Origin of the sequence: Pseudomonas sp. S4_EA_1b, assembly GCF_016307435.1 — a bacterium.
GTDB lineage: Bacteria > Pseudomonadota > Gammaproteobacteria > Pseudomonadales > Pseudomonadaceae > Aquipseudomonas > Aquipseudomonas rhodesiae.
Window position 1 is genome coordinate 1 of the sequence record NZ_JAEILC010000082.1, and the last position, 50524, is coordinate 50524.

Annotated in this window: 35 protein-coding genes, 1 tRNA gene and 1 pseudogene; 14 read left to right on the forward strand and 23 right to left on the reverse strand. The window is 61.9% G+C overall.

Annotation, left to right across the window (positions count from 1 at the left end):
* The first annotated feature begins 21 nt into the window (after positions 1-21).
* On the forward strand, positions 22-2043 hold the full coding sequence (locus YA0848_RS23680; protein WP_169902370.1) for a methyl-accepting chemotaxis protein: 2022 nt from the start codon (positions 22-24) through the stop codon (positions 2041-2043).
* Between the two features lie 69 nt (positions 2044-2112).
* Here the strand turns inward: YA0848_RS23680 and YA0848_RS23685 are convergent, their stop codons facing one another.
* Positions 2113-3459, reverse strand: a complete 1347-nt coding sequence (locus tag YA0848_RS23685) for a hypothetical protein (protein ID WP_169902371.1) — start codon at positions 3457-3459, stop codon at positions 2113-2115.
* A 379-nt stretch (positions 3460-3838) separates the two neighbouring features.
* Here YA0848_RS23685 and YA0848_RS23690 point away from each other — a divergent pair, with 379 nt between their 5' ends.
* Positions 3839-4879: an alpha/beta hydrolase family protein gene (locus YA0848_RS23690; RefSeq protein ID WP_169902372.1), complete on the forward strand. Its 1041-nt coding sequence runs from the start codon at positions 3839-3841 to the stop codon at positions 4877-4879.
* 144 nt (positions 4880-5023) lie between these two features.
* Complete coding sequence (locus YA0848_RS23695) at positions 5024-5185, forward strand: DUF2986 domain-containing protein (RefSeq protein ID WP_080758769.1); 162 nt, start codon at positions 5024-5026, stop codon at positions 5183-5185.
* A gap of 1 nt (position 5186) precedes the next feature.
* Here YA0848_RS23695 and YA0848_RS23700 read toward each other — a convergent pair whose 3' ends face one another.
* The 3 genes from YA0848_RS23700 to YA0848_RS23710 form a co-directional block, all read right to left on the reverse strand.
* The gene (locus YA0848_RS23700) at positions 5187-6398 is read right to left on the reverse strand and encodes a YeeE/YedE family protein (protein WP_169902373.1); all 1212 of its coding nucleotides are present in this window, start codon (positions 6396-6398) and stop codon (positions 5187-5189) included.
* A 71-nt stretch (positions 6399-6469) separates the two neighbouring features.
* Positions 6470-7267, reverse strand: coding sequence for a DNA/RNA non-specific endonuclease (locus tag YA0848_RS23705; RefSeq protein ID WP_040268932.1), 798 nt, complete (start codon positions 7265-7267; stop codon positions 6470-6472).
* A gap of 93 nt (positions 7268-7360) precedes the next feature.
* Positions 7361-8578, reverse strand: a complete 1218-nt coding sequence (locus tag YA0848_RS23710) for an MFS transporter (RefSeq protein ID WP_169902375.1) — start codon at positions 8576-8578, stop codon at positions 7361-7363.
* Positions 8579-8701: 123 nt separating this feature from the next.
* On the opposite strand from YA0848_RS23710, the gene YA0848_RS23715 reads away from it, so the two are divergent.
* Entirely contained in the window at positions 8702-9352 is a 651-nt protein-coding gene (locus YA0848_RS23715; protein ID WP_169902376.1) for a TetR/AcrR family transcriptional regulator, read from the forward strand.
* Positions 9353-9387: 35 nt separating this feature from the next.
* Here the strand turns inward: YA0848_RS23715 and YA0848_RS23720 are convergent, their stop codons facing one another.
* Both YA0848_RS23720 and YA0848_RS23725 read right to left on the reverse strand, forming a co-directional pair.
* Positions 9388-9846 carry an Hsp20 family protein gene (locus YA0848_RS23720; protein WP_034099277.1) on the reverse strand — a complete coding sequence of 153 codons (459 nt, stop codon included), beginning with the start codon at positions 9844-9846 and terminating at the stop codon, positions 9388-9390.
* A 168-nt stretch (positions 9847-10014) separates the two neighbouring features.
* Complete coding sequence (locus YA0848_RS23725) at positions 10015-11868, reverse strand: ABC transporter ATP-binding protein (protein ID WP_034099278.1); 1854 nt, start codon at positions 11866-11868, stop codon at positions 10015-10017.
* Between the two features lie 126 nt (positions 11869-11994).
* On the opposite strand from YA0848_RS23725, the gene YA0848_RS23730 reads away from it, so the two are divergent.
* A complete protein-coding gene (locus YA0848_RS23730) occupies positions 11995-12807 on the forward strand; it encodes a DUF1206 domain-containing protein (RefSeq protein ID WP_034099279.1) in 813 nt (270 codons plus the stop codon).
* A gap of 113 nt (positions 12808-12920) precedes the next feature.
* Here the strand turns inward: YA0848_RS23730 and YA0848_RS23735 are convergent.
* Both YA0848_RS23735 and YA0848_RS23740 read right to left on the reverse strand, forming a co-directional pair.
* Positions 12921-12996, reverse strand: a tRNA-Asn gene (locus YA0848_RS23735).
* Between the two features lie 60 nt (positions 12997-13056).
* Positions 13057-13953: a LysR family transcriptional regulator gene (locus YA0848_RS23740; protein WP_034099281.1), complete on the reverse strand. Its 897-nt coding sequence runs from the start codon at positions 13951-13953 to the stop codon at positions 13057-13059.
* Between the two features lie 101 nt (positions 13954-14054).
* Here YA0848_RS23740 and lldD point away from each other — a divergent pair, with 101 nt between their 5' ends.
* Together lldD and YA0848_RS23750 are read left to right on the forward strand one after the other, a co-directional pair.
* Complete coding sequence (gene lldD, locus YA0848_RS23745) at positions 14055-15197, forward strand: FMN-dependent L-lactate dehydrogenase LldD (protein ID WP_034099282.1); 1143 nt, start codon at positions 14055-14057, stop codon at positions 15195-15197.
* A 272-nt stretch (positions 15198-15469) separates the two neighbouring features.
* Positions 15470-16396, forward strand: coding sequence for a GGDEF domain-containing protein (locus YA0848_RS23750; RefSeq protein WP_034114620.1), 927 nt, complete (start codon positions 15470-15472; stop codon positions 16394-16396).
* A 21-nt stretch (positions 16397-16417) separates the two neighbouring features.
* Here YA0848_RS23750 and YA0848_RS23755 read toward each other — a convergent pair whose 3' ends face one another.
* The 5 genes from YA0848_RS23755 to trhO all read right to left on the reverse strand — a co-directional run bounded on the left by YA0848_RS23755 (position 16418) and on the right by trhO (position 23203).
* Positions 16418-17197 carry a TenA family transcriptional regulator gene (locus YA0848_RS23755; protein ID WP_187697020.1) on the reverse strand — a complete coding sequence of 260 codons (780 nt, stop codon included), beginning with the start codon at positions 17195-17197 and terminating at the stop codon, positions 16418-16420.
* A gap of 79 nt (positions 17198-17276) precedes the next feature.
* A complete protein-coding gene (locus YA0848_RS23760) occupies positions 17277-19739 on the reverse strand; it encodes an EAL domain-containing protein (protein ID WP_169902377.1) in 2463 nt (820 codons plus the stop codon).
* 70 nt (positions 19740-19809) lie between these two features.
* Complete coding sequence (locus YA0848_RS23765; protein WP_169902378.1) at positions 19810-21630, reverse strand: ABC transporter ATP-binding protein; 1821 nt, start codon at positions 21628-21630, stop codon at positions 19810-19812.
* Entirely contained in the window at positions 21623-22258 is a 636-nt protein-coding gene (locus tag YA0848_RS23770) for a DsbA family protein (protein WP_034099292.1), read from the reverse strand. Before YA0848_RS23770 ends, YA0848_RS23765 begins: the two co-directional genes overlap by 8 nt.
* A 3-nt stretch (positions 22259-22261) precedes the next feature.
* Positions 22262-23203, reverse strand: coding sequence for an oxygen-dependent tRNA uridine(34) hydroxylase TrhO (trhO, locus tag YA0848_RS23775; RefSeq protein WP_034099294.1), 942 nt, complete (start codon positions 23201-23203; stop codon positions 22262-22264).
* A 235-nt stretch (positions 23204-23438) separates the two neighbouring features.
* Here trhO and YA0848_RS23780 point away from each other — a divergent pair, with 235 nt between their 5' ends.
* From YA0848_RS23780 to YA0848_RS23790, 3 genes are read left to right on the forward strand one after another with little or no spacing between them, the layout of a single operon-like run.
* Positions 23439-26141 carry a Tc toxin subunit A gene (locus tag YA0848_RS23780; RefSeq protein ID WP_232925169.1) on the forward strand — a complete coding sequence of 901 codons (2703 nt, stop codon included), beginning with the start codon at positions 23439-23441 and terminating at the stop codon, positions 26139-26141.
* A gap of 33 nt (positions 26142-26174) precedes the next feature.
* Entirely contained in the window at positions 26175-31016 is a 4842-nt protein-coding gene (locus YA0848_RS23785) for a neuraminidase-like domain-containing protein (RefSeq protein WP_169902379.1), read from the forward strand.
* Positions 31013-35497 carry a SpvB/TcaC N-terminal domain-containing protein gene (locus YA0848_RS23790; protein WP_184315676.1) on the forward strand — a complete coding sequence of 1495 codons (4485 nt, stop codon included), beginning with the start codon at positions 31013-31015 and terminating at the stop codon, positions 35495-35497. Before YA0848_RS23785 ends, YA0848_RS23790 begins: the two co-directional genes overlap by 4 nt.
* A gap of 51 nt (positions 35498-35548) precedes the next feature.
* Here the strand turns inward: YA0848_RS23790 and YA0848_RS23795 are convergent, their stop codons facing one another.
* From YA0848_RS23795 to YA0848_RS23805, 3 genes are all read right to left on the reverse strand, one after another.
* Positions 35549-38422, reverse strand: a complete 2874-nt coding sequence (locus tag YA0848_RS23795; protein ID WP_169902380.1) for an RHS repeat-associated core domain-containing protein — start codon at positions 38420-38422, stop codon at positions 35549-35551.
* 114 nt (positions 38423-38536) lie between these two features.
* Positions 38537-38833, reverse strand: a complete 297-nt coding sequence (locus tag YA0848_RS23800; protein ID WP_034099304.1) for a BolA family protein — start codon at positions 38831-38833, stop codon at positions 38537-38539.
* Positions 38834-38839: 6 nt separating this feature from the next.
* A complete protein-coding gene (locus YA0848_RS23805; RefSeq protein ID WP_032885944.1) occupies positions 38840-39355 on the reverse strand; it encodes a DUF2059 domain-containing protein in 516 nt (171 codons plus the stop codon).
* 196 nt (positions 39356-39551) lie between these two features.
* Between YA0848_RS23805 and YA0848_RS23810 the strand changes: the two genes are divergently transcribed.
* Positions 39552-40940 carry a class II fumarate hydratase gene (locus YA0848_RS23810; RefSeq protein WP_034099307.1) on the forward strand — a complete coding sequence of 463 codons (1389 nt, stop codon included), beginning with the start codon at positions 39552-39554 and terminating at the stop codon, positions 40938-40940.
* On the opposite strand, the gene YA0848_RS23815 is transcribed toward YA0848_RS23810, so the two are convergent.
* The 3 genes from YA0848_RS23815 to pap form a co-directional block, all read right to left on the reverse strand.
* Entirely contained in the window at positions 40937-41893 is a 957-nt protein-coding gene (locus YA0848_RS23815) for a DMT family transporter (protein WP_034099309.1), read from the reverse strand. The genes YA0848_RS23810 and YA0848_RS23815 overlap by 4 nt on opposite strands.
* A 114-nt stretch (positions 41894-42007) precedes the next feature.
* Entirely contained in the window at positions 42008-43192 is a 1185-nt protein-coding gene (locus YA0848_RS23820) for a thiolase family protein (protein ID WP_034114632.1), read from the reverse strand.
* 470 nt (positions 43193-43662) lie between these two features.
* The gene (gene pap, locus YA0848_RS23825) at positions 43663-45177 is read right to left on the reverse strand and encodes a polyphosphate:AMP phosphotransferase (protein WP_034099313.1); all 1515 of its coding nucleotides are present in this window, start codon (positions 45175-45177) and stop codon (positions 43663-43665) included.
* 152 nt (positions 45178-45329) lie between these two features.
* On the opposite strand from pap, the gene mnmC reads away from it, so the two are divergent.
* Together mnmC and YA0848_RS23835 are read left to right on the forward strand one after the other, a co-directional pair.
* The gene (gene mnmC / locus YA0848_RS23830; protein WP_034099315.1) at positions 45330-47318 is read left to right on the forward strand and encodes a bifunctional tRNA (5-methylaminomethyl-2-thiouridine)(34)-methyltransferase MnmD/FAD-dependent 5-carboxymethylaminomethyl-2-thiouridine(34) oxidoreductase MnmC; all 1989 of its coding nucleotides are present in this window, start codon (positions 45330-45332) and stop codon (positions 47316-47318) included.
* Between the two features lie 394 nt (positions 47319-47712).
* Positions 47713-48042: a hypothetical protein gene (locus tag YA0848_RS23835; protein ID WP_169868975.1), complete on the forward strand. Its 330-nt coding sequence runs from the start codon at positions 47713-47715 to the stop codon at positions 48040-48042.
* Here the strand turns inward: YA0848_RS23835 and YA0848_RS36145 are convergent.
* A pseudogene (locus tag YA0848_RS36145) lies at positions 48023-48151 on the reverse strand (lysis protein); the annotation flags it as partial. The gene YA0848_RS23835 and the pseudogene YA0848_RS36145 overlap by 20 nt on opposite strands.
* 81 nt (positions 48152-48232) lie before the next feature.
* On the opposite strand from YA0848_RS36145, the gene YA0848_RS23840 reads away from it, so the two are divergent.
* A complete protein-coding gene (locus tag YA0848_RS23840) occupies positions 48233-49243 on the forward strand; it encodes a P63C domain-containing protein (RefSeq protein WP_169869134.1) in 1011 nt (336 codons plus the stop codon).
* A gap of 1 nt (position 49244) precedes the next feature.
* Here YA0848_RS23840 and YA0848_RS23845 read toward each other — a convergent pair whose 3' ends face one another.
* The 3 genes from YA0848_RS23845 to YA0848_RS36150 all read right to left on the reverse strand — a co-directional run.
* Positions 49245-49742 (reverse strand): DUF2514 family protein, encoded by a 498-nt coding sequence (locus tag YA0848_RS23845; RefSeq protein ID WP_184315680.1) that lies wholly within the window; start codon positions 49740-49742, stop codon positions 49245-49247.
* Entirely contained in the window at positions 49739-50272 is a 534-nt protein-coding gene (locus YA0848_RS23850; RefSeq protein WP_184315682.1) for a glycoside hydrolase family 19 protein, read from the reverse strand. Before YA0848_RS23850 ends, YA0848_RS23845 begins: the two co-directional genes overlap by 4 nt.
* A gap of 58 nt (positions 50273-50330) precedes the next feature.
* On the reverse strand, positions 50331-50524 hold a 194-nt coding region (locus YA0848_RS36150; RefSeq protein ID WP_232925170.1), incomplete at its 5' end, for a tail fiber assembly protein.

Here is a 50524-nt window from a genome sequence, read left to right on the forward strand (position 1 = left end):
CCACCCGACCGAGCCCACCCCATGAATCCACTCGCCCTTATAAAAAAATCCCGGCCCGCTCGCCAAGGCACCACCACCCTCACCTGTACCGCCAGCGACCTGGACGCCGCTTTAGCCGCCCAGCGCCTCACGCCGACGTTGATCACGGGCTTCATCTCGCCGCACTTGGACATCGACGCCATCGCCGCCAAGCTCAAGCGCCGTTTCCCGCAATCCACCATCAGTCTGTGCACCACCTCCGGCGAGTTGTGCAACGCACCCAATGCTCTCTACTGCAGCACCGGCGAGCGCTGGGATCGGATGGTGTTGCAGTTGTTCGATGCCAGTGTGATCGCCTCGGCCGAGGTGGTGATGGTGCCGTTGGAGTGCGAGGACATCCGCAGCGGTGGCAAGCGCCTCAAAATGCAGGAGCGGATTGCCAAGTTGGTGGCCAATATCAAGCGGGTGCAGGTGAATACACCAATCGATCATCGCGATACCTTGGCGTACGTGGTGTTCGACGGGCTGTCGGCGTCGGAGTCGTTTTTTATGGAGGCGCTGTACGAGTCGGGGCGGTTCCCGTGTTTGTTTGTAGGGGGATCAGCCGGGGGTAAGTCGGATTTCCAGAAGACGCTGATTCATGACGGCCAGCGCAGTTATCAAAACCACGCGCAAATCGTGTTCGTGAAAACCGCGGCGGATGTGCGTTTTGGCGTGTTCAAAAGTCAGAATTTCAAACCTGCCGACCTGACCTTCAGTGTGCTGACCGCTTCGGTGGAAGACCGCACTATTGACCAGGTCATCGACAGCAGCGGCAACATCAAGAGCATGGTGCAGGCGCTGTGCGATGCCTTCAATTGCTCGCCCCAGGCGCTGGAGCCGAAGCTGGCGGATTATTCGTTTGCTATCCGCGTGGGCAGTGAATTGTTTGTGCGCTCCATCGCACGCATCGACTATGAGCAGCAGATTGTGCAGCTGTTTTGCGACGTGGCGCCGGGCGAAGAGTTGGTGATGGTGCGGCGTACGCCGTTGCGGGAGGCGACGCGCCGTGACTACGAGCAGTTCTTGCGCGGCAAGGGTGGCCAGCCGGTGGCGGGCATCCTGAACGACTGCATCTTGCGGCGACTGAACAACGGCGCCGAGCTGGGCAGCATGGCCGGCACGTTCGGCGATGTACCGCTGGCGGGGTTCTCCACCTTTGGGGAAATCCTGGGTTTGAACCTCAACCAGACACTGACGGCGATTTTCTTTTTCCGGGTGGGCAAAGGCGCGAGTTTCACCGACGAGTACGTGGACAATTTCATCGCCCATTACGGCGAATTCAAGGCGTTTTTCCTACGCCGCCAGGTGAAGAAACTGGCCGGTTTGAACCATGTGGTGGTCAAGCAGATTGCCGCGTTCAAAAACAACGACTTCGCCAACACCCTCAATACCCGGGGGCTGGACAGCAATATCCTGCCGGTATTCGAAGGGCTGGCGGACTTGGGCATGGTGTTGGCCCAGGCTGAGCGTCAGCAGGAAGACATCGCTGCGCAGCTCAAGCATTACTCGGGTGAGTTGCACGCGTCGATGGATGAATTGGTGGGCACCATCGGCCAGCAGAACACCGTGTCCGCCCAGGCCGGGGCCACGGTAGAGGGCCTGTCCAGCCAGGCGGACGTGGCGGTGGAAGGTGCGCGTACGCTGGCGGGGTCGAGTTTGCGTATTCAGTCGATCGTGCAGGTGATCCAACAGATCGCCGGGCAAACCAACCTGCTGGCGCTCAACGCAGCCATTGAAGCGGCACGCGCCGGTGACTTGGGCCGTGGCTTTGCCGTAGTGGCGGACGAAGTACGCAAACTGGCGGAAATCACCCGTAAGAATGCGGCGGAAATCGGCGTGGATATTGACCTGCTGTCCAGTGAGATCCAGCGCGTTGCCCAGCAGATCGAGGACCAATCCACCGGGGTCGGCGCACTGCGCGAAATGCTCGACGCTCTGGAGGCGTCTAGCCGCGCCACCGAGGGCACGGCGCAGCGGACCAAGACAATTGCGGATACGTTGACGGGGCTTACACATGCGTAGGCATCCGTCGGATCGCCAGGGCTGCACGTTGATCCGCCATTAGCCGCCGCGCCTGACTGATAGGCCATTTCAAGGTTTGTAATGTTTGATCAGACTGAACAATTGACGGGTCCAGACCCAACGCGTGCTGGGCGCTTCGCGGTTGTCCGAAAGCGCATCAAGTAGGGTGCGCTCACGCGCTAAGCCTGAGACAAGGCCCGGCTCTGAGCGCTGCGGACCTGGAACGTCAGAAGGGTCGACTGGCTTGATCAGCGAGCCGGTGGCCGGGTCTATCGAATACCCCGCTGCCTTGCCTTTTTCGGTGAGGGTCCAGACGCCGTTTACGTTATCAGCGAGCGCCTCGGAGGGCGGGCGCCTTATGGATTCGTCGGTGGTAACGATGATGTTGTCTTCGACCGGGATCACTTTAAAGGTGGTGAACTCATCGCCGAGCCCAGGTTGCTTGCCACCTTCGTCCGAAAACCTATTCACCATTTTTTCCAGGAACGGCAGGCCGCCAATATTGGAAAGCGCCCCGTAATCTGGATTGAGGATATGTCGCAAATAGCCCTGATCAAGTCGGGTACTGGTGATGGCCGTGCCGTTCAGAATTCGTGAGGCCGTTGCCGCGTCTTCTTGCTTAAAGTTGAACGTTACGCGATACCCCTGTGCATCGTAGCCGTTATTGGAACTCAAATGCTGGCGCCCGTCGCTTGCACGACGATAGCTGCCGAGTGAATGAGCCAATTGATCCACATAGCCCAGACTGGCACCCTCCTCCTGTGCGTAAGCGAACATATCCGCGATCAGTGCACGATCATCGTGACGTAAAAATTCAAAAACGTTCTGGCCTGCATTTTCGTAGGTCGCAGGCGGCAGGGCGACCGGCGGCTCGTGGCTACCGAACAAGCGCGCAATCATCAAGTCACGGCCAGCTACTGACCTTGAGCTGGGTGCTGCGGGGGACACCGCAGACTGCATCTGCAACCAAGCTGCACGTCGCTCATTCATGGTGAAAGTGCCGCCGTCGTCGTGGGCGATCAAGCTCAGGTGGTCGCGGGCGAGGTCTTTGAACGGGTTGATGTCAGTACCGTTGACGAAGCCGGTGGCCTGCCGAGCACGCGCCAGGAGGTCCGGGTCATCGGTATCGGGGGTCTGTGCGTCGTGCCGCACTTTGTTGGCGAAGTAGTTGCCATCTGTAATTGGGTCGACCAAATTGGAGCCTCGCTGAACGATACGGTTTTCAGCGTGCGTTGCGGCGTCACTTAACTGGCGCGCAAGGGTCGAAACGGTCTCGGTAGCTGGGTGACTATTGGTTGAGACACGCACACTTGCACGCTCATGGGCAGCCATAGCAGCGTAGTCGTTAGCCGCACTGACGGAAGTGTGTGTCAAATGACGGTAAGACGAGGACGCATCAGGATTGAGATTGACCATGAACATCGCTCCTTTCTTAAGGAAGCAGCCATAGTGCTGCATGAGTCCCGGCTCAATAACTTAAAGTTCGCCCTAACATTGCAAGATTTTTAAACCAAATAAAGGTATCAACTTCCTAAAAACACGAAGCCTCTATCTGTAAGACATCCAAGTAGGAAGCCGTCAGCAACTCCCTAGTCCTGCCTCTCTACTATAAAAACCGCCTGTTTTAAGCCATCTGGCGACCGTCACTTCAAACGCGGAATTTCAAAAAACCAGTGATCGACTTGCTGCCGTATCCCGAAGGTTTACCCATGTGCTGATCAAAAATAGCCCGCACCATGGCGCTGGAGTCATGATGCCGTGCATGATGCCTCGCTCACCTCAAGGACGATAAAAAGTGAAAATCAGCCTCGCCGCTTTGCTGCTGACTTGCCTTGCCGGACCTGTGCTTGCAGTTGATATCCCTATCGGATTTCAGACCGCCACCCTCCCCGATGCGCAAAACAATCGCCCATTGCAACTGACCGTCTGGTATCCCGCCGCTACTACTGCGGCCCCCGAACCGATCGCCGACGATACGGTGTTCGTCGGCGCTCTCGCGGTGCCGAACGCGCCGGTGGTGGCAGGGGGGCATCCACTGGTGGTGCTCTCCCACGGTTATGGCGGCAATTGGCGCAATCAGGTGTGGTTGGCCAGCGCATTGGCACGGCGGGGTTATATCGCGGCGGCGGTCAATCATCCAGGCACTACCAGCAAAGACCGCAGCCCCGCCGCCGCTGCGCAGTTATGGCAAAGGCCCAGGGATTTGAGCCGGGCGATCGATGGGGTGCTGGCCGAGCCGGGCCGGTTCGGTGTGGTCGCCAAAGGCCAGATTGCCGCCATGGGCCATTCCCTGGGCGGCTGGACTGTGCTGGAAATGGCCGGCGCGCGGTTCGATCCCGACCGGTTTGCCCAAGACTGCACCGTTCACCCTAAGCTCGGCGGCTGCCTCGGTTACCGGCAAATGAACCCCGCCGGTACGCCAGAGGGTAAAGAGCGCTTGGCTGCGGATTTAAGCGACCAGCGCGTCACCGCCATTGTGTCCTTGGACCTGGGCCTGTCGCGCGGCTTCACCGATGCCAGCCTGGCGACATTGCCAGTGCCGGTGCTGGTGATTGCGGGAGGCGTGCCGTCCGAGGACATGGACCCGCAGTTGGAGTCCGCCAACATGGTCAAGCGCCTGCCAAAAGCCATGACTCAATATATGGAGATCGCTGACGCCACCCACTTCAGCTTTATGTCGATCTGCAAACCAGGCGCCGTGGCGTTGATTGAAGCGGATTCGCCGGGCGATGGGATGATCTGCCAGGACGGCAACGGGGCGAGGCCACGGTCAGTGGTCCAGCAGCAGGTGGTCGACCTGATCGATGCATTCCTGCAGCGTTCATTTCACAACTGATACTTGGGCCTGGGGGATGTTCCTCCTTATGAAACACCCGGACGATACAGCCAAAGCGCGATCTACGCCTGGATTGCGCCTAGGCCCCACGGTACAGCTTGCTTAGCTGGTATGATCCGCGCGTTGACAGCCCCGGTAAAAACCATGAATCGCCAGAAAAAACTCCAGCAACTGTTCAAGGCCAAGGCCAAGAAAGCCAGCGCCAAATTGGCGCCCAAATCCAAGGACCGCTACATCAGCAAGGCCGAGCGGGAAAGGCTGGCGGCTGAAGCTGCCGAGGCGCCCAGCCCGTCCCCCGAAGCCTGACTCAGCAGCCGCTCAACGCCACTTGCGGCCGCTCACCGGCAAAGAAAAACGGCCGCAGGCGCACGCCCACGCTGTTGCCGATAAACGCTGCCACTAACCACATCCAGCCATGCAGACTGCCGGACGCGATGCCGCTGAAGTACGCGCCGATGTTGCAGCCGTAGGCCAGGCGCGAGCCGTAGCCCAGCAGCAACCCGCCGATCACCGCCGCGATCAACGAACGGGCTGGGATCTCCAGGCTCGGTGCGAAACGTCCGGCCAGGCCGGCGGCCAGCAACGCACCGAGGACGATGCCGATGTCCATCACACTGGTGATGTCTTCCCACACCGGCGCGGCCAGGGCCTTGGCATTACCCGGCATCTGCCAGAATGCCCAGGCGCTGACGTCCACGCCCACACCGCTCGCCACCTTGGCGCCCCACAGTGCGAACGCCGAAGTAATGCCCCACGGCCGCCCGGCCAACGCCAGGGTCGCGTAGTTCAGCAATGCCAGGCCAACGGCGCCCCACACCAGCGGCCACGGCCCGCGCAGAAAGCGGCGCACACCTGAATGCGGGCTTTTCACCCCCTCTTCAAGCTGACCGTGGCGGCGTTTTTCCAGGCGCACCGTGACGGCTGCGATCAACGCAAACACCGCAAGGCTCAGGATCAAGGCCGGTACCACGCCGAAACTTTTGACGATGGACACCGCCGGGAACGCCGGCAACGCAAACCACCAATCCACGTGGTGAGTAGCGATCAGCGAGCCGCAGATAAAGAACAACAGGGTCACCAGCATGCGCGCATTACCGCCGCCCACGGTGAACAACGTGCCCGAGGCACATCCGCCGCCCAACTGCATGCCGATACCGAAGATGAACGCACCGAACACCACCGACACTCCAGCCGGCGCTACCAGCCCGACAACCGGCTGACCCAACAACGTGCCCGCCCCCAGCGCCGGGAAGAACAACAGCACCGCCAACGCCAGCATCACCATCTGCGCACGCAGGCCGGCGCCACGACGATCATTGATAAAAACCCGCCAGGCCGAGGTGAAACCGAAGGCGGCGTGGTACAGCGTCAGGCCCAGGGCCGCGCCGACCATAAGCAATAGCATCTGGCGCGAGCCGACAACGTTGTGCAGGAACAGCGCGCCCAGCACCAGCAGGGCAAAGGCCACCAGCGGCGCGACGGGTGCGCGCGCGCGGGTCAGGGGAATTGAGGCGTTCATGGGTCTCTCGCGGGTTTGAAATAAATGAGGGGCAAGGGCGACAGTATAGATAAGCCCGAAGCCGTCTGGTGTCAGCCGCGGCCGATCGAACCCGACACCGGCAGATTCCCCAACAGTTTCAGCCCGGTGCTCTTCACAAAAGTGGGGTAATCCATCGGCCGCTGAATCCTTGTTTCAGCATTCGGCAGCACATAAGCCCACGCCCGTTGGGACGATGCGTCGTACACCAGCTTGAACAACCGCGTCGGCACCCACACCCGGTTAGCACCGATGGTGCCGTGGCCCTCATCGAACAGCGGCCCAGTGAACACATACACATCGCCGCCGGCGCGAAGGGCGAACTTGCGCACGTCCGCCTCGACCTTGCTCCAGATCTTGCGGTTGTTGGTAGGGTCTTGCGGCACCATGTTCGACAACGCAAATGACTGTGCCATGGCCTTGGCATCGGGTGCGTCGGCGGCCGGGGATTGGTGGCCGCGGTCCATTGCCGGCTGCACGCCACGGTAGTCGCTCAACTCCGCGCGCGCGCCCTTGGGAATGCGCGGGTCCGCGTAGAAATGGTTGGTTCGCTCTTCGCCTTTGGCGTCCTTGAGCTGGCGGGCGTTGAGGCGCTCGACCACCACCAGCGGTGTCTTGCTGGTTTGCGAATACAGCACCGCAAAATGGTCGGAGCACAGCGCCAGGGGTTTCAGGCTGGCGGGGACGGTCGCGGTTTTGATCGGTGTTGCGCCGGGGAATACATCGGCGCAGGTGTCGAACGACAACTGCCGTTCCTGGGTGGAATAAAGGTCTATCGCGCCACGGGCATGTGCCCCGGCCGAAAACAAAACAAAGGCCGATAGCCCAACTGCAATTTTGCGTAGGTACATGGATTGAATCTTCGACAGAGAGCGACGCGGCAGGCTCCGCGTACGGAGCCAAGTGAATGATATTTCGAGGATTATGGACTAACAGATGTCAGATTAGTGCCCGAGCGACGTAGGTTTTCCCGCACCCCGCGCGCCCGGCCTGAAGCCATGGGCGCTGGCCGCCCAGGTAATGGCAAACGCCACGCCGACCAACAGCAGCATCGCCCACGCAAATGCGGCCACGCCCCATGTGTCCAGTAGCACGCCACCCACCACACCGCTGCCCGCAATCGCGCTGTTCCATGCCACCACGTTCAGCGACAACGCCACATCCGCGCCATCACCCGCCGCGTCCGCCAGGGCGGTTTGCAACAAGGTCGCAGCGCCGCCGAAACTCAGGCCCCATACCGCCACGCCGAGGTAGATCACTTGCGGCACGTTCCCCAGTAAGCCCAATAGCACGCTCACCGCCGCAAACGCCGCCAAGCTCACCAGCACAGTGTTGCGTAACAACGGTTCGACCAGTCTGGCCGTGCCCCAAATCCCCGCCAACGCAGCGATGCCGAAGACCAGCAACACCAGATCCACCCGCTCGGCCAAGCCCGCCGGTGCCACGAATGGGGCAATGTAGGTGTAGAGGATGTTATGGGCCAGCATCCAACTGATTACCACCGCCAGCACCGGGCGCACGCCCGGCGTGGTCAGCACCTTGCGCAATGACAAGCGCTGATGCGCGGGCTGTGGCGCAAAGTCCGGGACTTTCACCAGCACCCAGCCGATCAGCACCAGGCTCACGCCCGACATCAGGCCGAAAGTGGTGCGCCAACCCAGCAGGCCACCGAGCCAAGTGCCCAGCGGCACACCCAACGACAGCGCAATCGGCGTACCGACCATGGCCAACGCCAGCGCCCTGCCCTGTTGCTGCGGCGCGACCATCCGGCGGGCATAACCGGCGAGCAAGCTCCAGGCCAACCCTGCCGCCACCCCGGCGAAGAAACGCGCCACCAGCGTGACCCCATAGTGGGAGGACAACGCGGTGATGGAGTTGAACAGCAGGAAACCGGCGATGGTCAGCAGCAATACGTTGCGTCGGCGCCAGCCACGAGTGGCGATGGTCATGGGGATCACCGCCAGTACTGAACCCAGCGCATACGCGGTGACCATCTGCCCGGCCATTGACGGCGAAATCGCCAGGCCGTCGCTGATCAACGGCAACAGGCCGGCGGGCAGGGTTTCGGTGACGATGCAGATGAAGCCGGTCATCGCCAGGGCGAGCAAGGCGCCGACGGGCAAGCGGTCGGACGGAGCCGATAACGTCAGTGAGGGGGTCACGGGAAATTCCTGGGCAAGTTGATTTAAATACTGATCGATACAAATGTTGCAGGCGGGCGCAGCGCGTTGTCAACGACTTATGTATCGACTAGTATTTATTTCGCTTTCCGAAGGAGACCTCACATGGCACAGATGGGCCGCCCGCGTAATTTTGATCGCGAACAGGCTGTGGAACAGGCGTTGCATCTGTTCTGGCAGCACGGCTATGACGCCACGTCCCTTGCCCAGCTCAAAGCGGGTTTGGGCGGTGGCATTTCCGCACCGAGTTTTTACGCCGCTTTCGGCTCCAAAGAAGCGCTGTTCGAGGAATGCGTGCAGCGCTACCTGTCCACCTACGCCCAAGTCACCGACTGTTTGTGGGACGAAACCCTACCGCCGCGCCAAGCCATCGAAACCGCGCTGCGCCAATCGGTGCGTATGCAATGCGAAGACGGTCACCCCAAGGGCTGCATGGTGGCACTCGGCGTGATGAGTGCGCCCAGTCCGGAAAACGCGCGGGTAGCGAATGCGCTGACCCAATCGCGACTGCGCACGCGGGCGGGGATTGTGGCGTGTGTGGAGCGGGCCGTGCGTGAAGGTCAGTTGCCTGAAACAACCGAAGCTGCGGTGATGGCTACCGTGTTTGACAGCTTTTTGCAGGGAGTATCGATCCTAGCGCGGGATAACGTGCCCCATGCAATCCTTGATGCCGCGATCAGCCAACTGTTGGTGACGTGGGACGCTGCGGCTTCTTCCGTGCCGGCCGCTGAGCCTGAAGTCGGTGGCGCAAAATAAAGGCGCTCCGAAGAGCGCCTTTATTCATTGCTGTATTACTGCTCGCTGATCGACTTCACTTCAGCCTTGTTCGCGCCGCCAATCGCAATGCGTTTAGGCTTGGCTTCCTCCGGCACCACTCTGAGCAGATCGATGCTCAGCAGGCCATTGGAGAGCTGCGCGCCCTGCACTTCAATGTGGTCGACCAGGCGGAACGACAAGCGGAACGCGCGCTGGGCGATACCTTGATGCAGGTAGGTGATGTTTTCGTCGTGTTCGCGTTTGCCGCCGGCGACGGTCAACACGCCTTTTTCCACCTGGATATCCAGGTCGTCTTCCACCAGGCCGGCAGCGGCGATCACGATGCGGTAGTGATCATCACCGTGCTTCTCGACGTTATGGGGTGGGTACGTGGTACCGGCCTCGCTGCGAAGCGCCGATTCGAAAAGGTCGTTGAAACGGTCAAAGCCAACGGAGTGGCGGAACAGTGGGGCCAACGAGAGAGTAGTAGCCATTGCAAAATCTCCTGAGTTTTCTCCAAGTGATTTGATACGCGACCCGTATTCGGCATCGCGTAAAACCTAAGTAGGTTCAGGGGAAAAAATTTCAAGCGACGACCCAAAAAAAATTTTCCTGCCGACAAACGGCTGTTTGGCCCCTCGGACTGAAGTATCAGAACAGGCCTATTCCGCAGTCTCGGCCACGCCCTGATCCTCCCCCAGAAACCCGCCGCTCTGGTGATGCCATAACCGCGCATAGGTGCCGTTCTTCTCCAGCAACTCGGCGTGGCTACCTTGCTCGATGATGCGACCGTTATCCATGACGATCAGTCGATCCATGGCGGCGATTGTGGACAGTCGATGGGCGATGGCAATGACGGTCTTGCCCTTCATCATTTCATCCAGGCTTTCCTGGATGGCGACTTCGACTTCCGAATCCAGCGCACTGGTGGCCTCGTCAAGCAGCAGGATCGGAGCGTTCTTGAGCATCACGCGGGCGATGGCGACCCGTTGGCGCTGGCCGCCGGATAACTTGATGCCCCGCTCACCCACCAACGTGTCGTAACCGCAGTGGCCTTGTTTATCGCTCAGTTGGCTGATGAAGCCGTCAGCCTGGGCACTCGCGGCGGCACTGCGGATTTGCTCATCGGTTGCATCGGGGCGCCCGTAAGCGATGTTGTCGCGAATCGAGCGGTGCAGCAGGGATGTGTCCTGGGTAACCATGCCGATGGCGCTGCGCAGACTGTCCTGAGTGACGTGGGCGATATTCTGCCCATCGATGCAGATCTGCCCTTTGTCCACGTCATAGAAGCGCAACAACAGATTGATGAGCGTGGATTTACCGGCACCGGAGCGTCCCACCAGGCCGATTTTTTCACCTGGGCGGATGCTCAAGCTCAGGCCGTCGAGAACCTGGCGTTCGCCGTTGTAATTGAAGCTCACGTTGTTAAACGTCACCGCGCCGCCGTGGGTGACCAGCGTGGCGGCATCCGGCGCGTCCTGCACCTTGGGCCCGCGGGTCAAGGTTTGCATACCGTCCTGCACGGTGCCGATGTTCTCGAACAGCGAGGTCATCTGCCACATGATCCAATGCGACATACCATTGACGCGCAACGCCATGGCGGTGATGGCCGCCACCGCGCCGGTGCCCACAGCCCCTTGGTGCCACAGCCACAAGGCATAACCGCCCGCGCCCATGATCAACGCAACCACCAGTGCCTGATTGACGATCTCGAACTGGCTGACCAGGCGCATCTGGCGAAAACCGGTCTGCTTGAAGTCCTCCATCGCCGCGCGCGCGAAATGCGCTTCACGCTTGGAATGGGAGAACAGCTTGACCGTGGTGATATTGGTGTAGGCGTCCGAAATACGCCCGGTCATGGACGAGCGCGCATTCGCCTGCTCCTGCCCGACTTTGCCCAGGCGCGGCACGAAGTACCCCATGGCCAGGCCGAACAACGCCAACCAGGCAATGAAAGGCAGCATCAGCTTCGGGTCGAAGCCGCCGGCCAGTGTGATAAGCGCGATGAAGTACACACCGATTCCGGGGGCCATCTCGATCAGGGTGAACAGCACCTCGCGCACCGACAGCGCCGTCTGCATGACCTTGGTGGTGACACGGCCGGAGAACTCGTCGGAGAAGAACGACAGGCTTTGTCGCAGCATCAGCCGATGGAAATCCCAACGCAGCCGCAACGGCAGGTTGATCGCCAATACCTGGTGCTGCACCAGCGTGCGCAGCGCTACCAGCCCAATGCTGGTCACCAGCACGATACCGATCCCCCACAGCACCCGGCTTTCCTGCCCGCCTGCATCGCCGCCGGCTTGCCAGGTCGACAGCAGGTCCACCACCTGTCCGAGAAAAGCAAACAACCAGGCTTCGTAGATCGACACACCGGCACTGAGCAGCGCGAGCGCAACGATATAACCCCGGGCACCACGGGTGCAGGCCCACAAAAATCGCGCCAGGCCCTCGGGGGGTGGAGGCGCCTCGTCGGGCGGGAAAGGGTCGAGGCGTTGTTCGAATGCACGAAGCATAGGGTTCTCCAGAACGATCTAGTGCGGGGATTCTGGCATTTAAAGGTTGGCTTGAGGGCGTATCGGGATAGAACCCTGCTCTGCAAGCAGGGTCTGCTCTTGAATCAGATCTCAGGAATACGTCGAATGTCAGCGCAAAACAGTCTTGTCATGCTCGCTCGAGGAGGCTACGCCGCTCGGGGAGTGCTGTATCTGATCATCGGTATCTTCGCGCTGCTGGCAGCACAGGACTCGACAAAACCGAAGGATAGCCACAAAAGTCTGGAAGCATTGCTCAGCCAACCATTCGGCTATTTTTTAATTGGGGTTGTGGTGGCGGGCCTGCTCTCATTTGCCTCTTGGCGCATGCTGCAGGCTACCCGTGATGTCGATCATCATGGCAAAGAACTCAAGGGTTTGGTGATTCGAACCGGCCTGTTTGCCGGAGGCGTCGTTAATGGCGCGCTGGCGTTTTTTGCATTGGGCCTGCTTATAAGCGGCATTAAAAGCTCGGGTAATTCCGGGGGGCAGGCCAAAGACTGGCTGTCCCATCTATTGTCCTGGGAACATTCGAACATGTTGGTTTACCTGATCGCCCTCATTCCGCTTGGGGTCGGTATTGCTCACATCATCAAGGGATGGAAGGCATCGTTCGAAAAATATTTTGAGGCCGATGAAGATGTCATGCGCTACGTGCGCCCCGTATCGCGATTCGGATTGATCGCCCGCGGCGTGGTGTTTTTAGAGATTGCAGTGTTATTGGCCATCAGCGGTTCCACTTATCAAGCCATTGACCCACCCGGCATGAAGGAGGCGCTGGACGCCCTCCAGAACCTACCCGCTGGGTGGTTGCTTTTGATGGTAATGGCCTTGGGGCTGATCGCTTTCTCGGCTTACAGTTTTTCTGAAGCCTTCTGGCGCAAGATCAATATGGATGTGCCGGGGGTGGCGAGAACGTAGCAGGCCACGGCCGTTTGTGGCGGTTTTAGAGACGCGCTTATGCTGTGCGCTCGAATCACCCGGAAAAATCCAAGGCAAAAAAAAGCCCGCATCGCTGCAGGCTTTTCCCTATCTGGCTCCACGACCTGGACTCGAACCAGGGACCCAATGATTAACAGTCATTTGCTCTACCAACTGAGCTATCGCGGAATGCGCCGTATGTTACTGATTGAAAAGGAGAAGTCAAGCATTGCCTGGCAAACGTGAGGATTAATTCCCCGGCCCGCCCGTCAGCGGCTGTTCTGCGGCCAGGTCCAACCAGGCGCGGGCGGCAGGTGGCAAGTGGGCGTTGGCGCGCCAGGCCAGGGCGATGTGCCAATCGGTATGGGGCTCGTCCAACGCGACCAAGGCAATTCCGGCGTGTTGATGCTTGTGCGCCAACATTCGCGGCAGGAAGGCGACGCCCAGGCCAGCCGCGACCAGGTCGACAATAAAATCGATCTGCCCGCTGCGTGCCGTCACGCGGGGGGTTACGCCTTTGCGCTCGCAGGCCGCGAGGATCTTGGCGTTCAGGGCGAAACCGGCTTCGAACAGGATGAAGGGCGAGTCTGCCAGGTCGGTGAAGTCGATACACTCACGCCCTGCCAGGGGATGGTTCATGGGCAGCACGGCGATCAGCGGCTCATTGCGCACCGGTTGATAGTCGAAGCCCTCGTCAATCGGTAACAACAGTGCCGCCAGGTCGACCTCTCCTTCTTCCAGGCATTCGCGCAGGCGCTTGCTGCCGTATTCGGTCAGCTCAATATCAATGTCCGGGTAGCGGCTGCGGTAGGTGGCGAACATGGTCGCAAACAGCACGCCGCAGCCTACCGGTGGCAAGCCGATGCGCAACATACCGCGCTTGAGACCGCGCAGGTCGTTGATTTCGCCGAGCAGGTCGCTGTGTTCGGCCAGCAATACCTGGGCGCGACGGTAGGCAATTTCGCCGGCGGCGGTCAGTTGGTTACGATGCCCAAGGCGGTTGAGCAGCGGCATGCCCAGTTCCTCTTCGAGGGTTTTGACCGCCTTGCTCACGGTGGACTGTGTCAGAGACACCACCTCGGCTGCCTGAGAAAAACCGCCCTGGCGCACCACCTCGACAAAGGCGCGCAGTGTTCGCAGATTCATCGGTATTCCTTTGGCGACTGGAAGCCAGTGATAAAAGTTGTTTTTATCATGCCAGAAGTTCGCTTATGGTGGAGCCACCTTGCCCTGTGGATTGACCGTTGATGATTATTTCGTCCGCCTCCGACTACCGCGCCGCCGCCCAACGCAAACTGCCGCGTTTTCTGTTCGACTATATCGACGGCGGTGCCTACGCCGAGCACACGCTGCGGGCCAACAGCGCGGACCTGGCCGACATCAGCCTGCGCCAGCGCATCCTGCGCAATGTGGATAACCTCAGCCTCAACACCACCGTGCTCGGCCAGAAGCTGGCGATGCCGGTGATTCTCAGCCCGGTAGGGTTGACCGGCATGTACGCGCGCCGTGGCGAAGTGCAGGCAGCCAAGGCCGCCGCCAACAAGGGCATTGCGTTCTGCCTGTCGACGGTGTCGGTGTGCTCCATTGAGGAAGTGGCATCGCAAAGTCCGCAGGCCATCTGGTTCCAACTTTATGTACTCAAGGACCGCGGTTTCATGCGCAACGCGCTGGAACGCGCGCAGGCAGCCGGGGTGACGACGTTGGTGTTCACCGTGGATATGCCCACGCCGGGGGCGCGCTATCGCGATGCTCACTCGGGCATGTCCGGGCCGTACGCGGCCTCGCGGCGCATGCTGCAGGCTGTGACCAAGCCGCAGTGGGCCTTCGACGTGGGCCTGATGGGTCGCCCCCATGACTTGGGCAATATCTCCAAGTACCTGGGCAAACCCACCCATCTGGAAGACTACATTGGTTGGCTGGCCAACAATTTCGATCCGTCGATCAGTTGGAGCGACCTGGAGTGGATCCGCGAATTCTGGAAAGGTCCGATGATCATCAAAGGCATCCTTGACCCCCAGGACGCCAAGGACGCCGTGAGCTTCGGCGCCGATGGCATCGTGGTGTCCAACCACGGCGGCCGCCAATTGGATGGCGTGCTGTCCACCGCCAAAGCGTTGCCAGCGATTGCCGAGGCCGTGGGCGATGACCTGACGGTGCTGGTGGACTCCGGCATCCGCTCCGGCCTCGACGTAGTGCGCATGCTCGCCCTGGGCGCCAAAGCGTGCCTGCTGGGGCGCGCGCCCTCCTACGCGTTGGCCGCCGACGGCCAGCACGGGGTCGAAAACCTGCTGGATATTTTCGCCAAGGAAATGCGCGTAGCCATGACCCTGACCGGTGTGACTTCAATCGAGCAGATTAACGCCGACACCTTGGTACAAGCAGCCAAATAACCGGCGCGGGCCCTCCACACCTGGGGCTGGCCTGCTACAGCGACCATTGATTCGTAAGGTTTTTTATTAAATTAAACGAAGTGGCATGAATCTCGCTCTAACCTGTTCCAAGCAGGTCCAGCGATGACAAGACGTGCGGCGGTGCCCAGGGGTTAAAACCCACTGTAAAGCGGTTTAGACTGTTTCAATGTTTTACGAAACTGACGGAACAGTAAGACCCCGGCACTCGCCACACGCATCGGGCCTGTAAGACTCTTAGAGGCCGAACGGTTATGAAAACACCTACCCAGACCAACGCAATTGATTTCGACACAGCCAAATTGCAACGTCTGGGCTTCGGCCAGCCGCTCCCGCCACCCCGCCGCCCCACTACCGTTGCTCAACTGCGCCAGCAACTGGGCCTGCAATTGCAGACCAGTCTGGAACCGGAGCGCATCCTCAGTGTGTTCTTCCGTGAGATCCAACGCCTGGTGCCCCTGGATGCCCTGCATTATCGTCACGACGCCGCAGACCTGCGCCTGGAGTTCGGCCAGCGCGGCCATCACTCGGTGAGCTACAGCCTGAGCCACGAGGGCGAGCATCTGGGAGAACTGATCTTTCGCCGTAACCAACGCCTGAGCGAAGAAGAACTCGGCCAGCTCGAATCGCTGCTGGCCACCCTGCTCTATCCCATGCGCAATGCCCTGCTCTACCGCGCGGCCACTCGCAGCGCCCTGCGTGACCCGCTGACCCAGACCGGCAACCGCATCGCCATGGATCAGACGCTGCAACGGGAAATCGACATGGCTCGCCGGCACCTGAACCCACTGTCCTTGCTGATGCTGGACATCGATCACTTCAAGCACATCAACGATACCCACGGCCACGCCGCCGGCGATGACGTATTGCGCGAGGTGGCGGCTGTCATCAAGGCGCAGCTGCGTAACGTGGACATGGTGTTCCGGTTCGGCGGGGAAGAGTTTCTGATCCTGCTGTCCAACACCAGCCGGGAGGCGGCGGCGGTGGTCGGGGAACGCCTGCGCAAAGCGACCCAGGCCCAGGACTATTGGGCCGATGGTAAACGGATTGAATTGACGGTGAGCTTGGGCTGCTCGACATTGCTGGCCGCCGAGTCGGCCGAAAGCCTGCTGCGCCGGGCCGATAATGCGTTGTACGTGGCCAAGCGCGAAGGCCGCAACCGCTTGGCAATGGCGGGGTAAGCACCCCGCCACCGCGTTACATCAGGCTTCGCTGGCGACACGCTCCTTGCGCTCGCGCACGGCGGCGCTGGCGAGGCTGACAGGCTTGTCTTTCTCAAGACGCATGCAGCTTTCCAAGAACAGGTACATGTAGTCGTAGCTTTTGCACACGGCCTGGCGCAGTTCCACCTGCAAGGCCTTGCTCGGGTTCATCCCGGCCAGGGTGCAGATGATTTCCAGGGCTTCCCACGGGTGCGCGTCGTCGTACTGGGCGTGCATCTTCAGCCACTTCATTGCCCGTTTGCGCTCCTCCTCAGGAAAGGCCGCGGCGTAGACACCCGTGGAGCAGACCACGGCTGACCATTCCCCAGTCGCCCCTTCGATTGCGTAGTTGGTGGCGGCAATTGCCACGATCAACGAATCGGCCGAGCTGGTATGCCAGCACCAATGGCTCAGTGCATGCAACTCCGGCGGCACATGCTGGGCCTGCAACTCTTCCAGGCTCACCCCATGGGCGTGCGCCCAATTGACCCAGTAGTCGGCATGGTTGAGTTCCACGCGAATATTGCGCATCAGCCAGCGCCGCGCCATATCCTCCCCAGGATGGCGGGCAAACTTAGTCTTGGTGAGGTTCTGTGCCATGTACAGGGCAAACTGTTCTACCACGGGCCAGCCACCGATCAAGTAGTGACGCATGGTCCGCGCGCTGAGCGTGTTGTCGCGCATGCGCTGGTACAGTTCGTGTTCGACAACCCGGCGCTTGCTCTCGCTACAGTCCTGGATCAATTGCTGTGCCCAGGCTGGGTAACTTGAGGCTTCCATCAGCGGGCCGGTTCTGTTGAATGTGTCGATCACTATAAGGCTCCTTTTTAAGTGTGATGTTTACAGACCGGCAAATGTTTCAGCGGAATGTGCCGGGCGCCTTGAATAACAGGGGCTGCGGCCGCACAGGTCGACATTGCAAGCTATCAAAGGTAAACAACTGCGGTCGTTCGATCAGGTAGCCCTGAGCGTAATCCACTCCTATTTCGAGCAGTGCCTGTTCGATTTGGGGTGTTTCGACAAACTCGGCAATTGTGCGCTTACCCATGACGTGGCCGATGTGGTTGATCACTTCGACCATGGCGCGGTTAATCGGGTCGTCCAGCATATCCTTTACGAAACTTCCATCGATCTTCAGGAAGTCTACAGGTAAATGTTTCAGATACGCGAATGAGGACATTCCGGCACAAAAATCATCAAGTGAGAAATGGCAACCTAAGGCTTTGAGTTCATTAATAAAACGAATTGCACTGGCCAAATTGGCAATCGCACTAGTCTCGGTAATTTCAAAACAAATCATTTCTGGCGGGATGCGATAGGAGGCGAACTTATCTCGTAAAAATCCTAAAAAATCGTCATCGCCGATGGTAATACCTGACAGATTAATCGCACACATAGCCATGGGCCGGCCCGGACGCTCGTGCAGGCAGCGGGCAATGATCGCGAACACATTCTCCACCACCCAGCGATCCAGAGAAGTGATCAGGCCATAGCGCTCGGCCGCCGGAATAAAACTCTCGGGCAGGATGATGCGACCGGATTCGTCATGCAGGCGCAGCAGAATCTCGATATGCCCGCTGCCGCCCTCGGTGTGGTTCAAGGCCGCGATTTCTTGGGAATACAGGCAGAAGCGGTTTTCTTCCAGGGCCATGTGCAGGCGCTGCACCCAGGCCATTTCGCCGAAGCGCACGGACAACTCGGAGTCGTCGGCGTGATACACCTGCACGCGGTTGCGCCCCTTCTCTTTGGCCATGTAGCACGCCATGTCGGCAGCGCGCAGCGACGCTTCCAGGGTGGTCGGGGTATGGGAGATATGCACCAGACCGATGCTCACGGTGGTCACGAATGGCCGGCCTTTCCATAAAAAATGCAGGCTTTGCACAGTGTGGCGCAGGCTCTCGGCGATCTTTTCCGCAGCCGCCGGCGGGCAGTTCTCCAGCAAGATGCCGAACTCATCGCCGCCCAGGCGCGCCAGGGTATCGCCCTCGCGCAGGTCCGATTGCAGCAGCGCGCAGATATGCCGCAACAGTTCATCGCCCGCCGCATGCCCGCAGGTGTCGTTGACCAGTTTGAACTGGTCCAGGTCGAGGAACATCAAGGCGTGGCGCCCAACCTGCTGATGCGCCAACGGGTACAACACCTGCTCCAGACGGAATTCGAATTCACGCCGGTTAGCCAGGCCGGTCAGGGCGTCATGGGTCGCCTGCCACGACAGGTTGGCGATGTACTGCCGCTCCTGCGTCATGTCGTGCAGAACCAGCACCGCACCACTGACCCGATCGCCACTGCGAATCGGCGTGCCTACCAAGGTGACTGACACCGTGCTGCCGTCCAGGCGCTGGATGGTCTTGGCATGCTCGCTACCGCCCCTGAGCTGGCCCTTTACGATTTGCTCGATCAGGGTGAAGCCGTCAGGCTGGGCATCGTCGTCCAGCAGGTTGAACAGCGCCGCCAGGGGCAAGCCCTGGGCCTGGCTCGACTTCCAATGGGTGAGTGCCTCGGCCGCCGGGTTCATGTAGGTAATGGCACCGTCGACGTTGGTGGTGATCACCCCGTCGCCAATCGACGCCAGAGTGATCTGCGCCCGTTCCTTTTCCACCTGCAGCGCTGTAGCGAACGCATGGCGCTGGCTCAATAACTTGTGGGTGCGCAACAACGCCAGCACGATCAAGCCCAGGGCAGTGGTCAGGTTGGTGATCAACAGCAGGCGCAGGATCACCCGCGAGCCTTCGCCCAAGGCATCGCTGAAGGCTTTGGCGGCGGGGGTCACGCCGTCGTTGATGGCGGTGATACGGGCCTTCCATTGGCGCACATCGTTGGCGTTGACCTGGTCGGCGCTGATCGCGGCGTGCATCTCCTGGGCCAGGTTATCCAGCTGCACCAGGTAGCCATCGCCCACCGTCCACAACTCGATGGCTTTTTCCAGGTAGCTGAAATGCCGGAAGTTCAGGTACAGCCAGATCACGCTCGACACATCGTCCGGGTGGTTGCCGCCCTTGAGTATTCCCAGGCGTGCGGCATCGAGGTCAGGGGTTGGGCGGTCCAGGGCAACGCGCAGTTCGTGCCCGCCCTGAGGCACGGCGATGGCGTGCTGGTATTTGAGGTAGGTGGCTTCGTCGCGGTTATCGGCGTACAGCGTGAGGTAATAGATGGCGTCTTTCTGGCCCTTGGACCACAGACTCTCGCCGCCCACGTAACCACGCACAGCCGACAGCACATACAGGCTGCCACAGCCCAGCAATGCCTGAAACAGCACGACTGCGATAAAGGGCCACACAATGCCCAGCAGCCGAGGCGTTCCGAAAGTCCGCTTTCGCTTCATGAAGTCCCTTGCATATGCACTGCTCAATACGCACGCTAAAACCCGCTTCCCTGCCACAGCCTAAGCTAAATCAACGTACTTGTTGCAAGTGTCCATAAAGCTTGGCGTAAAGGCCGCCATCGGCGATCAGCTGCTGGTGGTCGCCATCTTCGGCAATGTGCCCGCCATCAAACACTAATACCCGGTCCGCCTGTTTTACCGCCGACAGACGGTGGGCGATGATCAGTGTAGTACGGCCACTGAGAAACCGCGCCAGCGCCTGATGCAAGTTATATTCGGTGGCGGCGTCCAGAGCCGAGGTGGCTTCATCGAGGATCACCACTTTGGGCTCGGCCAGCACCATCCGCGCAATCGCCAGGCGTTGGCGCTGGCCGCCGGAGAAACGCACCCCGGAACGCCCCACCACACTGTCCAACCCCTGAGGCAGGGCCCTGACGGTGGCGTCCAGCTGGGCGATTTCCAGCGCCTGCCAGCAAGCCTGGTCACTGCGTTCGCGGCCCATGGTCAGGTTGGCGCGCACCGTGTCGTTGAACAGCGCCGGGTGCTGCAACACCACCGCGACGTGCTCGCGGATGGTCTCCAAGCCAATCGCCTGCTGGGTCGCGCCGCCAAAACAGATGGAGCCGGCCTGGGGCGTATAAAGCCCCAGCAGCAGTTGCACCAACGTACTTTTGCCGCCGCCGCTGGCGCCGACGATGGCGACTTTCTCACCAGGCGCGATGCTCAGGTTCAACTGATCGAGCACCAACTCTTCGCCGTAACCGAAATCCAGCCCGCGCACTTCGATGCCGACGGTGTCGTGCCCGCTGAACGGGTCTTCGCCGCCGACATACTGCGGTTCATCGGCACGCGCCAAAAGTTCATTGATGCGCGTCAGCGCACCGCCCGCTGCGTAATAGGCGTATTGCAGGTTCAGCAATTGCTCCACCGGGCCGATCATGAACCACAGGTAGCTGAACACCGCGAGCATCTGGCCGATGGACAGGTCGGAAAACAGCACGGTAAGCATCGCCGCCGCACGGAAGATGTCGATGCCGAACTGGAACAGCAACCCGCTGGCGCGGCTGGAGGCGTCGGTTTTCCATTGCGAGTGGATGGCGTAGTCGCGCACTTCCTGGGCGCGCTGGCCGAGCCGCCCTAGAAAGAAGCCCTGGCGGTTGCCGGCGCGTACCTCCTGGATGGCGTCGAGGGTTTCGGTCAGGGCCTGGGTGAAACGCGAGGTGCTGTCGTTTTCGAGTTTCTTCAGGTGTTTGACGCGCTTGCCCAATTGCACCGTGGCGTAGATCACCAGCGGGTTGAACAGCAGGATCAGCAGCGCCAGTTGCCAGTGCATCCACATCAGGATCGCCGAGGTGCCGACCAGCGTCAGCATCGCCACCAGGAAACGGCTCAGGGTTTCGCCAACGAATTTGTCCAGCGTGTCCAGGTCGGTGACCAGGTGCGTGGTCACCGTGCCGCTGCCCAGGCTTTCGTATTCGCCCAGGGAGATGCGTTTGAGCCGTTCGATCAGGCGCACGCGAATACGGTACACGATGTCCTTGGCCAACCGTGCGAACAGCCGCGCCTGCACCACGTTGAACAGCAGCGCGCCGCAGCGCAGCAGCAAGGTCACCAGCAGCATCAGGCCAATGTAGCCGGCGGCTTTCTGCCAACCCAGGGGCAGCGCGTGGTTCATCACCTTGAGCGCGGCATCGCCACGGCCCAGCAGGACTTCGTCCACCAGTAACGGCAACAGCAAAGGGATGGGCACGCTGCACAGGGTCGCCAGCACGGCGACACCATTGGCGATCCACAGGGATTTCTTGTGACGCAGGGCCAGGCGGCGAATTTCCGCCCAGGTCAGTCGGTCGGTGCGCTTGGGCTGCTCGGGCGTGGCGGGCTGGTCATGCACAGGCGCCTCGCTTCAGCCATCGGGCCAGCAAGGGCGACAACTCGGACAGCGGCTGATAACCATTGGTCAGCAGCGCTAACTGGCCGTCGCGCTCGGCCAGCAGCGTCGGGAAACCGGCGATGCCCAAATCCTGCACCCAGGTAAAATCGGCGGCCGTGGCGGCGTGTTGCTCGGCGCGATCGAACTCGCCGGCAAACTCGATACGCGGGATGCCGGCCTGTTCGGCCAGCTCCACCAACACCTTGGCCAGGGTCACGTCGCGGCCTTCGACATAGAACGCCTGCTGGATCAGCCCCAACAGCTTCCATGCGCAATCCGGCGCCAGGCTACGCGCGGTGACGATGGCGCGGCACGCAGGCTCCGTGTCATAGACAAAGCCATCGGGCAGCGCCCCTTCGCGCTTGAACGGCTGGCCGGTGGCGTCGGTGACGGCTTGCCAGTGTTCGAGAATATAGCGCCGCGTGGTCGGTTCCAGCGCCGCGCCGCTGCCGGTGCGCAAGCCGCCCACCACCAGATGTACGTCGACGCCGGCCACTTGGGCCTGCTCTACCAGGGCCTGCGCCACCGGGGCAAAGCCCCAGCACCAGGAACACATCGGGTCCATTACGTAGAGCAGGCGCGCGGACATGGCTCAGGCCTCGGAAGGGGTTTGCTTGTAGTTGTAGCCAATCGGGTGCGGCATGTTGCGGGCCTTGGCCAGCTCAATCTGCTTTTGCCGGTCGATCGCGCTGCGACGGGTTTTCTCCGGCAGCTTATCCCAGCAGTGCGGGCAACTGATGCCGGCCACATAGTGTTCGGATGCGCGGTCGGAGACACTGACCGGTGTACGACAGGCATGACATTGATCGTAGTCGCCTTCGCTCAAGTCGTGGCGCACGGTCACGCGGTTATCGAACACAAAGCAATCGCCCTGCCACTTGGTTTCTTCCTGCGGCACCTCTTCGAGGTACTTCAGGATGCCGCCCTTGAGGTGGTACACCTCATCGAAGCCTTCGCTGAGCATGTAGCTCGAGGCTTTCTCGCACCGAATGCCGCCGGTGCAGAACATCGCGACCTTCTTGTGCTTGGCCGGGTCGAAGTGGGCTTTGATGTAGTCAGGAAATTCGCGAAAACTGGTGGTTTTCGGGTCGATCGCGCCTTCAAAGGTGCCGATGGACACTTCGTAGTCATTGCGGGTGTCGATCAACAACACTTCCGGATCGCTGATCAGCGCGTTCCAGTCCTTGGGATCGACATAAGTGCCGACCTGCTTGTTGGGGTCGACGCCTTCGACGCCCAGGGTCACGATCTCTTTCTTGAGCTTGACCTTGGTGCGGTAGAACGGCTGCTCGTCGCAGTACGACTCTTTGTGGTCGAGGTCGACCATGCGCGGGTCGGTCTTCAACCAGGCGATCAGGCCATCGATGCCTTCGCGGCTGCCGGAAACGGTGCCGTTGATGCCTTCTTCGGCGATCAGCAGGGTGCCTTTGATGCCGTTGTCGACCATCGCCTGCAACAGGGGCTCGCGCAAGGCAACGTAATCTTCGAGGGTGACGAACTTATACAGTGCCGCCACGACAATCGGTTGAGTCATGGGTGTTCTCTCCAGGTGGCTACCCTCGTAAAGGGTGAACCGGATGCAAAAAAACGCGGGCCAGGCCGCGCGGCGCGCATTCTAGCAAAACCCCGGCGGCGCCGCATCGACACTCAGTCGCCGATATTTCCTCGACACCCGCGCGGCATTGGCCGACCTCGGCCGTAAAACCTGCGTGATAGCGTCAGGCGTTGCCCATTGGATCCACTGGTGGGCTCACTGGAAGATCGTTGTCATGCACACTCTAAGCAGTCCTCTGTTGGCCAGACTGCTGGAACGGCCCGCCCCTCCAGGCGAGGGGAAGGTCGACTTCAGCACGGCCCTGCATCAACTCGGCGTTACCAGCGTCTTTGACATTGTGCGCCTGCCCCGCGCCGACTTCATCCGGCAACTGGGCCGCGTCAACGATGACGATGGCGCCCAGGCCTACGACACCGCGCTGGCCTACGCCACCCAGCTGCAATGGCTGTACGAGCTGCAGCCGACCGACGCGCCGCCCGCACGCAGCAAGCGCGAGCTGGACGCGAGCGGGTCATCCCTGCTGGCTGAAGACTGGGCCAATGCCTGCGCGCCCGATGCGCTCGCCGCGCTCGATTCGCCGGTGGCTTATCTGCGCACGCTGTACCTGTTCGCGCGGCAGCTGGAACAGAACGGCGTGGGCACCTGCGATAAAGTCCTGCTGAGCCAACGTCGCCCGGATCTGGAAGCACTGGTGATCGACCACGACAGCACCTTCACCCAGCGCCCCCTGCTGACGCTGGTCGATGACATGCTGCGCAAACACATCAAATACCACCATCCGCGCCAGAAGCTGTATCGCCTGCTCAGTACCCAGCACTACCCCCTGACGCTGCCGTATCACCATCACCACTACCAATGCCGCCTCGGGCTGGACGGCACCCGGCACCGCGTGGGCGAATTGAATTACCGCATCAGCAAACGGCTACCGTTCGATGCCGCCGGCAGCGCGCAATATGGCTGGGTGCAGACGCACAACCCCGATGTGCAATGCCTGTTAAGCGACCTGAACCCCGGACTACAAACGCTCCTGCTGCAACCGCCCCTTGAAGCCGGCACGTTGTTTCAAACCTGCTTCGGCCTGGCTGGCGCACCGCAGACCCTGCAAGCGCTGCTCGACGCCACTGCCCTGAATACCGCCCAGTTGCACGCGTTGCTGGCAGAGGAACGTTTCGCCCCCCATGCCTCCCCCTCGGTCAAAGATATGCCGTTGCCCCTTTACGGGGCTCGCTACGTCAACGGCACCGATGAGTCGCCGATGACAGTGGCGAGTAATAACGCGCAGTTGCTCAATATCACGGATGAGCGCTTCGACCGCCTGCAGCGCATGATTCGCCTGCAACACGGGGTCGATTTGCCATTTGCCGAACTGGATACCTTGATCGTCAGCGCCATGGCCTGTGAACGGCCGATCAACGCCGACCTGCGTATCAGCCACGGCACCCTGCGTGCGCTGGGAGTGTTTCGCTACCTCAATCGCCGCTATGCACTGACGCCCCTGGCATTCAGCGCCTGGCTTGATCGCGTGCCGTTGCAGGCCAGCGCCACTGCGCAGCCGTTGTTCGACCAGGTGTTCAATCCCACACCGGTAGGCAGCCAACCCCTGCCGCTGGACGACCAGGTGTTGGATAGGCCGACCCGCCAGCGCCTGTGCGCCGCGCTCGAACTCACCGACACGCCGAACTCGTTGCACCTGCTGATCGACGCCTGCCCCACCCCGGTGCTGCGTAACCTGGCGACCTACTCGGCGCTGTATCGGCAGGCACACATCGCGCGCACCTTCGGCCTGTCGGTGCAGCACTGCCGACAGTTGGCCGACCTGCTCGGCCCTGCGACGTGGAGCCACTTGACCGCCCCGACCTTGCGCAGCGGGGAACGTGTTGCCGCAGACTTTCTCGACGGGCTTATGCAACTGGATTGGGCCGTCACTTGGCTCAAGGACAGCCACACCAGCGTCCCCCAATTGCGCCAGCGTCTGTTGCTGGAGCCGGTCAGCGAGAACCCGGCCCTGGCGCGCTGGGTCGATTTGCTGCGTCACCCCCCCTATGAACTGCCGTCGGCCTGGCAACTGGCGCCGTTGCCGCAGCCGGCTACCGCCGACAACCTGCCCCCCATCGAATGGGCCGGCGTGCTCGCCCAGGCGTTCGGAGCGTCAGCGGACCTGTCCCAACCTCGACAACCCTCGCTTGCCCTGGACCAGGCGATTGCGGCCTTGAGCCTGAGCCCGGTGCCCGCCCAGGACGCAGTCCTCAAACAGCAAGCCAAGGATCGACTGACGCCCTGGCTGCAACGCATCGCGGACAAAGGCCAACGCGTGTGCATCCAGCAGTTCCTGGATACCCCGGTGCCGACGCCCTACAGCAAGGAGCTCACGCTTTACTACAACCAGTTCCTCAACAGCGCAAAAACCCCGCCCGCGCTCAAGCACCTGATCCTGCTGGCGCCGGATGTCACCACACTGCTGGCCTTGCCGATGAACGACACGTCATTGCGTCAACTGCTGCTCAACCCCCATTGGCTGGACCGCGCGCTGGCGCCGTCGACCCTGCTCGAACTGAACCTGGGCACTCTGTATTTATTGCAGCGCTTCAAGGCGTGCTGCGACACCTGGGGCCTGACCCAGGACGAGCTTCTGGACTTCTTTCGGCGCGCCAACGGCAATGGCGCGCAGCCACTCGACACACAACTGAGCCACTGGCTGGGCTGGAGCGAAACAGAACTGCGGGTGCTCACCGATACCTTGCCCACCGGGCGTGTCACGGCCATGGATCAGTTGGATTGGATCCTGCGCTGCCACCAAGCGTGCGCCGCCACGCGCCTGCCCTGCCAGGCCCTGCTGGACGCAAGCCACCTGAGCCTCTCCAGCGACTTCAGCCAATGGAAGGCCCTCGGCGAAGCGGTCATTGCCGCGCGCCACTAAGGGCCGCTTCCCACCCGGACTCAAGGAACGACTATGTCTGAGCCCCTCGAACACCGTCTCAACGAAGCCCGCCGCGATGCCATGCTCGGCTTCTACCTGGCGCATTGCATCAGCGCCCCGTTGAAAACCACCCTGCGTACCCCAGAGGATCTGTACGACTATTGGCTGCTGGATGTGCAGGTCAGCCAGGCCGTGCCGAGCAGCCCGGTGGCCAGTGCGATCACCAGCCTGCAGCACTACATCAACCGCATCCTGGGCGGGCTGGAACCGGGCTACGAAACACAGGGCCCGTTGCCTGACGAAGCGCGCGCTTGGCAAGACAGCCTGCGCACCTACCCGCTGTGGAGCGCCAGTCAGCAACTGCGTTACCAGCCCCACCACTTCCTCGACCCCACGCTGCGCGAGGACAAGAGCGCCAGCTTCGAGCAACTGGAAAACGACCTCAACCAGCACCGGCTGCAACCGGCCACGGTGCAAAGCGCCGTGCAAGGTTACCTGGCACGGTTCGAACACATCGCGCGCTTACAGACCCTCAACGGCTACATCGATGGCGACGTGCGACAACTGGACACCAGCACCTATTACTTTGTCGGCAAGTCGGTCAGCGACGACCTGTATTACTGGCGCTCGCTGGACCTGTCCAAGCGCTCCAATGCCAACCCCAGGGCGCCCGCGCCTCGGGCATGGAGCGATTGGAAGCCGATCAACCTGACGTTTTCCGCCGACACTCCGGCCCACAGTGTGCGGCCGGTGCTGTTCAATCAGCGCCTGTTTATCGTATGGGCCGAGTGCATCAAACCGGCGCCGTATCACGCCGTGCACGGCCCGGTAAACGACAATGGCGAAGACGAGGACGACGATGATAAACAGCGCCACGCCGAATGGCTCAACAGCCGCTTCGTGAAGTTGCGCCTGTGTTTTTCCTATCAAAAACGCGACGGCAGTTGGAACCTTCCCCAGGTGGGCCTGGAGGAACATTGCGTCACACGCGGGATCAATGCGCTCACCCCCGAACAACTCAAGCGCATCACCCAAACCATTGCGGTGGTCGACAGTCGCAGCCCCCAAAGTCTGTTCCTGGGTATACGCGCCAACACGTTGAACCATGGCGGCGAACAGCCGGGGGAGTTCTTCCAAGCCATCAGTGTCGATCAGGCACTGGACGTCAAGGTGGTGGCGTCCGCCGGCAGCCCGGGGCGTTACAAGATCGTTCCGGGCTCGGCCGTTGCGTTGGAAACCATCCGTCTGCTGGAGGCTTACGAGTCCACGCAGAACACACCGTTGCAGACCGCCCTGCTCGGAGGGCTCGACGAAGCCAATGTGTTTTCCAGCGCCTTGCTGCCGCCGTTCGCCCACCGTTACTTCGGGTTGTTCTTCGATATCAACAAAGACAGCCTGCAATTCAAGGCCAGCCTGACGGATGACTACACCGAGCCCGTGCTGACCCTGACACCAGAAGGCTCGCCCCAAGCCCCCTTGAAAACCTGGGATTTCGAAGCCAGAAGCCAGGACATCCTCGACGCCGACAGCATCAGCACCACGTTCGACCCGATCACCAACGAAGTAGTATTCACCTCGAAAACCGCCAAGCGCTTTTTGCAGACCTACAAGGTCACCCTCAAAACCCGGCATGCCGAAGCGAGCATTACCTTGGTCACCGAGTCAGCCATGCACGATTCGGCCATGGCCGATGTCGAGTTGAGCGAGGGCTCGGCCATCATCCTGGACAGCACGATCGTCTCGGACGTCGACGTCACGCACTACGCGATGTTTTTCAAAAACCCCAAGACCGGCAAGACCTTCGCCAATGCCATCTATGACAAAGGCAGCCTGTTGCTCACCCTGACGGGCCAAGCGAAGGCCGCTCAGGATTGGCGCGCCGGGCAAGACGGGACCAAGAACATCACCGAGTATTCGCTGGAAGGCAAATTCATCGCCAAGAATGCCTTCCTGCATTTATATGCCCATGCGCAGGACAACGTGCTGGCAATCCTCGACCGCTACAGTGACTACGGCCTGCCGGGCGATCAATCCTCCAGCAAAAAACTGCACTTCGTGAATGACTTGCGATTGGTGTACAGCAGCGCGTCGATGCCCATCCGGCTTTATCGCCACGTCATCATGCAGTCCCGGCTCAAGGACCGGCCCACCCCGCACGCGATCAGCAACAACACTGCGCAGATCCTTAACTTCACCGACAGCGAACACGAAAGCCTGGCCGGCTCGGCACCGGAGTTGCCGGTCGGGCACGTCACGACCACACGGATCAAACTGCCCAGTGGGCAACCGTCCTCGGCGGTCACGGTGATCCACGGCGTGATTACCCTGGAGAGCCAAGAGGATGGCGCACGGGTGCTGGGGTATGCGCTCAAGGCCGTCACCTGCACCCTCAGCCACTCCCTGAGCGTTACCCAACCGGCCCGTTCCCCGCGGATCAGCTCCCTGCGCGAGGAAAGCGGGGAGCGCCTCGAAGTCCTCGACTTTTCCGCGAGCCTCAAACCGTCGCTGCCGGCGATCCCACTGAACAGCCGCCTCGCCAGCCAACTGTTCAAGACCGCCACGGCCGCGCTTGATCCGCCGCTTGCCTGTGGTTTCACAGCGGTTGACGGGGTTGCAGCGCAATCGGCGGACTTCCACGGAGCGCACGGCCAGTACCTGCGGGAGCTGTTGATCTACGTGCCGTGGACCATCGCCCATCAGCTCAACCGGCAACAGCAATACGCCGAAGCAGAACGTTGGCTGCACGGGCTATACAACCCTCGCCAGCCGCATACCGGCACACTGAGCGCGCTGACAGCCGCCCCTGTGGAGCTGAGTTACGCCTGCATGCAGCCCGAGCAGCCCCATGAGCTGGCCCTGAGTTTTCCGCGTTACCTGCGCAAGGCATTGCATTTGCTCAATGTGGATATCCTGATCAACCGCGGCGACGCGGCCTATCGTCAGTTAAGCCCCGACAGCCTGGCCGAAGCCAAGCTCTGGTACCGCCAGGCGCAGCACCTGCTGGGCACGCGCCCGACGCTGACCCGCGCCGATACTTGGACCCCGCGCGCCCTCGGTGACCTGGCCAGTACCGCAGCGCTGGCCATACGCGCGCTGGAGCACCGCCCGGAGTACTTGCGCTCGTTGTCGCGCCAGTGTGTCACCTTCGGCCAGCGCGCCTGGCTTATGGACAGCCCCTACCTGCAACGTCCTTTAAGCCCGCAACAGGTGGCGCGTTGGGACACTCTGGACGCGCGCCTGCACGGCTTGCGCACCCACTTGGACATCACCGGCAAGCCGTTGCGCCCGTCGTTGTTCGCCGCGCCTTTAGCGCCTGCCGCGCTGCTCGCGCGGGCGGCGCACAGTGCCATGGGTGGCGCCGAGGCACCTTTGACGACGCGCCCGGAAGTCGGCCACTACCGCTTCCAGGTCATAGCCGGGCACGCCATGAATGCGGTCGACAGCCTGGCGCAGTTCGGCGCCACGCTGCTGGCGCTGATCGAACGCAAAGAGCAGGCGCACCTGCTCGACGTGCAACAACAGCAGGCTTGGGAGCTGGCCAGCCTGGTGGTGACCCAGCATACCCAGGCGCTGGCGATCGACGAAAAAAACCGCCAAGCCTTGCTGCACAGCCGTGCGGTGATCAAGGGGCGCCTGGACTTCCTGACCCAACGGCTCAACGAAGGCATCAGCGCCGGTGAAATCGCCGCCGGCCAGCAGTACCTCGAAAGCGCCGCCTGGGAGCGCAAAGTGGCCATCGCCGGCATGGGCGCCGGTGCCGCCATGCTGGCGCCGAACATTTTCGGCACCGCCTTTGGCGGCATGCGTTTTGAGGGATTGTTTCAAGGCTATCAGGCGTTCGCCCAGGGCGAGGCCAACGCTGCCCGCGCCAACGCCAACGAGCTGGAGCGCACCGAGCAGTTCAACCGGCGCGCCCAGGACTGGGCCCATGCCGAGCAACAAGCGCGCCTGGAACTGGCGCAGATCGACGCCTTGCTGCATACCCAGGCCGAACAGGAAAAAGCCACCCGCCTGCACCTGCGCAGTGCCCAGACGGCCCTGGCCCAGGCCCAGTCGACCTATCAACTGCTGAGCACCCGCACCGCCCGGGCCCAGCTGTATGAGTGGCTCAATACACAGTTGGGCACTTTCTATTACGCCCTGCATGACAGCGCCCAATCACTGTGCCTGGCCGCCGAAGCGTGCTGGCAGTACGAAACCGCCGAACAGCGCACGTTCTTTTCAGCAGACAGTTGGCGCCAGGCCCACCACGGCTTGCTGAGCGCCGAAGCCTTGAAGTTGAACCTGCTGCGCATGAATGCGGCGTACCTGCAACATACGCCGAGGGAGCTGGAGATCAGCAAAACCGTGTCGCTGCGCCATCGCCTGATCGAGTGCGGGGTGATGGTCCCGCAGTTAAGCCCGAACACCTTGCCCACCAAGACCTGGGCCGATCACAAAGCCGCGCTGGTGCAGCACGGCACCTTGTGTTTCGAGCTGACCAGAGCGTTGTTCGATGAGGATTACCCCGGCCACACCTTGCGCCGCATCAAGCAGGTCAGCCTGTCATTGCCCGGCACCCTGGGGCCCTACGAGGACATCAAGGCCACCCTGACCCAAACCCGCAACGAAGTGGATAGCGCCAGTGGCGGCCCGCGTACCGAATGGCGCGCGCGCCAGCAGATCGCGTTGTCGCGGGGGCTGGACGACAACGGCCAGTTCAGCCTCGACTTCGATAACGACCCGCGCTACCTGCCGTTCGAATACACCGGTGCCGTGTCCTCCTGGCGCCTGGATTTTCCCCATCCGCAACGCCAAAAAAACCTGCTGGAATCGATCACCGACATCATTGTGCATGTGCGCTACACCACCCGACCTGCGAGGAGCGACGCATGAGTACCCCCGCTAATCCATCGCCTATCCAACTGCCGACGCTGCCCAACAGCGGCACACCACCAGGCGCCGCCAAGGGCTGGGCGCCTGTCGGCGCCGACGGTGTCGCGCGCCTGGAGATCGCGCTGCCGATCAGCCCCGGTCGCGGCTACGCACCGGCACTCGCCCTCACCTACCGTAGCAACGCCGGCAACAGTGCGTTCGGCTTCGGTTGGGACGTCAACGTCGCGGCCGTGACCCGTTGCACCCGGCGTGCCGTGCCGAGTTATACCGAGGCCGACACCCTGCTGGGGCCGGACGCCCAGGCATGGATGCCCGAGTGCGACGCCAACGGCACGCCGGTGCAGACCCAGCGCGACACCTTCAATCAACAGGCGCTGGGCACGACTTACACCGTTACCCGCCACTTCCCCAGGGTGGAAAGCGACTTCGCGCGCATCGAACATTGGCACTCGGCCCTCGACCCCGCCGGCTTCTGGCGGGTGCAGGCCAGCGACGGCACCCAGCACCTGTACGGCAAAACCCTCGCGGCGCGCATTGCCGACCCCGAACACCCCACGCATGTGGCGCAATGGCTGCTGGAGGAAAGCCTCAATGCGCACGGCGAACATATCGGCTATCGCTATCAGGCCGAAACCGATACCCGCACATTCCCCCATGACAGCCGAGCCCAGCGCTATCTGTACAGTGTGTATTACGGCAATGTCAGCGCCCGGGAAAAAGCCACGCCGTACCTGTTCAAGACCGACGACCTCTCGCGCCAAGCCTGGCACTTTCATCTGATATTCGACTATGGGCAGCGCAGCGCCGCTTTCGACCAGGTGCCTACCTATGCGCCGACCACTGACTGGGCCGTGCGCCAGGACCCGTTTTCCCGCTACGCCTACGGTTTTGAACAGCGCACGTTGCGCCTGTGTCGACAAATCCTGATGTTTCACGCGTTCCCCGACGAGCCGGGCATGGGGCCCGACCCAGTGTTGGTCAAACGCCTGCTGCTCGAACATCACGTCGGCCGCAATGGCTTGACCCAGCTGATGGCCACCCACGAGCAGGCGGTGGATGCCCACGGCACGCTCAGCTATCAACCGCCCCAGGAATACCTGTACCAGAGCGTCGCATTGAAGCTGGACAGCACACGTTATCGACCGTTTGAGGCGTTCCCCGGCCATGGATACCAGTTGCTCGACCTCTACGGCGAAGGCGTGCCGGGGTTGGTATACCGCACTGACCACGCCTGGTATTACCGCGCGCCCGTGCGGGCCGTGGACGCCGCCGACGCCGATGCCGTCGGTTACGGCCCGGCCCAGACGTTGCCGGTCAAACCGGAAATCGGGCCGTCGCGCCCGCGCGTCCAGGCGTTGCTGGATGTGGATGGCGACGGCCGCCCGGAGTGGGTTACGGCGCAACCGGGCATGCGCGGTTTTTTCCGACTTGACCCACACCCGGACGAAGCGCGTTTTATCCCTTTCGAGGCATTGCCCGTGGAGTTGCTGCACCGCGACGCGGTGTTCGCCGACTTGATGGGCAGCGGCTTGGCCGACCTGGCGTTGGTGGGTCCGCGCAGCGTGCGCCTATATGCCCATCAACAAGCTAAGGGCTTTGCCGCCGGCATCGAGGTGGCGCATGTGGTCGAGGACGATGACTTGCCTTCATTGAGCCCATCACCCAGCGATTGGGTGGGCTTCAGCGATGTGCTCGGCAGCGGTCAGCCGCACCTGGTGCGCATCCGCCACGACGAGATCAAGTGCTGGCCCAACCTGGGCCGTGGCCGCTTCGGCAAGGGCCGGGTGCTGGCCACGCTGCCGTTCCGGCATAGCGCGTTCAACCCGGCCAATGTGTTGCTCGCCGACTTGGACGGCTGCGGCGCCAGCGACCTGCTGTACCTGACCCCCGATGCCGTGCGCATTTACCTTAACCGAAGCGGCAATGGGTTCGCCGCCACGCCGTTGCTGTTGCCCTGGCCTGCCGGGGTGCAGCACGACGAACGCTGTCAGGTCAGCCTGGCGGATGTACGCGGGCAGGGTTTTGTCAGCCTGGTCATCAGCGTCATGCACCCGCGTCCGCGTCACTGGATCTACGACTTTTTCGACGCCAAACCGGGACTGCTGCGTTATACGTGCAATAACCTGGGCACGGTGGCCCAGGTGAGATACCGCAGCAGCGCCCAGGAATGGCTGGACGAGAAAAAGGAGCTTAAGGACGCCGGAACGCGTCCCGTCAGTCGGTTGCCGTTCACTTTGGACGTGGTCAAACAGCACATGCAGCACGACGAGATCACCGGTAACACGCTGACACAGCACTTGAGCTATCGACAGGCGTATTACGCCGCCGACGAACGTGCATTCCACGGCTTCGGCCTAGTGCTGCAGCGGGACAGCGACCTCCCCGTCGGCGGTTTGCTGAGCAAGCGCTGGTTCCACACCGGCCAGGCGCTCGACATGCCCCGCGACGGCTACAGCACCCACGACCCTGACGAAATCACCCTGGGCCCGACCTTACTCGGGCAGCCCACCACGCCCAACACGGCGCAGCCCACCGACCACCGAGACCGCCTGATCACGGCCCCCACGCTCCAGGAACGGCGCGAGGCCGCCTATGCGCTCAGGGGCCTGCCACTGCGGGAGGAACTGTTTGCGCTGGATGCCGCCGACGGCGTGCCGTTTTCCGTGCAGCAGCATCGCTATCTGGTGCGCCGCTTGGCCCCCGCACACGGCGCACAGCCCTGGGCACGGCTGCTGCCGCTGAGGCTGGAGAACGTGGAGTGCCGCTACGAACAGGTGCGCGACGATCCGGTGTGCCAACACCAACTCAACCTGCGCTGGGACGCCTATGGTTGCCCGGTGCACAGCGTCACGGTGCACCACGCGCGGCGAAAAACCGCCGACGACACGCCGCCGGCACACCTCACCGATCCCCACGCCCAACAATGGTGGCGGGATACCCACGACAGCGCGCAACAGCGTTATTACCTGAGCGAAACCCTGAGCCAGTGGATTCATCACGATCAACCGGATCAATGGCGCCTGGCCCTGCCCTATCGCCATCGCACCAATACCTGGACTTTGCCCAAGGGCGAAGCGGCGCACGGCCTCACGGATGCGGCCGTGCGCTATGAACGCTTTATCGACCGCCACAGCGGGCCGCTGGGGCCGCAAGCACCGCGTGAACTCAGTGGCTTGTCGGTACAGCACTACCGCGAGCCGGGCGGCAAGGGCAAAACCCTCGCGCCGGGGGTCGCCACGTTCCAAGCCCTCAGCGACTACCTGGAAACCGCCGAACTCGATCCCCAAGCCCTGGCTGCGTACAGACAGATCCCCAGCCTGCCGGGCCAGCCGACTTGGGACACCGACAGCCAATTGCAGGACCTGGGCTACCAGCCCATGGCGGTGTTTTTTTTCGCCAACGCGGCGGAACAAAGTGCGCCACCGCGCCTGTGGTCGGTACGCCGGCAGTTCCCCCGCTACCTGAGTGCCAAGCGCTTTTACCGCCTGCGCAGTTGGCGCCTGACCGAGGATGCGGGTGAAACCACGCTGGATTACGACCCATATTGGTGTCACGTCAACCAGATCACCCAAGCAGACGGTTGCGTGACCCAGGCCACTTACGATTACCGCCTGCTGCTGCCGGTCAAGGTGGTGGACCCCAACGGCACACAGCAGGAGGTGCGCTATGACGGCTTCGCGCGGGTAATGGTCAGCAGTATTCACGGACAGGAGGCTGGCAAAGCTGTGGGCTTTGCGTCGTTGTCCTCCCTCGGCCATACGCAGGCGCTGCCGATGGCCCAGGTGATTCAAAAGCCCGAGACCTTACTCGGCGGCGCCGCCAGTGCCTGGGTGTATGCGCCATTCAGTTGGATGGGCACCGTTGCCCAGGCCGACCTGCGCCCATCATGGGTGAGCCAGAACTACCTGCTGCCGGGCGGGCAGATCCGCGCCACCGCCCGGCTGCGTCTGAAAAAGATCGGCGCGGCCGCCAGTCAGGAACAGCAGGCCCTGTACCGCTTGATCAACCAGGCGCAGCGCGAGCCGGTGCATTGCCTGATGCTGCAGGCCGATCGTTACCCCGACGACCAAGCCAGGCAGATTCACCAACGGCTGACCCATTGGGACGGCTGGGGTCGCGCACTACAAAGCAAACAGAAGACCGAGCCCGGCCTTGCCCACGCCGTGGCGGCGGACGGCACATTGATCGCGGAAAACCAGCGCCTCCAGCAGGTCAGCGCCGATCCGCGCTGGCGCGTCAGTGAACGGGTCGAATACAACCCGCGAGGTTTGCCCATCCGCGTATACCGGCCGTATTTCGCCGACCGGCCTGGTTTTATCGACGACGCGTCACTGCGCAGCTTCGGCGTATGCGACCAGCACGTCTACGATGCAACAGGCCGCCTGGTGCGCACGCTCAACGCCAACGGTTCGCTCACGCGCAGCAGCTATTGGGCCTGGTACACGGTCAGCGAGGATGAAAACGACACCGCCGAGCCGTGAGCCGCGCGGCTGCCAGGGGACCGGACAAGTCCTTGGCAGCCACGCCTGGCATCAGCGCCGGTGCGGCTGACGCACGCCTTCCACGCGATAGTGGCTGCCGCCCAAGTGCCTGAACATCAAACGGTAGGCGCCACGCCCGCGCGTCGCGGCATAACCGTGCAGGTCCGCCGACCACAGGCGATCTTCGTGCTGATGCCAGTGAATCGCGCCAAACCGACGTTCGCGCAGGTGGCTGAGGGTCAGTGCAATGCTGCGCCCGGCACGGCTACGGGGGTCGATATCGGCCACGGATGCGCTGTCGATGCGCATCACCGGCAGCGCGGCAGAGCTGGCCGAAGGCGTCATGCCCGGCACTGCGGCGCTGGACTGCCGGCCTCGGCGCACACGTCCGCCGCTCGCCGCCTGCGTCGTCGCGACGACCTCGAAGGTGCCGGCCCCCCCTTGCGCAGCGCCGGTGGAGGACAACGCCCGAGCGGAGCCACGCAACACGAGTGTGCTGAACCCCATGCGTCTCATCTCGGGGCCGGGGTTACGCGTATCCGTCAGCAAGGTATCGACCCGACCGGTTCTATCCACCGGCCCCACATAACCCAATACGCGGTCTTCCTTCACCGACAAATAAATCGAAACGCCCTCTTCACCATGGCGGCGCTCATACGCGAAGTTGACCAGCCGCTCTGTTTCTTGGTGGCTCAAACCCGCCTGCTGGGCCAAGTCGAGGGCCAGTTCCGTGACCGACCGGGCGAACTGTTGCTCGGCCTCCTCATCTGCCCTGGCCATGGCCTGGGGTTGCATTTCACGGTAACCGCGCAGACGACTGGCGCCGAACAACAGCCCTCCGATCAGCGCGCCCACGGCTGCGCCGCTGGCCGCGTCGCCGTGCAACGTCCCGGCACTCAATCCCATCAAGGCAAACAGCAACAGGATGATCAGCCCGCCCACTATGCGTGTGGTTTCCGCGGCGGCCGGCTGAAGGCCCATCACATCGACAAGCGTAACGGGGTTGTTATTGGCCATCAGGTAAGGGTTCGAGCCGTCGCCAGCGCCCGCCGGGTCGGGGTTGATCCAGCGCTGCAACCACGGCGCGTAGTAGCGAAAACCGTAATAGTACAAACCGCTGGCATCGCGCTCTTTGCCGCAATAACGCCGGCTTTTCTCGTGCCCCTCCAAGGCATTGCGCGACGCCCACCACGCCGTGCCGCCAAACGGAAAATAGCTCTCCTGGCTGAGCAACTGCGCCTGTTCGTCCAGCTCCAGCGTATGGCTGGATTGATGGTCCGTCAGGCAAAAGCGCAACGCTTCATGGCCGGCGCCCGCCTCCGGCCCCTGCTCCCATTGCAGCACCTCGACCGCGCACGGCCCCGCCTCGACGCGCAGCACATTCAACTGTCGGGACGGGCTGTGGCGGACCTCCAGGCCCGGCAAGTAATAGACTCGCGCCGTTTGCCGCTGCCCGGCGACTTGGCGATGGATAAGCTTGAGGGCGCGCTGACCATCGCTGGCATAGACGTAGGTTTCTTCATCGTCGGGCTCGGCCTCGCGTTGCACGAGGGTGACCTTGGCCAATTGGTTACGCACGTTCCAATGCATCGGCTGGCCCCGCGCCAACCATTGCTGGTTGCCATTGGCATCAAAACCCTGGGCCGAACTTTCGTCGCGCAGCCCACGGTTGCTGTTATCCGCCACCTGCAAGGTGCGTGTGTAACCGCTGCCAGTCGACGGCGCATGGCGCAACCGGGTCAGGTTGCCGGCGGCGTCGTACTCATAGCGCTGGGTGTAATTGCGCCACAGGCCGCTGTCGGTCGCGCCGAAAGACACTTGCGCCGGCAAACCCGGGCCGATGCTCGCCACCGCGCTTTCACGCCCCGTGGCCTGGATCAACTGGTACAGCGAATCGTAGGCATAGTGACTTGAGGCCTCGATTTGAGTATTGCTGTGCCACTGCGTCGGTTGCGCCTGATCCAGCAGGCTGACCACGTTGCCGACCGGGTCGTAGGCGTAGCGCAGGTCCTGCAAAAGCGCCGAAGTCTCCCCCGCGCGCTGCGCGGTCAAGCGTTGCAAGCGGCCATCCTCGACGCCGTAGTGCGCCTGGCGGCTCACCCCGTTGCCCAGCAGCGCCGATTCCACTTGGCCGGCGGCGTTATAAACGCAGCGCTTGATCAAGGCTTTGCGCGTGCCGTCCTTGAAACTGAGACTGCTTGTTTGCAATTGCCCGTCGGCGCCATACAGGAACTGCCGGCTATTGCCCCTGGCGTCGATCTGCTCCAGCGTGGCGCCCAATGCATCGAACCGCCAGCGCGTGGTGTAGGCCTGGTTTTGCAGGAGCCCATCCTGGGCGGCGGCGACCTGGGGCCAGTCGACGTCAGCGCCGAGCTGGCAAAAACGCCGGGTCTGGCTGAGCACCTGGCCCCCCATCCCGTACGCGTCAAACACCTGGGTGCCCGCCGGGTCGGCATGCCGCAGCAGGCGGCCATTGCGGTTCAAGGCGCGATGTTCTTCGGTAGGCGCGGCGTAGACCAGCCGCTCGACACAACGCGGTTGCGCATCCGTGGCGGCTTGCTCGAACACCGCCACCGGACGCAGCAGCGCATCGTACTCATGCCGCTGATGGGCGCCGCGCCCATCCCACGCCTGCACCACCTGCCCGGACGGCGCGGCCAGCAGCAGGCGCAGGCCGGCGTCCACGTCCTGACGCCGCACTACCGCGCCGGACAGGCTGTAGAGATAACGTTGGTTGGGTTGGGTTTGCAGGCGCGGGTCCCACTGCTCCAGCACAAAACCGTTGGCACTGTGGACAGCACGTCGCACGCGGGGCGTGGGCGCATCCTCGGCACTGGCACGGTGGTAAGCGACGTTGCGCACTGGCAGACCACGGGGGTCGAACGCCGTCAGCGAGGGGGTATTGCGATGAAGTGAAGCAGGCATGACTCATGACTCCAAGGACACAATGGTCACCTGAGCCTAGGGAGCCTGAACGGGGAGCGGCGGTAGCCGGGTATGTGGGCTTCAACCGGTCAACACCGGTTGAAGCCCGCCACATTACGCGTGCCCGCCAGCGCAGGTCGGCGAGGCCGGCGCTGCGTCGATGGTCGCCCATTCTTCGGGCGTGTAGGTGTGCAGCGCCAGCGCATGAAACTCGCTCATCAGGTCACCCAATGTGGCGTAGACCTTTTGATGGCGCTTGACGCGGTTAAGCCCGGCGAACTGCTGGCTGACCAACACGGCCTTGAAGTGGGTCTGCAACCCACGGCTGTGCATATGGCTTTCGTCCAGCACGCTCAGGTGATCCGGGGCCAGGGCGGCAAGCGCCGTTTCGATACGCTGTTGCATAGTCATTGCTGCTTACTTCTTCTTGGCCGGTGCGGCTTTTGGGGTCAGCTCGTTGGTCATGTCTTCCAACAGCTTGTTGACCACCGGTACGGCGCTTTCCAGTTTGGCCTGGGTCATCTGAGCCGATTGCTGGGTCAGCTGCGGCATTTTCTCCAGGACTTTCTTACCCAGCGGCGACTGGTAGAACGCGACCAGGTCCTTGAGTTCGGATTCGCTGAAATTGGTGGTGTAAAGCTTGACCATGTCCGGCTTGAGCTTCGGCCAACCGATGGCCTGGTCCAGGGCGGCATTGGCCTTGGCCTGGTAGCTGTCGAGCACCGATTGCTTGGCGGCGGGCGCCTTGGTCTGCTCGAAACGCTGGGCGAACATTTGCTGCACTTGCATGTACACCGGGGTACCCAGCTTGTCGGCATGGGCCAGGGTCAGGAAGGCTTCGGCACTGGCGTTGTGGCTGGCGGTATCGGCAAAAACCTGGCCGCTGGCGCAAACCAGAGCAACCGCGGTACAGATGGCACGAAGACGAGTCATCAAGTTTCCTTTCTAGCTGGCGAGGTAGAACCCCAAGGGCGACCATTCTGCGCCTAAAAAACCTCGCGGCTCAACCCCACCCCTTGTCAGGCCCGGTTTTGTGGGGCGCAGACGCCAGTGAAAAAAAGTTTGTGGAACCCATCTGCATGCCCAGGGCCTAAACTGACCTCTCTCGACTGGATAAGGAGGATGCACGATGAGCCGTATCGAAACCGACAGCCTGGGCGACGTAGAGGTGCCTGATGACGCCTACTGGGGTGCGCAGACCCAGCGCTCGCTGGTCAATTTCGCGATTGGCGAGCAACGCATGCCCCTGGCGGTTCTACATGCCCTGGCCCTGATCAAGAAAGCCGCGGCGCGGGTCAACGACCGAAATGGCGACTTGCCCGCCGACATCGCGCGCCTGATCGAACAGGCCGCCGATGAGGTGCTCGACGGTCAACACGACGATCAATTCCCCCTGGTGGTGTGGCAGACCGGCAGCGGCACCCAGAGCAACATGAACGCTAACGAAGTCATCGCCGGCCGCGCTAACGAGCTGTCCGGCAAGACCCGTGGCGGCAAGAGCCCGGTCCACCCCAACGACCATGTGAACCGCTCGCAAAGCTCCAACGACTGCTTCCCCACAGCCATGAGCATCGCCACCGTGCAGGCGGTGCATCAACAACTGTTACCGGCGATCACCTACCTGTCCGGCGGCTTGGCGGAACTCTCGGCGCGGCATATGAACCTGGTGAAGACCGGCCGCACCCATATGATGGACGCCACGCCGATCACCTTCGGTCAGGAAATCTCGGCGTTCATCGCCCAGCTCGACTATGCCGAAAGAGCTATCCGCAGCGCCCTGCCCGCCGTGTGCGAGCTGGCCCAAGGCGGTACGGCCGTGGGCACCGGGCTCAATTCCCCTCAGGGGTTCGGCGAGGCAATGGCTTCCGAGCTGGCGGCGCTGTCCGGGTTGCCGTTCGTTACCGCGCCCAACAAGTTTGCCGCGCTGTCCGGCCATGAGCCCCTGGTGACCTTGCACGGTGCGCTGAAAACCCTGGCCGTGGCGCTGATGAAGATTGCCAACGACCTGCGCCTGCTGGGCTCCGGCCCGCGCGCCGGGCTGGCCGAGGTGAAACTGCCGGCCAACGAACCGGGCAGTTCGATCATGCCGGGCAAGGTCAACCCCACTCAGTGCGAAGCGTTGTCGATGCTGGCGTGCCAGGTGCTGGGCAACGACGTGACCATCGGCATCGCAGCAAGCCAAGGGCACTTGCAGTTGAACGTGTACAAGCCGGTGATCATCCACAACCTGCTCGAATCGATCCGCCTGCTGGCCGATGGCTGCAACAACTTCCAGGAGCATTGCATCGCCGGGCTTGAACCGGATGCTGGGCAGATGGCCGAGCACCTGGAACGCGGTTTGATGCTGGTTACTGCGCTCAACCCGCATATCGGCTACGACAAGTCGGCGCAGATCGCCAAGAAAGCGTACGCCGAGGGCCTGACGCTACGGCAAGCGGCGCTGGACCTGGGCTACCTCACCGACGCCGAGTTCGACCAGTGGGTGCGCCCGGAAAACATGCTGGAGGCGGGGCATTAAGGCGCCATGCGCAATCGCCGGGCCTTGAGCCCGGCGAACAAGGACGGCGCCAGGGCAACCGCCGCCGAGCCCAATACCACCACCACCGCGCCGAAATAGCCGAGGGCGTTGATCTCTTCGGCCTGCACATAGTCGGGCCACAGCCACGCCGCCAGCGCCACCGCGACGAAGGTCACCAAGGGCGTGAGCGCCAGGGTCGCGCTGACCCGCGACGCCTCCCAATGGGCCAGGGCTTCTGCGAACGCGCCATATGCCACCAGGGTGTTCATGCAGCACGCCAGCAGCAGCCAGCCTTGCAGCGGGCTCAGTTGCAGGGCTTCCAGCGGATGCGCCCAGGGGGTCAGCAGCACGGCGCAGCAGAGGTAAATCACCATCATCACCTGCAACGAGTTCCACACCGTGAGCAACTGCTTTTGGCCCAGTGCGTAGAACACCCAGATGGAGGTGGCGAGCAGCACCGTCAGTACACCGGCGGTATAGGCGCCGAGGGAGGTAAGCAACTCCGTCAGCCGCTGGTTGAAGAACAGCCCGAACCCGACGATCAGCACCACCAGGCCAATCACCTGGCCCAGGCTGAAGCGTTCTTTGAACACAAACACACTGGCGATCATCAGAAAGATCGGACCCATCTGCACCACTAATTGCGCCGTGCCGGGGCTGAGCAGCTTGAGGCCCACCAAATACAACACGTAGTTGCCCACCAGGCCGCACACCGCCATGGCCACCAGCCAACCGCCCTTGGGGCCCAACACCTTGCGACTGGGCAAGCGCTTGGTGGCGGCCAGGTAAACAAACAGGCAACTGCCGGCCACCGTCAGGCGAAACCAGGTCACCGTGATCGGGTCCATCACTTGCAATACTTGCTTGAGTTTGATCGGCAAAATGCCCCAGAGCAGCGCGGTCAGCAGGGTCAGGAAGAAACCGTAGACCCAGCGGCCGGAAGAGATATGCATGAGTGCCCCAAAAAATGCCAGAGGTGGAGGAGCGGCCATTCTAGGGGCAAGCGCACGCATAGGGATACGGTGCTGTTTAACAGTGGGAGAGGTCTCGCCCCTCCCACCTGTGGCTTAGCGCACGGCTTCGAACAAGCCGGTGGCGCCCATGCCGCCGCCCACGCACATGGTGACGATGCCGTAACGCAGGTTGCGCCGTTGCAGCTCACGCACCAGATGCCCCACTTGCCGCGAGCCTGTCATGCCGAACGGATGACCGATGGAGATCGATCCACCGTTGACGTTGTATTTGGCGTTATCGATTTCCAGGCGATCCCGTGCGTACAGGCACTGCGAAGCGAACGCCTCATTGAGTTCCCACAGGTCGATGTCCGCCACTTGCAGGCCCTTGGCCTTGAGCAACTTGGGCACCGAGAACACCGGGCCGATGCCCATTTCGTCCGGCTCGCAACCGGCAACGGCGAAGCCGCGGAAAAACGCCTTGGGCTTGAGCCCCAGCTCCAGGGCCTTGTCCAGGCTCATCACCAGGGTCATCGAGGCACCGTCGGAGAGTTGCGAGGAGTTGCCCGCCGTCACCGATCCGTCTTCGGCAAATACCGGTTTCAACCCGGCCAGGCTCTCCAGGGTGGTGTCGGGACGGTTGCAGTCGTCACGGTCGACCACGCCGTCAAGGATCTGCACCGCGCCGGTGTTTTTGTCTTCGACTTTGTACTTGACCGCCATGGCCACGATTTCATCGTCGAACAAGCCGTCCGCCTGGGCCTGGGCCGTACGTTGCTGGCTTTGCAGGGCGTAGAGGTCCTGGGCTTCGCGGCTGACGTGGTAGCGCCGCGCGACGATCTCGGCGGTCTGGCCCATGGGGAAGTAGATGCCCGGCACTTGCTCCTTGAGCAGCGGGTTGATCAGGTTATCGGTGTTGACGCTTTTCATGGTCAGGCTGATGGACTCCACGCCGCCGGCAACGATGATGTCGCTGCAGCCGGAAGCGATCTGGTTGGCCGCGATCGCGATCGCCTGCAGCCCCGAGGAACAGAAGCGGTTGAGGGTCATGCCTGCCGTGCCGGTGCCCAATTGCGAGAGCACCGCCACATTGCGCCCGATGTTGTAGCCCTGGGCGCCCTCGTTGGAACCGGCACCGACGATGCAGTCTTCCACACTGGCCGGGTCGAGGCCGTTGCGGCTCAGCAGCGCGTTGACGCAATGGGCCGCCATGTCATCGGGACGGGTCTGGTTGAACTTGCCGCGAAAGGACTTGGCCAGGCCGGTTCGCACGCTGTCAACGATCACTACTTCACGCATGGGCTACCTCGATCTTGTCATTGTTGGGAGATGGATCGAGGATAGATCCGCACCTGCCAGACCGCGATGATCATTCATCCGGCGTATGCAAAAGCATGGCTCGGCGGGGGCGCTGGGGAGGTGATAAGCCAGGTTTTATGGTGAAGGGAATTTTGGCGTGGATAGACTTATTGTGGTGAGGGGGCCAGTTGTGGTGAGCGGGCTTGTCGAATCGTCGCACCGCCCGCGCTGGGCTACGAAGCAGCCCCAAAACCAGGCACCTCGGAGGATCAGCTGACACCGTATTCCAAGGATTGGGGCCGCTGCGCAGCCCAGCGCAGGGCAAGCCTGCTCACCACAAAAAACCTGCTCACCATAACTGGCTCCTCACAACAACATCCCCCTTCTCCACAGCAAGCCCCTCACCATACAGGGCCCCTCACCACGGCAGGTCCCTTCACCACGACAGTCCGGTCTGTCATACAAGGGGATTATTTTTTGGTCTTTTTATCGTGCTTTTCGGACTGGGCGAACGCTTCCTCCAACGCGCGGTTGATGGTGCGCAGCACCTTGACCCGCGCCCAGCGCTTGTCATTGGCCTCCACCAATGTCCACGCCGACACTTCGGTGCTGGTGCGGTCGACCATATCGCCCACGGCGGTGCGGTAGTCGTCCCACTTGTCGCGGTTGCGCCAGTCGTCTTCGGTGATTTTGAAGCGTTTGAATGGGATCGACTCGCGCGCCTGGAAGCGCTCCAGTTGGGTGTCCTTGTCGATGGCCAGCCAGAACTTGACCACGATCACCCCGGCATCGCGCAGTTGCTCTTCGAAATCGTTGATCTCGCCATAGGCGCGCATCCAGTCCGCCGAGGTGCAGAAGCCTTCGATACGCTCCACCAGCACGCGGCCGTACCATGAGCGGTCGAACACGGTGAACATGCCGCGCGCCGGGATTTTCTGCCAGAAGCGCCACAGGTACGGCTGGGCTCGTTCGTCTTCGCTCGGCGCGGCAATCGGCACGATGTGGTACTGGCGCGGGTCCAGCGCCGCCGCCACGCGACGGATGGCGCCGCCCTTGCCCGCCGCATCGTTGCCTTCGAACACCGTGACCAGCGCGTGCTTGCGCATGCGTTTGTCGCGCATCAAACCGGAGAGGCGCGCCTGCTCGGTGATTAGCTGTTCTTCGTAATCGTCTTTGTCCAGGCGCAATGTCATGTCGAGGCTGTCGAGCAGGCTCTTGCGGTCCACCGAGGCCACCAGCGGCGCGGGGTTCATGCCGCTGCTCCTGGCCTTGGCCATTTTCAGAGCGTTTTGCAAGCCTTCGAGGAGGATCTTGCCCACGGTCAGGCCACGGTAATACGGGTCGACCCCTTCGATCACATGCCAGGGCGCATAGTCGCGGCTGGTGCGGCGCAGCACGCGCTCACCGAAATGCACGAACTTGTCGTAGGTTTGGGACTGTTGCCAGTCCAGCGGGCTGATGCGCCAGCTGTGCAGCGGGTCGTCGGCCAGGGCCTTGAGCCGCGCCTTCATTTGCTTCTTGGAGAGGTGGAACCAGAACTTGAAGATCAGCGCGCCTTCGTCGCAGAGCATTTTTTCCAAACGTTCGGCGCCGGCGATGGCCTGGTCGAGCCGGGCATTCTTGATCTGGCCGTGTACGCGGCCTTGCAGCATCTGGCTATACCAGTTGCCGAAAAACACGCCCATGCGGCCCTTGGCAGGCAGTTGGCGCCAGTAGCGCCAGGCCGGTGGGCGCGCCAGTTCTTCGTCGGTCTGCTGATCGAAGGTGCGCACCTCAATCAGGCGCGGGTCCATCCACTCGTTGAGCAATTTGACCGTTTCACCCTTGCCCGCCCCTTCTATACCGTTGATCAGCACGATTACCGGGAAGCGTTTTTGCTGATGCAGTTCGTACTGCACCTCCAGCAAGGCTTCGCGCAGGGCCGGGACTTCGGCGTCGTAGGTGGCTTTGTCGATGGCGTGACCGATTTCGGCAGATTCGAACATGGGCGGCTCCGTTCCAGAAGTGAGCAAGACTAGCGGATTGGGCAACGCCGTGCGGAAGGAAATTCAACGCGCCCTTGCCGTGGGTCAATTCAAATGAGGTTGATCGGCTAGAATGGCCGCCTTGCTTTCGCCTGCTTAGTTACGAGCCGCCCATGACCCCCGTATCGCCCAACGCCCAGCTCGACTGGGACGCAGAAGGTCGCCCGCATTCGCGGGTGTTCGACGACGTGTATTTCTCCGACCAATCGGGCCTGGAAGAAACCCGCTACGTGTTTCTGGAACAGAACCGCCTGCGCGAACGCTTCGCCGCCCTCAAACCTGGGGAGCGCCTGGTCATCGGTGAAACCGGCTTCGGCACCGGCTTGAATTTTCTCTGCGCCTGGCAGTTGTTCGAGCAGCACGCCTGTGCCGACGCGCGCCTGCACTTTATCAGCGTGGAAAAATACCCCCTCACCCACGCCGACCTGCAACGCGCCCTCGCCCTCTGGCCGCAGCTGCAACCGTTCGCCGCGCGTTTGCTGGCGCAGTACCACGCCATCCATCCCGGTTTTCAACGACTGCTGCTGGACAGCGGCCGCGTGACCTTGACCCTGCTGATCGGCGATGCCATGGAGCAATTGCCGCAACTGGACGCCCAGGTCGACGCCTGGTTTCTCGACGGGTTCGCCCCGGCCAAGAACCCCGACATGTGGACCGCCGAGTTGTTCGCCGAACTGGCGCGGCTGGCGGCCCCTGGCTCTACCATCAGCACCTTCACCAGCACCGGCTGGGTGCGACGCTTGATCAATGCCGCCGGGTTCAAGATGAAACGCACGCCAGGTATCGGGCATAAATGGGAGATCCTGCGCGGCGAGTTTCTCGGCTGGCCGGCCGACACAGCGGCGCCAGCACCGATCAAACCCTGGTTCGCGCGCCCCGCGCCGGTCCACGGCGAACGCAGCGCGTTGGTGATCGGCGGCGGCCTGGCCGGTTGCACCACCGCCGCCAGCCTCGCCGCGCGCGGTTGGCGCGTGCAATTGCTGGAGCGCCACGCGGGCCTGGCCGAGGAAGCCTCGGGCAATCCTCAGGGTGTGCTGTACCTCAAGTTATCGGCCCACGGCACCGCGTTGTCGCAGTTGATCCTCAGCGGGTTCGGCCACACCCGGCGCCTGCTCGAACACCTGCACCGTGGCGTCGACTGGGACGGCTGCGGCGTACTGCAACTGGCCTTCAACGCCAAGGAAGCCGAACGCCAGGCCCAACTGGCAGCGGCGTTCAGCCCGACGCTGCTGCATGTATTGGACCCGGCCCAGGCCCAGGCCCGGGCCGGGGTGGCATTGGAACACGGGGGGTTGTTCTTCCCCGAAGGCGGCTGGGTCCACCCGCCGGCGCTGTGCGAATGGCAGGCGCGGCACCCGTTGATCGAGGTGTTACAACACCGTGACGTGCTGGCGCTGCAACAGGTCCAAGGCCAGTGGCAGGCCCTCGACGGCGATACCGTATTGGCCAGCGCCAGCGTGGTGGTGCTGGCCGGCGCCGCCGAAATCAAGCGCTTCCCGGCCAGCGCCGAACTGCCGCTCAAACGCATTCGCGGGCAAATCACCCGCTTGCCGCAGACCGTCGCCAGCCAAGCCCTGGCCACCGTGGTCTGCGCCGAGGGCTACGTGGCTCCACCGCGTTTGGGCGAGCACACCCTGGGAGCCAGCTTCGATTTCAAGAGCGACGACCTGGCGCCGACGCACGCCGAACACCTGGGCAACCTGGACATGCTGCGGGAGATCTCCGAAGACCTCACGCAGCGCCTGAACGCCGACCAACTGCCCGTCGAACAGCTGCAAGGCCGCGCCGCGTTCCGTTGCACCAGCCCCGACTACCTGCCGATCGTCGGGCCACTGGCCGAGCGCGACGCGTTCGACCAGGCCTACGCCGCCCTGCGCAAGGATGCACGCCAGATCCCCGCCACTGCCTGCCCGTGGCTCGACGGTCTGTACATCAACAGCGGCCATGGCTCGCGCGGTTTGGTCACGGCGCCGCTGTGCGCGGAACTGCTGGCGGCCTGGCTGGATAACGAACCGTTGCCACTGCCGCGCAGCGTGGCCGAAGCCTGCCATCCGAACCGTTTCGCCTTGCGCACGCTGATTCGCGGCAGCGGCGCGTCATAACCCCAGCCACCCTGAGCTGCCACCCCCACCGCGCGGCCAATCAAGGCCGCGTGGGCCGACAAGGCCCATTGCCTTATAACGTATTGTTCTAAAACTCCCACAATCTGCTCGGGTCAGTCTCTGGGTACCCGCCGTTTTGGCGCGCGGTACTTCTATCCCTCCCCAACGGAAAAACCGGTAAGGAATTTATGTGCGGATTAGCTGGTGTATTCCAAAGGCGCTAGACAAGGGGTTTCAGCGCCTTCTGAGACCCCTGATAGGCCCTCAAGGGAACATCTGTTGGTACAAAAATTGGTACGAGCTGCATCCCTCCCCGGCGTCCTGCCGACGAACACCACTCCAAAATCTGATACGCCTCGATTACTGTACGTGCATACAGTATCGAGTAAGCATCATGGAAATCGACGAAGACACCTGCGACTGGCTGGGCCTGCCCACGCCCCTAGAAATGTACAAGCAGCACTGCCGCATCCTGGAGAACGAGATTCAGGAGCTGAACCTTCAGCTCCGTAAAGCCCGGGCGGATGTGTTCTGCATCAGCCAGACGCTACTGGAGGTGCAGGCAAAAAACGCCGAGTTCGCCGGGTATCTGCGCCAGCGCGGCGCCGAGGCGGCAGCCATGCGTAAAGAGATCGCCCAACTCACCATTGCAAAAAACGTGAATCAGCGCGAATTGGTCGAATTCAGAAAGCGGCTTGGCCTGCCTATCGGGATATTGTCCTGACGTAAGCCTGGCAAGCTCGCAACGCAATTATGGCGTTATCCCCGTCACCGGTGATGGCGATAATTCTTTGAGCATGCGCTGGGTCAAGAAAACATCGCGATTTAGGCGCACGGAATAATGCTTGCATTTAAATTTGACATGCTTGCATAAAAATTAGAGGATGCAAGCATAGCAGAGCTGGAGTGCAAGCATGTCTGAACCAACTGGCAAGGCAAAGGGTGGCGTAGCAAGAGCAAAATCGTTGACGCCAGAGGAGCGATCTGAGATCGCTCAAAAAGCAGCAAAAACGAGATGGGATGCAAAATATAAAGCTACGCACACTGGCGAACTGCATCTGGGAGATTTGGTGCTTCCCTGCGCAGTTCTGCCAGACGGCTCCCGCGTCCTTTCGCAGCGCGGGGTTGGCCGCGCTCTTGGTAAAACATATGGGGGTATGGACTTCAAGTACGCGGATGAGGAGCCCGGTGGAAAATTACCCTTTTTCCTTGCTGCTAAGACGCTAGCACCCTTTATTTCTGGCGAATTGCTGGCGGTGGTTACTGAACCGATTATTTACCATCAAAACGGTGCCGTCGCCCATGGCATTAGCGCTACAGCCCTACCACAGATTTGCGAAGTCTGGCTCAAGGCCCGGGAAGCTGGAGCCCTTACAAAACCACAGTTGCCAATAGCCGCCCGCGCAGAGATTATTATTCGCGGTCTTGCCCACGTCGGCATCACGGCCCTTGTCGATGAAGCTACTGGATATCAGGAGGTTCGCGACAAACAAGCACTTCAGGCGATTCTTGATCAATATTTACGTAAAGAGCTTGCTGCATGGGCCAAGCGGTTTCCCGACGAGTTTTACAATCAGATGTTTAGGCTCAAGGGCTGGCAGCGCAAAGACTTGAGCTCTCCGTCGCGCCGACCTGGTGCTGCAGGGATGTATACAAATGACATCGTGTACGAACGTCTGGCGCCTGGAATTCTTCAGGAACTTGAAGTTCGCAATCCAAAGGATGCGAAAGGTAACCGCAAAGGCAAGCACCACCAGATGCTCACCGAAGACGTAGGCCATCCAGCTCTAGCTCAACACGTTCACGCGCTAATCGCCTTGATGCGCGCATCTTCCAGTTGGGACCAGTTTATGCTGATGCTAAATACCGCGTTCCCTAAGAAGAATGACACTCTCATGCTCGACCTGCAGCCAGCAAAGGATTGATTTATTTGCCATCTGTCCCGATCGCCTGATAGCTCCGCTCGCACGCCTTCCCGGCTATTCGGGCTCGGTCATACGCCGCCGCCAGCTCTCCCGCTCTTTTGTCAGCCCGCTGGAACAGGTCGGAGAGCACCATTGCGGCGCGGGTGGCTGACGCGCCTCGCTCGGCAGCTCCGGGATTGCCGCAGGCAGTGGCGGCAAACTTACCGGCTTCGACGTGCAGCCGGTCGCCAGCAGCATCAGCGGTGCCAGCATCCACAGTTGCAGCCTTGATTTGTTCTCGCGCATCTCTTGCTTCCTTATTCACTGCAGACTGCCGGCGTTGTTCTTCTTCTCTGGCCACGCGCCCAGCCTCGCTGATGGCAAGCGCCTGGGCCTCGCCCATTACCGCCAGCTTCTTGCCCAAGCGCCAGTCCTGCACCTGCCAGGTGACTCCCGCAGCACCAGCCATCAGCAGCAAGATCAGCACCGCCAGGCCTGCAAGCTTCTGCACCGGCGTCATGCCAGCACCTTCAGCGCCTTTTCGTACAGCGCCTGGCGGTCGGCCAACCCGTTCACGCCCCCATTTATACGTCGAGTAATCTTCACGAACTCCCCTTGATCCGCCAGCGTATTCAGTCCGCGCGTCGACCAGAACCACGCCGCCGACATTGACGCGTTCTGTGGCAGCTCGAGCAGCTCCGGCTTGTTGATCAGGTCCAGGCCCAGGGCTTCACCGCAGGCGGCGTAGTTCGACCGCCCGGTGACCTGAATCAGGCCTCGGCCCCGGTACCTGGAGCCGTCACCCTTCACGGTGTTGCCCAGGTCGGAACGGCCTTCATAGCCGGCCTGCTGCGCGGTGGGCCCCCAGATCTCGCGCACATAGCGCAACTGGCCGGACTCATGCCCGACCTGTGCAATGAACGCCGCCACGCGCGCTGTGCCCACGATACCGTAGCGGCTCATGGCCGTGTTTAAAGCAGGAACAAAAACGCCGGCTTGGCGGCCGGCGTTCGGGAGGATCTGCAGCAGTTGCTGCTCAGTTATGGGCATGGCTTTCTCCGGGCACAAAAAAGCCCGCTCAGTGGCGGGTGGCTGTGATCGAGGTCAGTTAAGCGGGCGCCACGGGCCATTCAATGGCATCTGGAAACTGCGGCTGCTCGATAACGCGGCTAAGCGCTACACGGTATTTTTTCCACGACTTGAGGGCGGCGAGGTCTGCGTCCGTGGCTTCGTCGACATCTACGGCGTCTTGGAGTGGCGCGATCGCATAGTCTGCAACGCTCCGCAAGCGGTTGAGCTCCG

What these genes read in the sequence shown, in the direction of transcription:
- YA0848_RS23680 (WP_169902370.1), top strand. Translation starts at nt 22, where the DNA reads ATGAATCCACTCGCCCTTATAAAAAAATCCCGGCCCGCTCGCCAAGGC.
- YA0848_RS23685 (WP_169902371.1), bottom strand. Translation starts at nt 3,459, where the DNA reads ATGGTCAATCTCAATCCTGATGCGTCCTCGTCTTACCGTCATTTGACA.
- YA0848_RS23695 (WP_080758769.1), top strand. Translation starts at nt 5,024, where the DNA reads ATGAATCGCCAGAAAAAACTCCAGCAACTGTTCAAGGCCAAGGCCAAG.
- YA0848_RS23700 (WP_169902373.1), bottom strand. Translation starts at nt 6,398, where the DNA reads ATGAACGCCTCAATTCCCCTGACCCGCGCGCGCGCACCCGTCGCGCCG.
- YA0848_RS23705 (WP_040268932.1), bottom strand. Translation starts at nt 7,267, where the DNA reads ATGTACCTACGCAAAATTGCAGTTGGGCTATCGGCCTTTGTTTTGTTT.
- YA0848_RS23715 (WP_169902376.1), top strand. Translation starts at nt 8,702, where the DNA reads ATGGCACAGATGGGCCGCCCGCGTAATTTTGATCGCGAACAGGCTGTG.
- YA0848_RS23720 (WP_034099277.1), bottom strand. Translation starts at nt 9,846, where the DNA reads ATGGCTACTACTCTCTCGTTGGCCCCACTGTTCCGCCACTCCGTTGGC.
- YA0848_RS23725 (WP_034099278.1), bottom strand. Translation starts at nt 11,868, where the DNA reads ATGCTTCGTGCATTCGAACAACGCCTCGACCCTTTCCCGCCCGACGAG.
- YA0848_RS23730 (WP_034099279.1), top strand. Translation starts at nt 11,995, where the DNA reads ATGTCAGCGCAAAACAGTCTTGTCATGCTCGCTCGAGGAGGCTACGCC.
- YA0848_RS23740 (WP_034099281.1), bottom strand. Translation starts at nt 13,953, where the DNA reads ATGAATCTGCGAACACTGCGCGCCTTTGTCGAGGTGGTGCGCCAGGGC.
- lldD (WP_034099282.1), top strand. Translation starts at nt 14,055, where the DNA reads ATGATTATTTCGTCCGCCTCCGACTACCGCGCCGCCGCCCAACGCAAA.
- YA0848_RS23750 (WP_034114620.1), top strand. Translation starts at nt 15,470, where the DNA reads ATGAAAACACCTACCCAGACCAACGCAATTGATTTCGACACAGCCAAA.
- YA0848_RS23755 (WP_187697020.1), bottom strand. Translation starts at nt 17,197, where the DNA reads ATGGAAGCCTCAAGTTACCCAGCCTGGGCACAGCAATTGATCCAGGAC.
- YA0848_RS23760 (WP_169902377.1), bottom strand. Translation starts at nt 19,739, where the DNA reads ATGAAGCGAAAGCGGACTTTCGGAACGCCTCGGCTGCTGGGCATTGTG.
- YA0848_RS23770 (WP_034099292.1), bottom strand. Translation starts at nt 22,258, where the DNA reads ATGTCCGCGCGCCTGCTCTACGTAATGGACCCGATGTGTTCCTGGTGC.
- trhO (WP_034099294.1), bottom strand. Translation starts at nt 23,203, where the DNA reads ATGACTCAACCGATTGTCGTGGCGGCACTGTATAAGTTCGTCACCCTC.
- YA0848_RS23780 (WP_232925169.1), top strand. Translation starts at nt 23,439, where the DNA reads ATGCACACTCTAAGCAGTCCTCTGTTGGCCAGACTGCTGGAACGGCCC.
- YA0848_RS23785 (WP_169902379.1), top strand. Translation starts at nt 26,175, where the DNA reads ATGTCTGAGCCCCTCGAACACCGTCTCAACGAAGCCCGCCGCGATGCC.
- YA0848_RS23790 (WP_184315676.1), top strand. Translation starts at nt 31,013, where the DNA reads ATGAGTACCCCCGCTAATCCATCGCCTATCCAACTGCCGACGCTGCCC.
- YA0848_RS23795 (WP_169902380.1), bottom strand. Translation starts at nt 38,422, where the DNA reads ATGCCTGCTTCACTTCATCGCAATACCCCCTCGCTGACGGCGTTCGAC.
- YA0848_RS23800 (WP_034099304.1), bottom strand. Translation starts at nt 38,833, where the DNA reads ATGACTATGCAACAGCGTATCGAAACGGCGCTTGCCGCCCTGGCCCCG.
- YA0848_RS23805 (WP_032885944.1), bottom strand. Translation starts at nt 39,355, where the DNA reads ATGACTCGTCTTCGTGCCATCTGTACCGCGGTTGCTCTGGTTTGCGCC.
- YA0848_RS23810 (WP_034099307.1), top strand. Translation starts at nt 39,552, where the DNA reads ATGAGCCGTATCGAAACCGACAGCCTGGGCGACGTAGAGGTGCCTGAT.
- YA0848_RS23815 (WP_034099309.1), bottom strand. Translation starts at nt 41,893, where the DNA reads ATGCATATCTCTTCCGGCCGCTGGGTCTACGGTTTCTTCCTGACCCTG.
- YA0848_RS23820 (WP_034114632.1), bottom strand. Translation starts at nt 43,192, where the DNA reads ATGCGTGAAGTAGTGATCGTTGACAGCGTGCGAACCGGCCTGGCCAAG.
- pap (WP_034099313.1), bottom strand. Translation starts at nt 45,177, where the DNA reads ATGTTCGAATCTGCCGAAATCGGTCACGCCATCGACAAAGCCACCTAC.
- mnmC (WP_034099315.1), top strand. Translation starts at nt 45,330, where the DNA reads ATGACCCCCGTATCGCCCAACGCCCAGCTCGACTGGGACGCAGAAGGT.
- YA0848_RS23835 (WP_169868975.1), top strand. Translation starts at nt 47,713, where the DNA reads ATGGAAATCGACGAAGACACCTGCGACTGGCTGGGCCTGCCCACGCCC.
- YA0848_RS23840 (WP_169869134.1), top strand. Translation starts at nt 48,233, where the DNA reads ATGTCTGAACCAACTGGCAAGGCAAAGGGTGGCGTAGCAAGAGCAAAA.
- YA0848_RS23845 (WP_184315680.1), bottom strand. Translation starts at nt 49,742, where the DNA reads ATGACGCCGGTGCAGAAGCTTGCAGGCCTGGCGGTGCTGATCTTGCTG.
- YA0848_RS23850 (WP_184315682.1), bottom strand. Translation starts at nt 50,272, where the DNA reads ATGCCCATAACTGAGCAGCAACTGCTGCAGATCCTCCCGAACGCCGGC.